This is a genomic window from Shewanella gelidimarina (assembly GCF_023283945.1).
In the GTDB taxonomy this organism is placed as follows: Bacteria; Pseudomonadota; Gammaproteobacteria; order Enterobacterales; family Shewanellaceae; genus Shewanella; species Shewanella gelidimarina.
Genome location: NZ_JAKIKW010000025.1, coordinates 1 through 57,671, shown reverse-complemented (window position 1 = coordinate 57,671; position 57,671 = coordinate 1). Strand labels below are relative to the sequence as shown.

The following is a 57,671-nucleotide window of genomic DNA, read 5'->3' as shown; positions in this document are numbered from 1 at the left end:
ATGGGTTATTGAGTGTTAAGTTTTGGTATTGGAGTGTTGTAGTTAGAAAAAGGCCGGGATATTCCCGGCCTTTTTATTCACTTAACTTACTTTGAGCAAGATGCACTCGGTAGGCGCTTAATCCATTCGTTGATTAATGCAACACCTTCAGCGTGTGAGAGGCTGCGACCAATCTCTGGCATTCTGTCACCTGGGTTATTCGTGTCCATACGGAAGTGTAGAATAGATTCTTCTGGGCTTCCCGGAACAACGTCATAGCCAAGAGAGCCACCACCATACGCAACTGGTGACTTACATGTACCATGTGAATAACCAGCATCTTCAGCGTAATCTCTCCAATACTCGAGTTTTAGTCCTGTATTAGATGCATTACCTTCAGGGCGATGACAATGAGCACAGTTGATGTCCAAATAACCTTTGGCTGTTTTCATCAGTGCGGCATCGCTAAGGCTGCTCACGTTTGTTTCATCACCATCATTGTAGGCTGGCACTGTGTCTATCGTGGCGACCTCTGGAACACCTTGTAAAATGCCTGCTGCTTGCCACTTTAACAGCTGATTCATGCTGCCATCACTGTAGGCATAATCTTTGTTAAGTTGGCGTGCCTTTGGCCCGATAGGGACAAACTTTGCAGGGCTATCAGCATCAGGCTTAAATTGGTGACACTGTTTACACTGGTTCATACTCGGCACGACATAATCAAAGTTCATTGTGTCGCCGTTATGGATCACCTTTTTAGCTTGAATTGCGCCCGCTTTAGCGAGTACAGCATCTGCTTTTTCAGCGTTCCACACATAAGGCAGCGCAGTCCAGCCACTTTCACGATGGATTAATAATCGCGTTTCAACTAAATCTTCATTCGTTATGCCGCGCTTACTGGTATCTGCTGGGAGTGCAAATGTTTTCACTAAGACGGTCCCGACAGGGAAGTCCATTGATTCCATAGCTGAAAAATCGGCTTTTTTGCCCTCTGGTACAAATACGTAACGATATTTACTTGAGTAATCAGTAAATAACGGTGTATTTAAGTCATAAGGTAAGCCACCAGAATTAGGTGCGTTAGCCGGATTTTTTGCATCGGCAAACAAGTTGTAGTCAGAGAGGCTAGGGCAGTTGGCTTTTAGCAATGCATCCCAAGAAGCGTTAGCGCCTTCGGCTTTACAAAGGCTTAGATCTCCATTACCAACTAGGCCGCCTTCACCTTCACCAATAGTACCGCCGCCACCAATAAGGTTACCACCATCACAGCCCTCGGTATCATCATCAACGCCACAACCGAAGATCTGATCACCAAAGGTCACAGTATGAACGGGTAAACTTACCTGAGCACAGTTCAATAACTGGTCTTGCGTTTTTTCATATAAGATTTCAGGACTTGCAATATCGGTATTTTCATTGGCATACAAGCGACCAAAGGAAACATCGCCATTGTTGCTAGCGCAAACATTGTCGCTGCCATCGGCAGCAAAGGGGGTCTCTTGCAGTCCAAGGTAAGCCGCTGTGCCATTGTTCGATAGCGTTTCACCCAAACCGTCATAGAGTACGCCTGGGAAAGCGCCATGGGTAAATAGGTATCCCTTAATAATGTCATCAATCAAGTAGCCGTTGGGTTTCTGGCCATATCCAGTGATCACGTTATCATGCAGATAAATGTTACGCGGAGTTGGGCGCCACCCATCTTCAATCGGTTGTCCTGGTTGACCATAGTTAGCTACAAATGCGCTAATGTCAGGTTCAGCAATAAAGAAACTGGTGATTGCCACGCCCATGGTGTCGTGATTGGTTATTTCATTGTTAAAAATCTCAACGTCATCAGTCGACAGAATAATCATACCTGTGCCGGGGGGCACAATATGAACTCCTGCAGGATTTGCCGAAGCATTGGCAAAGTTTTTAGTATTGTTATCGTAGACTTTGTTGTTGAAAATTCTGACACTTGAGCCATAGCGATGGTTGTTAATTGGGAGGTCGAAAACAAGAATACCGCCAGTATTACCCATGGCTTCGTTGTCATAAACATCAGCATATTTTGAGTTTTCTATCTCAATACCTGCCACGTTTTCCTTTGCAATGTTACGCCTAACAACGATGTATTGTGATTGACCGACATAAATACCTGCGTCGGCACTGCCACGTACGTAGGTGTCTTCAATAAGAATGTTTTCACATTCTACAGGGTAGAGACCGTATGCACCGTTATCCTCATCAAGCTCGCCTTCCCAAACCGTTGCGAGGCGACGCAAGATAATACCGTTTGTATTTTTTAGTTTGATACCGTTATTTTTAGCTTCATTCACTGACAGATCTTGAATGATAATATTGACCGCATTCTGGACGAATATACCATCGCCAGAGTTCGCCTTTGAGAAATCAAGAATGGTTTCATCCTGACCGTAACCCATGATGGTTATATTTTTAGCATAGCTACCATCGCCGTCGACATCACCATCAAATAATAACGTTGATTCAATTTCAAATGTGCCTTTAGGCAGGACGATGACATCGTTACTTTGAGCATCAATCAATGCTTCTTGTATACGCAAGGTTAGGTTTTCACCGTCTTCAATCATTATCGCGCCTTCAGGGAACGTAGTCTCTTCTGGTGCAGGGGTGACAACGGGCGGCGTCTCTATTTTTGTTGTAGTGTCGTCATCGTCAGAAGAACAAGCCCCCAAGCTTATTGCAACTGCGGTAGCGATTAATGTTGGCATTAGCCAAGAAGGTTTCTTGTTGAGCATAGCGTCTCCAAATTTATTTTTATTATGCGCGCTCTAGATTGCACTGACGTACCAGATAAGCAATGTGAAATCAGGACAACAAGTTTGCAACATCTTGTTATCAAATAAATTGATGCAGACTGTTAAACACGATGGTTGTTGTTAGTTATTGAAAAGGAAAGTGAAGAGGTTGAAATTCAAACGAGTGTATTATTTTTGTTCAGCTTGATTTTTATTTGAAATACTTTACCGTGCAGTATCTGGTTAATTTTCATATAAACAATACGTTAGCCAGTAATGTTTGACAGGGTCGTATATTGATCACAGCGCAATAAAGGTGAGGTTGTTGATCTTTTGAAAGGGACTGGAGTTAAACCTTTGCCGTGGATAACGATGTCATTGGATATATCTTGGTTTAGAGGTGGCTCCTATCTAAATTATCAATCTAACCACTCATTTGTACTCGTCATCTAGACTATTACCCTGATAAGAGGGCAAAGCTGTTGCCCTACATGATCGGTCTCCCTATTAAGCTGTGATATCGATATTTTTAGACTAGATATCGATACCAAAACCAATAATAAACTGATAATCATTTGGTTCAGGTGTTAGCCCGTTTGAATCGGGTTGAGGGTTGTTGGTTCTGTCCCAAACGAATGACAGGTCAAGATCAAACATATCGGTTAGCTCAATCTCTAACGTCGCAATCGCATGGTGGGTATAACCACCAGAGGTTTCATTCCCGTACTGCAAGCGATATAGCGCGTTAAAATCTATGTCTCCTGTAATTTCAGTATCGTATAAGCTTTCAATAACCAATGCTGCGCTGCCATCACCTTTATTTTTATTCATTTCGACAGTATCAAATCGAGTATAGGTATAAGCGGGGCCACCACTGACACTCCACTCTGTTTTCGCATTATCAATGATGTTGTAACCAAGACCAGAACCCAGCGTCACTCGATAATCTATGTTCAAAAATGGGTCAATATAGATTTCACCGAATACCGGTCTAAGATAAAATTGTTTGGAGATGAACCTGTCAAAGTTACTGTTAATTCGGTGGTTATTTATGCGGTTTTCACCATCTGTTTCTGAGTAGTTGCCGATGTAGTCGAGATTGAATCGTGATTCTGTCGTGCGTCGCTTCGTCTTGGCGAGTGCACTGTAGTCTATCTGGTCAGTGTTACCTTTTCGAAAGTTTGCCCCTAAGGTAATTTTACTCGACCAATAGTTAGCTTCGGTTTGCTCTCCCGCGATAATCGTCATTATTTGGTGACTATCAAACTCCTCACCATTGATATAGGACTTGCCATCTTTGACGAGTAGTCGACCCGTTTTAGTGCTGAGATCAGTAAAGCCGATACTCATAATATGACGACTTTGCAGCACTTTCACATCTTCCCAATCGATAAATACGCTGTCGAGCTCATCACTATCGAATTCGAGTTTGTCGTCGTAAAGGTTAACGATTTCGCCTTTGAGTAACTCCAATGAGGTGAGTTGTAGCCAATCATATTTACTGTCTTCAGGCGGAAATATTTGTTCAGGTGTGATTCGAGCCGGCGTTAAGTGAGTGACTGTCTCTGCGGCTAAAATCGAGGGACTAAAACAGCCGACAGTAACGCTGCCTGCAATTAATATGCAGTAGCTACATCTTGTTATCATTACCTTCTCCCTGAAGCTTACTTGTCCTGAAATTCAATCGATTACTAATTTTTGGTCTAATAGCTTAATAATCTACAAAGTTGGCAAGCAAGCTTCAAGAACTATGTTTGTTTTTAGCACTTTTTTAAAGTGCTTGTTGGATCCAAGGCAGCATAAATTCAGCAATTTGTGGCTGTGCTTTTGCATTTGGATGGATCCCATCTCTTTGCATCAACGTACTGTCTATGACAATGGATTCCATAAAGAATGGCATCAGGGTGATTTCGTGCTCTGCTGCGAGTTCTTTATAGACATTGCTAATTTGTGATGCATAGCGGGGACCGTAGTTAGGCGGCACCATTATCTCGCTTAACAGCACTTTTATCTGTTTTGTCTTTGCAAGTTCTATGATTTTTGTAAGATTATCTTTCAATTGTTTAGGAGGAAAACCACGCAGTCCGTCATTGCCACCTAGCTCAATTAAAATAACGTCAGGGCTTGCAGATTCAAGCAGGGCGGGCAGTCTACGCAATCCGCCAGCTGAAGTTTCACCACTTACAGAGCCGTTAATGATGGTATGTTGAGGCATATTTGTTCGTAATAGATGCACCCATCCTTCATTTTCTGGCATACCATAGCTTGCACTTAGGCTGTCACCTAGGATTAATATAGGGGCAGCACTCAGTGGAAAACTGCTGAATATAAATAATATGACAAAACCACATAGTCGGTTTTTAAGGTTAAAGAAGGGTTTTATGTCTGAAAATAGCGCCATAACAGTAAGCCACCTAATTAAATCGGTTAATACTCAAGAGGGAGAGTTGACTATCCTCAACGGCATTAATATGGATGTCAAGCAGGGGGAGAGTGTTGCGATACTTGGGCCGTCGGGTTCCGGTAAGTCAACCTTGCTTGGTTTACTTGCCGCGCTGGATTCTCCTAGCCAAGGATCCATTCTACTTGATGGCGTGGCACTTGAAACGTTAAATGAAGAATCTAAAGCGGCACTTCGTAAGCAGAAAGTGAGTTTTATCTTCCAGTCCTTTATGTTGGTCGATACCTTAAACGCGCTGGAAAACGTAATGTTACCGGCAGAGTTGGCCGGGATTGCTAATGCCAAAGAAAAGTCTCAGGCGATGTTAGAACGTGTTGGATTGAGCCACAGACTTAATCATTTCCCTAATCAGCTATCTGGCGGTGAGCAGCAGCGTGTGGCAATCGCCCGTGCATTTATCTGTGAGCCAAAAGTATTGTTTGCCGATGAGCCAACGGGGAACTTGGATTCAGCCAACAGCGATAAAATCGCTGACATGTTGTTTGAACTCAACCGTGAGAGTGACACCACACTGGTGCTGGTGACTCACGATATGATTTTGGCTAGCCGATGTCAGCGACAGTTCATTATGGATTCAGGCAACTTAAGCGAAAAGATAAGCGAAAAAACAACGGATAAGCAAGCAGAAGATACTGAACTAGAAACGGCAAAGATTGCTGTGAATGAAGAGGCAAGTTCATGGAGCTAAAACTTGCATGGAGGCTGTTTAAGCGAGAATTGTCTCAAGGACAACTGCTGCTGATTATTCTCGCTATCACCCTAGCGGTGCTATCGGTAACCGGGTTAGCTTCTGTCAGTGAACGATTGCAGCTCGCGATTAACGGGCAAGCTTCAAAATTTATTGCTGCTGACAGGATTATTAACTCACCCAAAGAGATAGATCCCGCGGTTTTAGCTATCGCTGACAAGATAGGCCTTGCTCGTGTGACCAGCATGCAGTTTAACTCCATGGTATATGCTGGGGATGAATTCCAACTGGTGACGGTAAGAGCTGTTGAAAAAGGCTATCCACTCAAGGGCAATATTGAACTCAGCACTGGGATAGCTCAAGGGCTGCCGAGCGCAGACGATATTTGGTTTGAAACTCGATTAGGCGGTTTACTTGGGTACCCGCAACAGATTGAAATTGGTAATGCTAATTTTAACTTATCCAATGAGATTATCCGCCTACCCGATGCAGGATTTAACCCTTTTGCATCTTCTCCTGTGGTGTTGATGCGGATTGAAGATGTGGCTAAAACACAAGTTATCCAGCCGGGTAGTCGCGTGACATACCTTTACCAATTTGCAGGAGATGCTGCAAAGCTAGAAGCATTTGAGGTGCAAGCTAAACCGCTACTCAATACCAGTCAGCGCTGGGTTGATGTTCAGTCCGGTGACTCGCCAATTGCCAGTGCCGTTAAACGTGCTGAGCGCTTTTTATTACTCGCAAGCTTACTCGGTATCGCGCTTGCTTGTGCGGCCATTGGTATTGCGGCGCAACGATATTGTCAGCGCCACTATGACGTGGTGGCCATGTTGAAGACATTTGGCGCTTCAGCAAAGCAAATAAGAATTTTATTTGGCACCCATCTACTGCTAGTGACTGTTGTGGGTGTTGTTCTTGGCTTAATCGGTGGCGTTGGGCTTGATCGCACGATCACAGCATTTTTACCAGTAGAGATAGCCGCATACAATCCGCCGATGAGCAGACCATTACTGCTCGGGATCGGTACCGGTTTTATCAGTGCCTTTATGTTTTCGGCATATCCTCTAATGCGATTATTGTCTATTCCGCCATTGAGAGTGTTGCAGCGCCAGCTTGAAGGTTTGCAATTAGGGATGTGGCTGCACCTCTTATTAAGCTTAAGTGCAATGGCATTGTTGGGTTACTTGTACTCACAGAGTCTGCCATTAACGTTAACGGTAGTTGCCGCAGTATTATTGTTAGGCACTTTACTGAGTGTTTTAGGCTTCTTTATGATCCGCTTGGGTCATAGTGTTGGTATGAAAACCACTAACCCATTGCAGTTAGCATTGGCGGGGCTTCGCAGACGAGCACGGCAAAATGCAGTGCAGTTAGTCGGGTTCAGTAGCGCATTGGTTTTATTGTTAACCATTTTTGCATTGAGACAAGATCTACTAAACGAGTGGCAAAAGCAGTTACCCGAAAATGCGCCCAATTACTTTTTGGTCAATATTGCGCCAGAAGAAACAGCCACTATTGCAGATTTCTTAAAACCCCATGTAAAAGTACCGCCGGTTATTTACCCTGTGATCAGAGGACGTTTAACCGCGATTAATGACGAGGTACTGATCTCTTCTGAGCAGAAGAAAGCGGGTGGTGAGGGACGGGTTGGGATCTCGCGGGAGTTGAATCTCACCTTCCGTGACAGCATGCCAGACAATAATGAAATTCTTTCTGGTCGCTTTAATCAGGATATTTTTGATGTCTCTGTTGAATCCGGTGTTGCTGAACGTTTGGAATTAGCCTTGGGTGACAGGTTAACTTACACCATTGATAATCAATCTTTGACGGTGAAAGTGGCGAGTATTCGAGCTGTGCATTGGGAAACATTGCAGCCAAACTTCTTTATGATCTTCACAAAAGAAGCATTGGCGCCGTTTGCCTATACCTCCATGTCGAGCTTTCACTTAGAAGAGTCACAGCGCGGCGTTATTTTATCCTTGATAAAGCAGTTTCCAACAGTGTCGATTATCGATGTTGGCGCAATGGTGAAGCAGTTACGCGAAATCATTGATCAAGTTTCTTTATCACTGACCTTAGTGCTGGTATTGGTGTTACTTGCAAGCGCGCTGGTGATGATAGCCCAGACTGAAGCTGGAATGGCAACCAGACAACGTGAACTTGCGGTACTAAGGACATTTGGAGCATCTGGTTGGTTACTTAGAGCTGCCACAGGACTTGAATTTGCGCTACTAGGGACGATTGCGGGAGTGTTGGCGGTTATCGTTGCTGAGTTTACCTTGTACTTATTGAAAACTCAGGTGTTTGAACTCAACGTTTATATGCATTGGCCTTGGTGGGGGATAGCGCCATTGTGTGGTGGTTTGGTGGTTGCTTTACTTGGACTTTGGAGCTGTCGTCAGCTGTTAAACAAATCGTGCAGTGAACTGCTTAAAGGGCATTAAAGCTCAGAGATTGATGGCGGGGAGATTGTTGATTATCTTCCCGCTTTTTCTGTTGAACGAAGCCAACAGCCCCTAAAGTTCAAGTTATTTAAACAGTGCGTTTAATGCACTATCAATTGTAGGGTATTTAAATTCAAAGCCCGCAGTTAACGCCCTTTTAGGCACCACATATTGTCCTTCTATTAACAAAGTCGACATTTCACCTAGCGCCAGTTTCAGTCCAAATGCAGGCACTGGAATACAGGCTGGGCGGTTTAATGCGGCGCCTAATGCCTTGGTGAAATCTTGATTACTGATAGGCGTGGGTGCGCATCCATTGAATATCCCACTGGTTTGTGGGTTGTTAAGTAAGAATTCAATTAAGCCAATTAAGTCATCTTGATGTATCCAACTCATCCCCTGTTTGCCATTGGCGATAGGCCCGCCTAGACCAAGTTTAAAAGCAGGTAACATTTTTGCTAACGCGCCACCTTGGGAACCAAGTACTAAGCCAATGCGAATAATGCATACTCGAGTGCTTTCAGTTGCAGCATTTTGCGCTTCTTGTTCCCACTTGTGACAGACTTTATGAGTAAACTCTGCACGATTTTCTGAGCTTAGTTGCAGTGTTTCATCAATATGTCGTGAGCCTTGGCTACCATAGTATCCGACGGCTGAAGCGCTAACGAATGTGCTTGGTGGGTTATTACTTGCGAGGATCAATTGGGCCAGTTTGGCTGTTATTGACCAACGGCTATGGCATATTGCTTTTTTTTGCGTGTCAGACCACCTTTTTCCCGCTATGGGTTCGCCTGCGAGATTAATCACCGTATCAAAACTGTCTAAGTTCGCTAATCCATCTAGAGAACTAAGGTAGTGATGATGCGTCCCTAAACGCTCAGCGGCATGCTCAGGGTGCCTTGTCAGCAACGTCAGTTGATGATGACTTAACCGTTTTACAAGCTGTGTACCAACAAATCCACTGGCACCAGTAATCAATATATTCATAGGCTTTTGTTTTTTAAGGGCTCTTAATAGAGTCTACGTTAGTTAAGGCAAATAGGATCTATCGTTTTGTCGTCTTAGCCAAAAAATAGTTCTATTACTGCGTATTAATGCCATTTGTTCCGTTAATGAATAACCATAACCTCTTAAACTCTAGCGCCTTAAACTAAAGCGGTGATTTTTATAAAAGCATGCGATAATTCAGAAAATAATTGATCTTGTTACTGTTGCTCGTATTATTAACTCGCCTAAAAGCGTTGAGTTGTTGGTGATACTTGGCACATTTTTATAGTTACTGTTTAGTCGCGTTATGGTTTTTACATTTGAAATACAAAAGCCGCGATATTATTAATCAACAAGGATTTTTTAATGACCCGATTTGAGAATCAAGGCGTCGCATTTAAAGGGTTTGCCATCTCTGCATTTATTGTGGTGATCCTCGCGGGGATCAAGACGGCAAGTCCGATTGTTGTTCCGTTTGTATTATCGGTATTTATTGCCGTGATCTGTAACCCGATGATTAGCTGGCTTACCCGTCATCGTGTCCCAAGAGGGGTTGCGGTATTAATGCTAATGGCATTTATTGTCCTGATGGGTTTGTGGTTGGCGTCTATAGTCGGGACCTCTATCAATGAGTTTTCCACACAATTACCTTTTTATCGTGATCAGTTAATTGAGCAATTTTCTTGGATTGTCGACAAATTGGCCACGCTCAATATTCAGATCTCTAAAGAACAAATACTGGCTTACTTTGATCCTGGTGTAGCATTGTCAATGACCACCAATATGCTGACCGGTGTTGGCAGTGTCATGGCTAACCTGTTCTTAATCATCTTAACCGTTGTGTTTATGTTGTTTGAATCTAATGGGTTTTCAAAAAAGATGCATTTTGCACTTGATGATCCCGATATGCGTTTACAGCAAGTTGACCGTTTTTTAAATTCAGTCAATCAATACATGGTGATTAAAACCTTGGTGAGTTTAGCAACGGGACTCATTGTTGGCGTGGGCTTATACATCATTGGTGTCGATTACGCATTGTTGTGGGGCGTGATTGCTTTTCTGTTCAACTATATTCCAAATATTGGTTCTATCATTGCCGCCATTCCTTCGGTATTGCTGGCCTTTATACAAATAGGCCCTGGTGCTGCAGGCGCTGTTGCTTTGCTGTATTTAGGGACTAACGCGGTTATGGGCAACTTCGTTGAACCCCGATACATGGGACGCGGTCTTGGCCTGTCGACTTTGGTTGTTTTTTTATCATTAATATTTTGGGGCTGGTTGTTAGGTTCTGCCGGCATGTTGTTATCCGTCCCGCTGACCATGATTGTAAAAATTGCCTTAGAGTCTAGCCAAGGCGGACGTTGGTTAGCAGTATTAATCGGTGATGATATTGCTGAAAATCACGATGTTCCCGAAAACGATTTAAAGATTGAAACTAGTAAGAAGTGAGTTAGATGCAGTTATTTATTGAAGCAATAAAAGACGTTACCTTTGGTAATGATGTGAGTCGGCTATTTCATGGCCGTGGTGGGCGTTATCAAGGAGCTGAACACCTTTGCTTAGATTGGTATGCGCCAGTGGTACTGCTGACCAGTTTTAAGCCACTCAATGAGGATGAACTCTCAGTCCTCACAGAGGCTATTGAGCAACGTTGGTGTGAGCTAAAGAGTGTTGAACCAATAAATCTGGTTTTTCAGTACCGTAGTGGCGGTGAAACGCACACCGATATCCTTAAAGGTGAGGTGCCTGAAAAGCACATTGTTGTTGAAAATGGCGCTCAGTTTCAAGTCCATCTGCTACGTGGCCAAAATCATGGCTTATTTTTGGATATGTGCAATGGCCGCCAATGGGTTCGTGAACATAGCGCAGGCAAAAAAGTCCTGAATTTGTTTGCTTATACCTGTGGTTTTTCTATTGCGGCGCTGCAAGGCAAAGCAACTGAGGTGGTTAACATTGATATGAGCAAAGGCTCACTATCGATAGGTAAGCAAAATCACATGCTAAATAATTTTGGTGCTGGGGCGCGCTTTCTTGGACATGATATTTTTAAGTCCTGGGGAAAGTTAACCAAGCTTGGACCTTACGATATTATTATTGCGGATCCACCCAGTAATCAAAAGGGCAGTTTTGTCGCGACAAAAGATTATGCACGCCTGTTAAAACGTTTACCTGATCTATTGGCACCTGATGGCGATATTCTATTATGTTTAAATGCGCCTGAGCTGAGTATTGATTTTTTGAAAGAACAAGTCGCTAGCTACAGCCCGAGTTTGCAGTTTTGTGAACAGATGGCTAATCCTGCTGTCTTTGAAGATATTAATCCTGATAAAGCACTAAAAGTATTGCGGTATAGACAACAAGAATAACCATTTATTTCTAGTTGTCAGGATAGAATAAAATAAAGTAAACAGGCCAAACATGTGTTTGGCCTTTTTTTATGGCTGAGCCTAATAATTGAGTCGATCACTCAGTGCTGATTGCCCATGAGACTCAATGATCTTGGCGATATTATGTCGTCCTCTATGCTTGAGTACCGAGATCTCATTGATAACCATTTCTATGTTAATGCGCCTAGAAGTGAACTGGTACAATGCCTCTGAAACGAACATCTTCAAGTGGGATGGGTATATATATCGACAAATCATCATCCTGATCAAATAATTCGACTAGCTTTCCTGCTTCATAGTCAATTAATGCATTCATTATAATCAACCTCTAACTTTAATTCGTGCGCTTAACTGGATAGCATCTGTGATGCCGTGTATTAATTGATAGCAGTAATGATTAAGTATATTTTTTATTCACGTTAAAAATGTTTTTTAGCGCTGTAAGGAATAAGAAAGTGAAAGACTTTCACCCAAAATAACGAAAAATGGCAGTTTATGACTATTTTAGGGCGGATACAGCAGATCTTACCGTTTAAACTGAAAGTTTTCTGTAAGTGGTGGTTGAATGCTGTTACAATCAGCATCAGAAACACGGCATAGTTGGCATGTTTTAAGAAAGGCAAAATGTCACACTATTGATGACATGCTTTTGTACCCTACACCTAAATCAAAGATCCGGAGTTGTTATGGAAGTTCAAGAATATGAAGGCGCATATTATCAACTACAAGACGAGATGTTAGAGTCTTTACCTGTTGAAATGGATGAAGAAGCATTTTTGGATTAGGGAAAATCACTGAATAAGCCTATCTTTTTTAGGTTTTATCAAGATGAAATAGCAACCAGTGGGTTGCTATTTTTGTTTGTAGAACTAGCACTTTAGATAGGACGGACTACGTCATGCTAGGAAATCAACAGAAAACACCATTTGGCTTTTGATGTTGATTTTATGCCGTCGCTTTGCTCTTTTCTAATTTTACCGTAAGCGAAGCGTTCCGTAGTGACGCAGTTACGTGCCGTAAGGCTGTAGGCCGTTCGTCTAAGATTTTACCGTCTTTGCTAGCACCTAGAACCTCTAATGAGCCTAGCAGCTAACCGTTAACGTTTCTCTTTTCTGGCACCACTTCGGTAATAATCCATTTTCCTTTGCGCTTATTCAAACGTAAGGTTCTGTCATCAACCCAAAATTGCCCACCACGTAGCCCTGTGATTTTGACGATGACAGTGACATCTTCTGTGGTTTTACGAAAGAAATCGATATCGACTTCATCGACTTCCATTCTGACGTCAGTCAATGATAGATTGAGTACATGCCGTTGCACTGAGGCGGCAATATAATAGTGGGTAAGGATCTCTTTCATTGGATCATCAACAAACAGTTTTGCTTTTTCGACGTCACGTTCGACGTAGATAGCATTTAAGAATCCAAGAGAAGACAGCTCAGGTGTGCGCATAGAGGGGACGGATGCATCGGCTAGGATAGAATCGCTATCCGTATAGTCACAAGCAGAAACAGCGAACAGCGCAATGATAACAAGAAAGTATTTCAACATAGATAGCTATTATTAGTATTTCTAGCAGTATCACGATTCTCCAGCCTTAACGCAAGATTTTAGTGCGATACTCCTTGCATTAAGGATGTGTTCATTCAGTGGCTATTCAACGCGCTGAAGACCCGCTGAGAACTCGACGCTAATCGTATGTCCTCGGCTCCGGCATTCTAGGTAGCAGCTCCATGGGTTACTCTCGGCAATGGCTTTTGCATTATTCTAGTTTCGTCAATCTATGGTCCCTCCGGTTTGCAAACATTCAGTCATTCTTCCCTGTACATGTGACATCCTTTATCTGACCTCAATAGACCATATCGGTGCTATATCAAATGTTCCTATACGTAACATGAATACATCGAACCCTGCCTAGGGAAAACATTCGAGATCCCATTTCTGCTTTGCATTGTTTTACAAGGGAGTAACGATTATCTCAACTATGCGCCTTGAATTGAAAGCTTGAGTATTTCTAAATGGACCATATTTCCATGTAATTGGTATTAGATCGCAGTCAAAGCTTGACCTAGATAAAGATCTCAGGCATATCTGTATAGATAACTTATAAAGGTTATCCACAGAATCTGTGGACAAGTGTGTTGAAGACTATTTTTTGTTTACTTAAGTCGTTAATATATCAGTTAAAAATAGACTGGTCATTTTTTGACGCATTTCTGCTGTGTTCACAATTCAATCTTCAAATTCTTACTTTACACAGCCGAACAACAGCTAATACGATCGCATCGATCCTAACTCGGTTGATTTTAAACCAAAAAAAAGCCTGCATCAGCAGGCTTTTTTAGTATTGTAATATTAGCTTTCGTTTTGCGCAGCTTGAATTGCTGTTAAAGCAATAGTGTAAACAATATCATCGACGAGTGCGCCGCGTGATAGATCGTTTACTGGTTTGCGCATACCTTGCAGCATAGGACCAATTGATATCAGGTCTGCACTTCGTTGAACCGCTTTATACGTTGTATTACCTGTGTTGAGGTCTGGGAATACAAATACGGTTGCTTGACCTGCTACAGGGCTGTTTGGTGCTTTAGAACGAGCTACATTCGGCATCACTGCAGCGTCATACTGTAAAGGTCCATCAATCACTAAGTCTGGACGTTTCTCTTTGGCAATACGCGTTGCTTCACGCACCTTATCAACATCTGAACCGGTTCCTGAACTTCCCGTTGAGTAGCTGATCATCGCAACGCGAGGCTCAATACCGAATGCAATTGCTGATTCAGCAGATTGAATTGCAATATCAGCCAATTGCTCAGCACTAGGATCAGGGTTGATCGCGCAGTCACCATAAACGAAGACTTGATCTGGCATCAACATAAAGAAGATAGAAGAGACTAAGTTTGAACCCGGTGCTGTTTTGATTAACTGCAGCGGCGGACGTATGGTATTAGCGGTCGTGTTAACGGCACCAGATACAATGCCATCAACTTCGCCTTGCGCCAACATCATAGTACCGAGCACCATGTTGTCTTCTAATTGCTCTTTAGCAACGACTTCAGTCAAACCTTTATTGCGTCGAAGCTCAACCATAGGCTCGACATAACGGCTACGTGCTGACTCAGGTTCAATGATCTCGACACCTTCACCTAAGGTTACGCCTTGCTGAGTGGCAATACGCTCAATCTCTTCGCGATTACCCAGTAGAACACAACGTGCAATACCACGTTCAGCACAAATGCTGGCAGCTTCAATTGTTCTAGGTTCATCACCTTCAGGTAAAACAACGGTTTTACCTGCAGCACGTGCAAGCTCTGTTAACTTGTAACGGAACGCAGGTGGCGATAAACGGTGCTCACGTGGTGAGTGCTTCGTTACGCTTTCTACCCAGCTTTGGTCGATATGCCCAGCAACAAACTCTTGAACCTGTTCAATACGGACGGCATCATCAACGGGCACTTCGTGATCGAAACGCTGTATGTTAAGCGATGTTTGCCAAGTATTGGTGTCAATCAGGAATACAGGCAAGCCTGTTTCGAACGCTTGCTCACAAAGCTCCATAATTTGCGGCTCTGGCTCATATCCGCCCGTTAGCAAGAGTGCGCCAACTTTTACGCCGTTCATTGAAGCAAGACATGCTGAAACGATAACATCACTACGATCACCTGAAGTGACGAGCAACGAATCGGTTTTAATATGGGTAACCATATTGGGAATACTGCGAGCACAAAAGGTCACTTTGCGCATACGGCGGGTGTGCATTTCACCCGCATTGATGATTTTGGCGCTTAAGTGCTTTGCAAGATCTGATGCGCGAGGTGCCACTAGATCAAGGTTGTAAGGCACACTGCCTAAAATTCGAATTTTGCTCTTACCTGGAAGTTGAAACATGCTTGCTGCATCAGCGCGCTGAATATCATCGTTGGTAAAGACTTCAGATAAGTCTGGACGAGCACGACCTTCGTCATCAACGGGGGCGCCAATTTTGTTGATAATGGCACCAATGAGACGTTTATTTTTATTCCCACCCCATGAATTATGTGAGATCTCTAGGCGGTTCATTAGCGCAGTCGCACTTTCATTACCAGGAGTGGCGACAAAAATCACATCAGCATCTAATGCTTTAGCAATCGCATGGTTCACGTCGCTTGAGAAAGGGTGGTTACGAGTTTGCACTAAGCCTTCGACAATGATGGTCTCAGTATCGTCTGTGCATTCAGTTGCACGAGCGATAATCTGCTCCATTAATACGTCTGTTTTATCAGCACGAATGAGGTTTTCAGCATGAGCCATATCGAATGGTTCGAGTGGATTAACCGTGGGTGACTTGCTTAAGATGGTGGTTGAACGTTCGGGCCCACGATCCATTGGACGTTGTTGGGCTATCGGCTTAAAAAAGCGAACCTTAACACCGTGACGCTCAAGCGCACGAACCATACCTAAACTAATAGATGTTAACCCTACACCAGTCCCTATAGGGATGAGCATAATGTTGCGAGACATAAATACCTCTTGAAACTCGAGAACGCCACAAAAGTATGGCATTAGAAATGTTGTTTTGAGCTGCGAAGCTATCTAGCTTGCAGCTCAAGATGAAAATAGATAGGTCGGTACTATTTAATTAGCGCAACAGAATCTTGTGCGATAACCCACTCTTCATTTGTTGGGATCACCATCGCGACAGGACCTTCATCTTTGGTTATTTTACCTTGCTTACCAAAACGGGCAGCGGTGTTACGCTCGTTGTCGACTTTAAAATTGAAAATAGCCAATAAGCTAAGTACTTTCTCACGAATGAGATCAGAGTTTTCACCAATGCCGCCAGTAAATACCAGTGCGTCAAGACGCCCTAAAGGCACGGTGTAAGAAGCGATATACTTAGCTAAGCGATAGCAGAAAATCTCAAGCGCAAGTGTGGCGCCTTTATGGCCTGACTCATATCCTTCTTCAATACCGCGGCAATCGTTAGTCAGCTCAGATATACCCAATAGGCCACTTTGCTTGTTCATCAAGTTGTTCACTTCATCAGGCGTATAGCCCAATTTATTGATCAGATGATATACGATAGAAGGGTCAATATCACCACAACGGGTGCCCATGACCAGACCTTCTAGAGGTGTTAGGCCCATAGAAGTATCTACACTCTTACCACCTTTAATCGCAGTAACAGATGCACCATTACCGAGGTGGGCACAGATAATATTAGTATCAGAGATCTCTTTGCCGAGGGCTTTAGCCGCTTCACGGCTGATGAATAAATGGCTTGTGCCATGAGCACCATAGCGGCGTATACCGTGTTCACGATACAGTTTGTATGGAAGAGCATAAATGTAAGCATGTTCAGGCATAGTTTGATGAAAAGCGGTATCAAACACTGCAACCTGTGGAAGCTCAGGAAAAGAAGCTAGAGAGGCACGAATACCAATGAGGTGAGCAGGGTTATGAAGAGGAGCGAATACTGCACTTTCTTCGATACCTTTTATTACTGTTTCGTCAATGATGACCGATTGTGTGTACTTCTCACCACCGTGAACGATACGATGACCAATCACTTGGATTTTTTCGGCAATTTGTGGATGTTCACCCAAAATGTCTTTGACAATATACTCGACAGCTTCTCTGTGTGCGGTAAATGCACCTAGGTTAGCTTGGTGCTTCACACCGTCTACTTTCCATTTGATTCGAGAATCTTCTAGCCCAAAACACTCGGCTAGACCAGAAATTTGGTCATCACCAGTTAGCGCATCAATAACCGCAAACTTAAGAGATGAACTACCACAGTTAAGCACTAAAACCAGTTTATTTGACATGTTTAAACCTTTCGCAATAAGTAATGAAATCGTTTGATTCACTGTTTAATAATAACTTCTATGGCAACTATAGGCCGAAGTCGTAAAATGTGCCCTGTTAAAAGAGCTAAAATCTGTTGCTTACCCGGCATAGAGTCTTGGGGCAAGCTGAGTGTTTGTGCTAGAGTTAGGCTTGTTATTGATTCTTATAGGAGCCATTTTTGAGCATTTATGTTCTCAAAACCCTAGGTGAAGGCCGTCGTTATATGAAGACTTGGCCTATGGTTAGACAACTGAGTTTTTACTTTCCTGAGTATCGCGTTATGCGCGCCACTCAAATTGCTTTGCCATTAATGCCATTTTTGGCCATATTGGCGGGTGCAAGTCAGTTATACCTGCACGGTTGGGATTACCTACCTCAGGCCATCACCATTGCTTTGTTCTTTATTAGCTTACCTATTCAAGGTCTGCTTTGGTTAGGTTGGCGTTCTCGCCATCCCTTGCCGTTATCTTTATTTGACTGGGGTAATCAGTTATCAACAAAACTGCTGCAAATGGGGGTTAATTGTCGACCCTTAGGCGCTAAAGCTTGCTACTTCGATATGGCGCTTATTCTAAAAGCGGCATTCGAGTGTTTGGATGCAAGTTATTGGGAAGAGCTTTAGCTTTTGTTTGCTTTTATTGCTGAACGTAAGAACATTTAGTAAATTGCATTAATACCCATATCGATGAAGACTTGCTTTATCTGTTCCATTGTTTCAGAACTTGGAGGAGATATCTGGTTGAGTTCATACTCTTCACCCATCGCTTCCCATTTATGTTTACCTAACTCGTGGTAGGGCAGTAATTCTACTTTTTCGATATTGCTCATTGGCTTAATAAACTCAGCCAGTGCTTGTGCTGATGGAATGTCGTCTGTAAATCCACCGACAACTACATATCTAATCCAGGTTTTTTTACCACGTTTGTGCAAATACTCGGCAAACTGCAACGTACGTTGATTACTCACTTTTGTGAGGTCGATGTGCTTTTTGTCGTTCATCTGTTTTATATCAAGTAACACCAGATCGGTATTATCGAGTAACTCATCAATGACTGGCGTATATTTACGCACGAATCCATTGGTGTCTAAGCAGGTATGAATACCTTCTTTTTTACAGGCTTGAAAAAGCTCAGCAACGAACTCAGCTTGTAATACAGCTTCACCGCCACTCGCCGTGACTCCACCACCACTGGCTTCAAGAAAAGGTCGATAGCTAATTATTTGGCTCATTAGCTCATCGACTTTAATTTCTTTACCGCCGTGTAGATCCCAAGTGTCGCGGTTATGACAGTATTGGCAACGCATTAAACAACCTTGCATAAAGGTGATAAATCTTATGCCAGGTCCGTCTACGGTCCCAAAGGACTCTAGGGAATGAATTCGACCTATTACTGCCATTTCTGCTCCTTAATAAGACTGGTGTAATCTTGTACTACACCAGTCAAATCAACACTAAGTGACTAACTGGCTTACAGACCTTTAGTAAAGGTACGTGTGATAACGTCTTGCTGTTGCTCAGGGGTTAGCGAGTTAAAGCGCACTGCGTAACCAGAAACACGGATGGTTAGTTGAGGATACTTATCTGGATTAACCACGGCATCTTCAAGCATTTCACGGTTCATCACGTTAACGTTGAGGTGTTGACCACCTTCACGGCTATCGTTATGTGCAAAGTAACCATCCATTAGTGCCGCAAGGTTGGCTTTACGACCATCTTCATCTTTACCTAACGCATTAGGTACGATAGAGAAAGTGTAAGAGATCCCGTCTTGTGCATGAGCAAATGGTAGTTTAGCAACTGATGTTAAAGAAGCGATAGCGCCATTTTCATCACGACCGTGCATTGGGTTTGCGCCTGGAGCAAAAGGTGCGCCTGCTGGACGTCCATCAGGTGTGTTACCTGTCTTCTTACCGTAAACCACGTTAGAGGTAATGGTTAAGATAGACTGAGTTGGAATTGCATCACGGTACATCTTCATGCTGCGGATCTTAGCCATAAAGCGTTCAACAAGCTCAGTTGCTAAATCATCAACGCGTGCATCGTTGTTACCAAACTTAGGATAGTCACCGCTGATATCGAAATCGACAGCGATACCATTTTCGTCACGAATTGGCTTTACAGTACCGAATTTAATCGCTGATAGTGAGTCAGCAGCAATCGAAAGACCCGCAATACCACACGCCATAGTACGACGTACATCTCTGTCATGAAGCGCCATAAGCGCAGCTTCATAAGAGTACTTGTCGTGCATAAAGTGGATGGCATTCAATGCAGATACATATTGAGTTGCAAGCCAATCCATCATGGTGTCTAAACGACCCATAACGTCATCAAAATCTAATACTTCGTCAGTGATTGGCGCGTACTTAGGACCAATTTGAGTCTTAAGTTTTTCGTCAACACCACCGTTGATAGCATAAAGCATTGTTTTAGCAAGGTTGGCACGCGCACCGAAGAACTGCATGTGCTTACCAACAACCATAGGGCTTACACAACATGCGATAGCATAATCGTCAGATGCGAAATCTGGACGCATTAGATCATCGTTTTCATATTGGATAGCGCTAGTATCAATTGATACTTTAGCCGCGTACTTCTTGAAGTTTAGCGGTAATGCCTCTGACCATAGAACCGTGATGTTTGGCTCTGGGCTAGGGCCCATGTTGTACAATGTGTGTAAGAAACGGAAGCTAGATCGAGTCACTAGAGTACGGCCATCAAGACCCATACCCGCGATTGACTCTGTAGCCCAAATTGGGTCACCTGAGAATAACTCGTCGTATTCTGGTGTACGTAGGAAACGTACCATACGCAGCTTCATCACGAAATGGTCAACCATTTCCTGTGCTTCTTGCTCAGTTAGTACACCTGCGTCGATATCACGTTCGATAAAGATATCGAGGAAGCTTGAAGTACGACCAAGTGACATTGCTGCGCCGTTTTGGCTCTTAACAGCGGCAAGGTAACCAAAGTAAGTCCACTGGATTGCTTCTTTAGCGTTAGTCGCAGGCTTTGAGATGTCGAAGCCATAGCTAGCGGCCATCTTTTTCATTTGACCAAGCGCTTTATGCTGCTCTGCAATCTCTTCACGAAGTTGCATAGTGTAAGACAAGTTTTCGCCAGTTTCGAAGTCAGCTTGAAGCGAACCGAATTGAGCAAACTTATCTTGCATAAGGTAGTCAATACCATATAGCGCGATACGACGGTAATCACCAATGATACGACCACGGCCGTAGGCATCAGGTAAACCGGTTAAAATGCCAGACTTACGACAGCCCATAATTTCAGGGGTATAGATGTCGAAAACACCTTGGTTGTGTGTTTTACGTAACTCTGAGTAAACATACTTGATGTTTGAGTCCAGCTCACGGCCATAAGCGGCACAAGAACTTTCAACCATACGAATACCACCGTTGGGTAACATTGCACGCTTGAGCGGTGCTTCTGTCTGTAGACCAACAATAGTTTCTAAATCTTTAGTGATGTAACCCGCTTCGTGAGAGGTAATTGTTGATACTTTATCTGTATCAAAATCAACAGGAGCGTGAGTGCTGTTTTCTTGCTTAACACCAACCATCACTTTATCCCAAAGTTCGGTTGTGGCTGCAGTCGCTTCTGCTAAGAAAGACTCATTGCCCTCGTAAGGAGTGTAGTTAGCTTGAATAAAATCACGCACATTGACTTCAGTTTTCCAATCGCCTGACGTGAAACCTTCCCACGCGTTTGCAAACTGTTCAGTTTTTTCGGTCATCGTACTGTTACCTTTTGTTTGGGATAAAGGTTATTGGGTATCGGCTTTGCCTTAATACACCAATAGCTATTTTAAAACGCCTCTTTAACTCTATCGCTAAGAAGCGCGTGGAAGTGAGCACACTTCTCTGAAATCTGTTTGGCTTTCTTCTATAAGTAACATCGTAATGCTTTGGATGTTAACTCTATAAATTGGTAAGACCAATTAACCATGTATATATTAGCATGGCAGTCAGTATGCTGCACCTTTATCAAAGTGGAAATCGTTCATAAATCCTAAAACTGTTAACAAGGCAGCATTTTCTGAACAATTTAATGTTTGCATCCTTTTACGATGTCAGGTATTCGAGAGTTGGTCTGATTTTCGCAAGTAGATTTTTAATATCAATATTTGCTTTGATGCTACTGGTTGATAAAACTAATGATGAGTATCAAAGATATTGATAAGAATTATAGATGAGAAAATGAGGAAGAGAGCGGAGGACTCTCTTCCTTATTATCATTTAAAGCAGTGCCGGTATACCTGTGATCATACCAACCGCTAGCATCGCAGCCAGACAGATAATAAAAGCTAACCCAGGGATAACGATACGGTCAGTTACCGACAGTGATTTGGCGCGTTCTTTATCACCAATTAGACCATTGTTGTCTAAGAACATGGTCAATGCCCACGCTAATACTGGGTTTGCCACAAAGGCGGCAAAGATACATATACCCGCGGCTTGGCTGTTTTTGGTGTTTTTCACCATCTGCATACCCGCTTCAAGCAATGGTAAAAACACGCCGACTAAAAGTGCAATCGACATAACAGGACGCCAGACCGTGATATCCATCGGATAACCAATGACAGCGACAGCGATACACATAATGCCGAGCAAAATAGCACCCGCTGGAATAGGACGCTTAGCAATCGCAGCAGGGATCATGTAGGTCCCCCAAGATGAGGTGATATTACCACCACCGACTGCAGTTCCGACAATTTGACGTAGAGAACAGGTTGTCATTGTGTCATCAACGTCCATCAATACTTTCTCAGCACCTTTTGGATAGTTGAGTTCTTGGAAAATTCTGTGTCCCAAAAAGTCTGGTGACCACATCGCCACAGCGAGAATGGCAAACGGTAATGACGCGATGAAATGTTGGAGGTTAGGTAAGCCTAACTGCCAGCCATATTCAGTTGATCCCCACCAATACATAGGGTTTAAATTTGGAATGCCTGGTTCAGTTACAAACTGAAGGTCTAGCCCCGCACCAAGTGCAAAAGCCAGTATTATAGCGGCAATTGAACACAGTGGAATGGCTAGCCAGCGCTTACCTATTTTAGCGAGGTAAGAGTAGAGAATGACGTTGGCTAATAAAATAAAGAAGGCTACATAGCTTAAGCTGTAATCTAAAGCATGTTTAGCCTCAAGCCCGCCAGCCCAATCAAATAATGAGGTTATTTGACTTTTAGCGCCCATAAAACCTAAGAAAACGAGCAAGCCACCTGCCACACCACTGCTGGTCAAGTTAACTAACTTCGACCCGCCTTTAAAGTAACTAAGAATGAGGCCGAATACACCGAGCAAAATGGCTAATGCTAGTGGATGAGCTCCTGCTAGCGCGATAGCACCAATCAATGGGATCATTGGTCCATGATTACCGGCGAGATTGGCTCGGGGGTTAATAAATCCTGAACTAATAATACAAAAGAGTAGGGCCGGAATAAGCATTTCAACTCGCACGACTTGGATAGCAAATTCTGCTCCCAAGTTGACGTGTTCCCAACGGTCTGACAGACCAGAGGCCCATGCAGCCATAACCGCTGAGTACATTACAGTGATACCTATGGTACCGGCGATGGCAGGAACTAAGTCTTCCCATTCGAACCTAAAGTCTCTACCTGGGAGGTTAAGCCCCCAACGTTTTGGCTTCATGATTTTCAGTTCATTATCCAAATACTCTTCGCGGGTATTGAACTCTGATGCTGGACGGTGAAGTGCTTGATAGCTCTGTTCAGAGCCTTCTAGGGCTTCATTTTTTACTGATTCAGGCATAATTTCTCATTCTCCGAGAAGAATTTAGGTGATTCATCGGGATTCGTAACAGCTATGGGTGTTCCCTGTGAATTAACAACTTTTATCGCAATAAGTGTAGTCGACTTAAAGCCTTTGTTAACGCTTCTGTAACGGCTAAGTGCTTTGACGTTGTTGTTGCTCAATGCGGTTACAGTGGTATTCCTTTACATATTGCAAATTGGTCTGACCAATTTACCTCAAGAATATTAACATAGCCACCTAGGTACAACATCAAGTATCAAAGTTATTGAATGTGCTGTTTGGATAATTTGAGAGCAACTTAACAACTTATACAGTGATCACTAAACAATCGAATAATAGGCATGTAATTTGCCTTAGTGTCTAGATCAATAAATTCGACAAAAACGCTCAAATTATAACCGTCAGTAAAGTTGCCTTACTATTGAGCAATCATAGTCACAATAATTGGACGTTTGTCACACCAGATCTAAGTCTTGGTGTGATCTATGCCCGTTTTGGTGTTAATTGAGGAATGATCGAGATTTATCGGTAACCACAAAATGGCTTATACACGTGCTTGAAATTAACTCAAATCAACTGAATTGATAGCACTGCTTAACAACTTACTCATCATCCTTGTTAATCTTTAATCAGCGATTGATGATCCTTTTTTCTTTGTTGTTGTTTTTCATTCATCCCTAAATAATACCAAGTGACAATTTAATCTTCCTTTTATACAAAGCCTTACGCTATTTGTTGTTGTTTTTTACAATTTTAACAACTCGATTTTATTGCCTTTTCATATCAATAATAATGATAGCGATCATCATTATTATCCAATTTTATTGGGCGTGTTATTAGGTTAATTTTGTTCTCAGACCGAGCGAAGCTATGGATTAACAGGAGAATTTAATGAATGTAGCGCATATTAAGTTTAGTGACGTAAAGGCGAGGGGGAAGCATGACTGCACATAGTCAACCAAACCTCATTCCTTTAACGCACCAAACGGAGGCGACAACGAGCCCCGTGAATGCTGCAAAGCCAAGCTTATACCAGCAGGCAGAAGGGTACGGTACAGATAAAGTGATTAAAGCCAAATGGGAATCCTTCGGTTTGGCAATATTTGCTGGTGCATTTATCGCATTGGCTTTTGTGTTTTACATTACGGTCACAACAGGCAGCAGCGGGCCCTGGGGGCTCATCCGTCTAGCGGGAGGACTGGCTTTTAGTCTTGGCTTAATGTTGGTTGTGATCTGTGGTGGAGAGCTGTTTACAAGCACTGTATTGAGCAGTGTAGCTTGGGCACAGAAAAAAGTATCGAGTACGGAGCTGCTTAAATGTTGGGTACGAGTCTACGCAGGAAATTTTGTGGGTGCGATGTTGATGTTGTGCATGATCGTCATCGCAGGCATGCAAAATTTGAACGACGGGCAATGGGGTCTCAACGCCCTTAATATCGCGCAACACAAGCTACACCATGGTTGGTGGCAAGCATTTGTATTGGGTATGTTGTGTAACATGTTGGTTTGTCTCGGTGTGTGGATGACATTCGCCAGTAAAGATGCATTAACTAAAGCTATTCTTTTGATGCTACCTGTTGCCATGTTTGTGAGTAGTGGCTTTGAACACAGCATTGCAAATCTGTTTATGGTGCCTCTCGGTATCGTTATTGCCCAATTTTCTGATCCAAGTTGGTTCGAAGCACTCAATGTGACGCAAAGTCAATTTGCAGATCTTACGATAAATCATTTTATTATCAATAATTTAATACCCGTTACTTTGGGTAATGTTGTCGGCGGCGGCCTATTTGTTGGTTTGGGATATTGGTTAATAGAAAAGGCCGATCCAACAGCAAATCAAAGGACTGCATCTTCAAATAAAGAGGCCTGCTTAGCGGAAGTGATTGCGTTAGCGACTTTTGATACTCAAATCGACACCCCATTAGCAAAACAAGCAGAACCTGAGTCTTCACTTATTCAGAGTAACAGCTGTTCTCATCTATTCCCCGGAGTAAAAACAATGCCAAAAACAATTCAAAGACTAAATGTAAGCGATCTTATGAACCCGACACCATTCACTCTTACCGCAGATCTTTCTGTGTATGAAGGGCTTAAACAACTATCAGACAGCGCGAGTCGTGGCGCTCCTGTGGTCAACGAAAAAAAGCAGTTACTTGGGTTTATCTCACAACAGGATCTGTTACGTAGTTTATGGTCTGAAGAGTTTGTTCGTGGTATTAGCTTTAAAGTGGGTGACTTGATGCAAACCCAAGTATTAACAGTCTCGCCTTTAGATGCTGTTGCTGACTTGATTGAGTTAATGGTGGTTGATAGAAGCAAGCTATTCCCAGTCAATGATAGTGCTATGTTGATAGGTAATACGTTTAAAAGCTATGAAGAGCGGCTGCGCGGAGCGAATGCCAGCAAGCCGAGCGTCTTCCCTGTTGTAGATGAGGGCGTGTTATGTGGCGTTATCACGCGAGAAGATATCGCACAAAAAGTATGTGATCTGTACAAGTTTTAAGTCTGTTTTAGATGAAGAGGTGCAATACTCCATTGCACCTCTTCACACTCTATTTAGCTGTTAGCGGCCATTTTTCGATATGAGTTTGTGACGACCTAGGCGTCTAGCTTCAGTGATCACGCAGTCTCTTAAAGGGTTTGCCCCTGAATCATTGCGCCAAACAAATGAAAGATTACGCTGCATATTTAATTCTGGTGTTAATAAAACCACTAACTCGCCACTAGCAATCTCTTTTTCTACATCTAAGTAGGGCAGGCTACTTAAATAAGTCCCATTCTTGACGAGTGCTTTGAGCACTGAGACATATTCATACTCTTTCCATACATGCAGCTTTTCAATGATCCCATGAATCGCACCCTCAAAAATACGACGCGTACCGGCACCTTGTTCGCGCAGTACCCATTTGGCTTGTTCTAGCTGCGCTAAGCTTGCTGATTTTGACTTGGCATAAGGATGATGTGGTGATGAAACGACCACAAGGTGATCATCTAGCCATTGCTCTTGGTGAAGACGACTGTCGTCGTTTCGTCCTTCGATGATGCCAAAGTCGTATTCGTAATTAAGTAAGCCTTCGATCACGTTTTCGGTGTTCTCCACCATCAAGTCAATTCGCAGTTCTGGGAAATCGGTATCAATTTTACTTATAAGTTCTGGAAGCAGATGCTCTGCGGCGGTTTGACTTGAACAAATTCTAAATCTTCCACTGATAAGGTGTTGTTCGTGAAGGCCTAATTGAATCTGTTGCGCATCTTGTAACAAGCGTTTGGCTTTTGGCTTAAGCCAGTTGCCCCAGTGGCTTAGGGTGAGTCTGTTCCCTTGGCGAATGAAGAGTGGTCGACCTAGCAAATTTTCTAATTGTCCTAGCGACATACTGACAGCTGACTGTGTCATAGACAATTTTCTTGCTGCCGCGCTGACACTTTCTAAACTGGCAACGGCATCAAAAACCATGATTTGCTTAAGAGAGTACTTCATTATGTATATTGCTTTCCCTAACTGAAAATTTGCCAAATGGAAACTATCAATTTTATTGATGATCTATAAAGCCTGATTTTAGGGGGGGAGCTTGAGCTACACAAGTTAAGTTGGCTAACGGTTTGAAAAAATTAGAGGCGGCTCACTCTTCTAAATATAGTGTGCACCCAAATAGTACCATTTGATTAAATGTCTCTGTGTTTACTGCTTTTCAAGGTGAGCACTGAGATGGAGAAATAGCCAGTGTCCTGCCTGTTACTATGAAAGCTTCAACGGCAAATCAGTAAGTTACCTTATGTAGCCAATAGTGGCGTTTTTTGCAGCGTGTAAAGTAACGGTTTAAACATTTATCAAGATATGAGTTAAGTAACGGGTTACTCTGGCTGGTGCCGATTGTAAATATTGATTAGAATCGGCCATCGCACACTTTAGTGTCGTCATCCCGCTTCTTATATTTAACTCAGGCTGTGTGCTTTCATGAGATCGTTATCAACCACTGCATTGCTATTAACCCTTGGTTATTTTGTTTTATGGTGCCTAGGGCCTTTGTTACTCACAGAGTATGGCTACTGGTACGGCTTACCTATTTGGTTCTGGTTTTCCTGCATTTTGGCGCCACTGATGCTCATCATTTTTTTGGTGAGAACGCTAGGGAAAACCAATGACTAGTTTATTTCCCGTTTTGCTTTACTTAGTACTGAGCCTGTTAGTGACACGCTTTTGGAGTGCTCGTCAGTCACGTAGAACTGATGAGGACAGTGGACTCTATACTGATAAGGCAAAGCGATTTTTTATCGGCGGTGCATTTCTCAGTGGACCATTACTCGCATTAACGTTAGTGGCCACTTATACCAGTGCGAGTTCATTTATCGGCGGTTCTGGCGCTGCTTATAAATATGGACTTGGTTGGGTGTGGTTAGCCCTTATCCAAGTGCCTGTCGCACTATTAACCTTAGGCGTGCTGGGCAGTCGATTTTTGGCGATGAGGCGACATCAACACGTGACCCTTATTGAGTGGCTGGATGCTCGTTTTCAAAACCCTTATCTAAGTACTTTTGCAATGGTCAGCTTAGTGGTTGGTTTTATTGCCATGATTTCGGTACAGTTTATCGGTGGGGCTCGGTTACTCTCTGGCGTTACGGGCATAAGCTATGAGCTTGGCTTAGCAATTTTCGTTTGTACGGTATTGGCTTATACCTTGACCGGGGGCTTTAGGGCAGTGGTATTAACCGATGCCTTGCAAGGTATTGTCATGTTGTTAGGGCTGTTTATCCTGTTGCTGGTGATATTGTCGCAGCCACAACTACCGGAAAAAATGCAGCTACTCGCTCAACAAACTCCAGCGTTGTTTAGTCCTCACAGTATCGATGACTTTTTATCTTGGCCAATGATGTTGTCGTTTTGGTTGTTGATCTGTTTTGGCACCATGGGCTTGCCGCATACCGTTGTACGATTGTTGGCGGTAAAAGATAAAGCCTCATTAAAAACGGGGATCATTTGGGGTACCATCATTTGCTTCTTTATGACGTTAATTCCACATTTATGTGGCGTGCTTGGCCGGGCTTTATTTCCAGATTTGAGCGTGCCAGACAATATTATGCCAACACTCATGTCAGGTTTGTTGCCGCCATTAATCGCGGGCACATTACTGGCAGCGCCTATTGCGGCAGTGATGTCGTCGGTTGACTCGATGTTACTGCAATCAGCGACCAGTATCGTTCGAGATGGAATGGTTAAAGTGATGCCAAATCTATCAGCGACAAAGCAAGTCTGGTTGACTCGCTTGGTGATGCTGTTAATTACCCTCAGTGCATGTTACTGGGCATTGAGCCCACCCGATATGATTGTTTGGATTAACTTGGCGGCCTTTGGCGCCTTGCAAGCGGTATTCTTGTGGCCGATTATCGCAGGGCTTTATTGGCCTTCGATTACCGGAAGTAGTGCGCTGGCTGCCATGGTGAGTGGCATGCTGAGTTATCTGTTATTACAAACCCAAACACCTTTGCTTTATCAGATCCACCCAATTGTACCTGCGTTATTATGTTCACTGATTTTCATGTTAACGGTACAACAACTCACATGCTATTTTGCGCGAAGGCATTCGGTTGCATGATAATACAAGTCAATTGCCGCTTACGGTGTGGATGATGCATAGATAAAGGCTCTACATTGGTTTATATTTGCAGCCAAATAACAATAATATGGCCGTAAAATGAATCAAGCTCCTCCCTCGAACGAACAGACACCCGCGCTCGCATCAGCCCATGCTAACAATAGTGTTGATGTGCAGAGCAATACTTGGCAGATGCCAGACACGCTAGTCATCATTTTCTTTGTCGCACTGGCCGCGGCATTAATGACCTACTTTATCCCCGTTGGTTCGTTTGAAACACAAGAGGTTAGTTACGTCATTGATGGCGTTGAGAAGAGTCGCAGCGTTATCGACCCCAGCTCATTTTCCTATGAAAAAGATGCCAATGGTGACCCTATACTCAACCCTGTGAGCTTATTTGAAGGGGGAGGAGGCGCAGGTTTTTTTAATTTTGCATTTGAAGGTCTAGTCTCAGGTTCCAAATGGGGTAGCGCGATTGGCGTCATCATGTTCATGTTAGTTATCGGTGGTGCTTTCGGCATTGTGATGGCAACCGGCACGATTGATAACGGCATATTGAAGTTGATCGACAAAACCCGCGGCAATGAAACCCTGTTCATTCCAGTGATATTCATCTTGTTCTCTTTAGGCGGCGCCGTTTTTGGAATGGGGGAGGAGGCGATAGCGTTCGCAATCATTATTTGCCCATTAATGATAAGGCTTGGCTATGACGGAATTACCACCGTGATGGTGACGTATGTGGCGACCCAAATAGGCTTTGCCAGTTCCTGGATGAACCCTTTTAGCGTTGCGATTGCACAAGGTATCGCGGACGTACCTGTGCTGTCGGGCTCAAGCATGCGAGTGGTGATGTGGCTCGGGTTTACATTAATGGGCTTGGTTTTCACTATGCGTTATGCCGCTAAAGTCAAAGCGAAACCAGCGTTTTCTTACAGTTACACCAGTGACCAATACTTTCGTGATAATGCGAGCGAGTCTAAGCTTGATAGCCGCTTTAACGTAGGCGATATATTGGTGCTATTCACGATTGTGGCGACGATTGCGTGGATAATCTGGGGCGTGATTGCCAATGCGTGGTTTATTCCTGAGATCGCCAGTCAGTTTTTTACGATGGGGATCATCGTTGGGATCATTGGCGTGGTGTTTAAACTCAACAATATGAGCGTTAATAAGGTTGCGGCTAGCTTTAAACAAGGCGCAGCGACTATGTTGGAGCCCGCGGTATTAGTTGGTTGCGCGTCAGGGATATTACTGTTGTTAGGCGGCAGTAATGCCGCTAATCCAAGTGTGTTGAACACCATTTTGAGTGTGTCAGGTGAGTTTATTGGTCACTTGCCCAGTGTTATGTCAGCGTGGTTTATGTTGGTGTTTCAATCGGTGTTTAACTTCTTTGTGACCTCTGGTTCAGGTCAAGCTGCTCTAACAATGCCATTGATGGCCCCTTTAGCTGATATTGTTGGGGTTACGCGGCAAGTGGCCGTACTCGCCTTTCAGTTAGGTGATGGCTTTACCAATGTATTGGTGCCGACGTCAGCATCCTTGATGGCCACTTTAGGTGTGTGCCGAGTCGATTGGGGGCAGTGGCTTAAATTTATTTGGCGCTTCATGGTCGCACTGTTTTGTGTATCTAGCGTGATTGTTATAGCGGCTCATTACTTAGGGTTTAGTTAAATCCAGATAAAGCGTCAGTGCAGGTAACGCAGCAATGTTTATAAACGCATTGAATGCAGTGTGAACGTTTTAACTGATATAAAAAATGGCATCCGAGGATGCCATTTTTATGTCTAAATAAGCGTTAAATAATAACGCTTAATTTCTACATTATTTAGAACGTGATTTCACCTTCAACAAACCATTCACGTCCACGTGCGTTGTAAACGCTACGTGGGTAATGTGGCCATGAAGTGTTTGTTGGGTCAAAGTTAGGACCAGCATCAAACATATTAACTAGACCGGTAGATACTTTGATGTTGTCAGTAAAGTTATAACCAGCAGTTAAGTTCCACTTAGTTAGAGAAGCAACTTCATAATCGCTCTCTTCCCCGTCACCTGATTCAGCAAAAGACTTATAAGCTGTACCATGCATACGTGCAGTGTGATAAGCGCCTAAAGTCGTTTCAAAGTCTTCTAGGAAGTAACCCAGTACTAGGTTCGCACGGTACTGAGGTAAACCACCATTGTAGATATCATCATCAATGTCAGCAGTAGGATCTAATTGCCCTTCTGAAACAAGAATATATGTACCATTGAAATTTAGCTTGAACTCACCAATCGCTTCAAGATCCCAGCCGTAACCTGCGGTAACATCAAGACCGCGTACTTTCTGGTATGCAAGGTTTTGTGCAACTGAGTTGATGTGTGTGATAGTGCCATCCGCATCACGAGTGATCATATCTTCATATAAATCATACTCACGTGCAGCTTTTGAAGCACTGATGTCACTCACCATGTCATCAAGTTTCCACTCCCATAAGTCAATAGAAGCGTTTAGCGAATCGCCGCCCCATACTGCACCAATGTTAGCTGTGTAACCCGTTTCTGCTTCTAGGTCTTTGTTTGCACCAGTTGTACTATCGATATGTAGTTCGTTACAAACCTCATTGATAGTAGGGTTTGAGCTTGTCTCACCAGGTGTTCCACCCATAGCAGCACACTGCTTGAAGTCGATAACTTGGGTAAAGCCTTGAGTTGGGTCACCGTATACACGGTGCATATCAGGAGCTCGGAATACGCTGCTGATAGAACCACGAACAAGTAATTCATCAAGTGGACGATATTCAACAGTAACTTGTGGAGATAAGTTGCCGCCAACATCGCTGTAATCATCGTAACGTAGAGCAACGTCAATGGTTAGCTGCTCTAACACAGGAATGCTCATTTCTGCATAAGTAGCCCAGAAATCACGCTCACCTTTACCTGATGAACCACCCGTAGTTAAGATATTTCCTTTCTTAGATTCTGAATCAGAATCTGTTTGGTAATCTTGTTCTGTATATTCTGCACCGAATGCGAACATAACATCACCTGCAGGCAATTCAAACGCCAGACCCGTAATGTTTGCTTGGATATTTTTCTGTGTTGATTGAGCATTTTCAAATGGCGTATAAGACGCTGCATCTACATCTGCATCAGACATGTTATTTAGCAGTGAATTACCTTGTTTACCATTTTCACCCTCTGCTGTAATGTAATCAAACATGCCTGCAATGGTTGCATAGCCACTGCGGAATACATCAACGTTTGTGCGGCCATAGTTTACTGAAGCCTCCCAGCTATACTCGTCAGCAATTAGACCTTCAAGACCAGCGCTAAAGAAGTAGTTACGAGTATTCGTTTCGCCAGTACGGTTGCCAAACTCATGTAAACGACGAACGTAGTAGTAATCGCCATCGGTAGCATTAGCAAAATCACCACCTAGAGCAGTAGATTTACCGTCTGTGAATGTTTTGCTTAACCCACCAGCACCAGACACTGTTACATCATTACCTGCGACTTTAATGTCGTAGTCATTGATAGCCATTGGCTCAATGTTTGTGGATGATTTAGCTTGAGAGACATCTAGACGACCTAAGAAAGTGATATCTTCGGCTAACTCATAGTTGAAGTTAGTTGTGCTGATGAATCGATAGCTTTCAGGCTCAAGATCACGTTGCTTTGAGCGGTCATAACCACAAATGCTACGCGCTGAATCCCAGAAGAAACCGCCAGCAGTACACTCTTCAGCTGATAGCTGACGCGCGCCTTCAGCACCCTTACTTGAACCTGCAATGCGTGCTCCATACGAGCTATATTGCGAGAATGCACTGTGAGGTACTTTATCAGTATTTAGACCAAAATTTTCACGGTCAGTTGCTCTTAGTACTTCGTTGTTGGTGTATTCAATAAAGGTTGACACATTACCTTTATCTGAAGATGAACCGATAGAGAATGCGATTCTATCGTTCATTCCGCCACCATTAGTGGTATCACCATGACGATACTTAAGCGCGGCACCGTCAAAATCTTTTTTCAGGATGATGTTGATTACACCACCAACAGCGTCAGCGCCGTAAATTGCTGAACCACCAGATTGTAGTACTTCAATTCTTGCAACTGCTTCCATTGGAAGGTTTGCGGTATCAACGAAGTTATCCGTTCCGCCAGCAGGTTTTGGGTACTGGTTAAGGCGTTTGCCATCGATAAGCGTTAGTGTGCGGTTAGCACCAGCATTACGAAGACTGATAGAAGATGCTGCAGGAGTAAAACCGTGAACTGATTGGGTTGTCATTGCACCCGTTGTAGATGTCAGGCTTTGTAATGCGTCTTGAATACTTGTAAAGCCTTGCTTTGCCATGTCATCAGCACTTAGCACTGTAACGGGTGTCGCTGTTTCCATATCAGTACGCTTGATACGAGAACCGGTAACTTGAATACGTTCAACATTTTCTGCACTTTCAGCTTCGGCCGCAAGAACAACTGGCGAGCTAAGCGCTGCTGCTGCACCACTTACTAACGCAAAGCGAACTGCTTTGGCCAATCTTGAATTAACTTGCATATCATTACTCCCTGGAAACTTATAATAATTATTTGTTTTGTTTTGTTTTAATTAGAAATATCTTTTTAAGGTGTTTCAAATGTAAATGAAAATATATTTCTCAGCGGAATAGAACCATAATTAATTAACCGTGGCAACAATCTAGTTACAGGTGTTTGCTTTTGTCCTTAGTGTTATTAGTATTATTTTATTATCAACTCAGCATCATTTTATTTACATTTGAGGGTGTGGGGCAATAACCGTCAAGTTGTTTGGCTGATTATTAATCGGTAATAGGTTTTAATGTTGTTTAATTGTTAGTTCGGCGTTGTTTTTTGTATTGGAGGTTGGTGAGGGCAATTAACGACTGGGTAACATGAGAGGTTTGGAATATTTTTTAAATAAGGAATAAATAACGAAAAGCGTGACTTAAGTCACGCTTGGTTTGCAGTGTTAAAGCCTGCTTTGTTGCGTTGCTGTGATGCTTGTAGAGGATGTCTCAGCTTTATTTTGCGCAGTAATGGTCACATCTTCAATGTAACTATAGCTTTTTCTCTTGCTGTACTAAGCAGCGTTCCCCTTGAATATATTTGACTTGTAGTGACTTAAATACCTTATTGCTACGTAAGTCACAATGATGGTTGCCACTATTAATTCAAACTTAGCTGTTAATAGTAAGTTAATAGAAAGGCTATTCTCACCATAAGTCGTCATTATCCAAGTCACAGTTTTGAATAAAGCCGTTGCACCAATAACCAGTGGGAATGTGAATGCAGCGTAACCTGGGCTAAAAGGCAGCTTTAATAGGTTAAAGAAGGCAAGGTAAATAATACTGGTCATTAATAATGCTAGAGTCAGTAATACGCCAACAATAACGATTGATGGATGCTCTGATATAGTGAGGTAACCTGCTAAAGACAGACTTGCTGGTGCAGCCATAATGGCAATTGTTGGTTTTGCTGCATCAGGGATCGGTTCACAGAAAATAAGTCTGTAAAGCATAATGGGCAACATGACGAGGTAACTTAGCATCCCAAAGTTAAGAATCGCGTTGGCAATCCAATGGTTTTGAACCTGAAATAGTTCACCTTGTGGAAAAGATACTGCTGCCACAATCATTCCAATGGGGGGGACAAACCAACTTGGCACCATGTGACTAAGTTTAAAATCGACCGCTCTGTTGTAGATAAACATAAACAGAAAAATGATATGAATAGCTATAGCTGCAATCCATAATATTAAAGCGAGTTTCTGGCTATAGTGTCCAATAGCGGCAGATACGACCATTAGGCCCATGGCAAAGGTGGGGATTACGCTACCAATGACTGGGTGAGATAACTCAGCGATGAGCACTTTTGGGTGCAGAGCAAACTTGGCAACCAACATCAGTAAAAGAATAGCAGCAATCAATGCACCAATAATTTGTGCATTGCCACCAATACTTGGTGACATACTTTCCCAAGACCAGCCGAGACTGGCAATTGCTAAAGCCAGTCCCGCCATGGGGCTAGGTAAGCGAGCTACTCTTTGTTTTAGTCTGTTATCTGTCATTATGTTTCTCCAAAATACAATCTCTATGCATGTATTTTAGAATTAACTGACGATAATAAAAATTGAAGTTAACTTAATCATAGGTTCAACTTATTTTAATGTTGGTTTGAGTAACGATATTAGGGCTTTAGCTTACAGCGCAACAACGTATGTCCTAGGCCGATACTGTCTATATCTTCGTCTACAAAAAGACCGGCTTGGCTGATAAGCTTTAACAAGGTTTTACTGTGGTACATACGACTATTACCGTTGGCAATAGCGGTAAAGTAGAGGGATGTTGCATTGACACAAAAGGCACCAGCTTCGAACGGTTGGCGATCCCAGAATGTCTCCAAAATACACAGTTCACTATTTTGGTGCATAACCGATACCGTTCGTTTTAAAATACTGAGGATCTCAGTTTCGGAAAAGCAATCTAAAAATTGACTCATCCAATAGAGATCGCCATTTTCACAAAATGGATTGCTTTCATCGAGCAGATCAGTGCTATAGGCTTCAACACGCGTTTCGACACCGGCAATGCGGACATTTTCCATTGCCACGTCTAATTGGCCTGGCAGATCCATTATGGTGACTTTTACAAGGCTGTTATAGTCAGTGCAAGCCAAGGCCCATTTACCAGTATTACCACCCACATCGACGATATGCTTTGGATTTTCTTTAAAAATTAACGGTAATAAAGAATCAAAGGCGTGGTCCGAATAGTAATGATCAAACTCAAACCAACTCTTTTTTATGTCATTGGGTAATTGACTTAAACCAGGATAAATAGTCTGCCAATCTCCCAGCGAAGTTAATCCTTTAGGTTTACCCTCTAGTAGTGAAGCTTCCAACTCAAAAAGGCCTTGATAGCAGACATCATGGGTAAAGTTTAAGTTAGTTTTTGCCATGTCATCATGCAGTAAAAAATGACCAATCTTGTCGAGTACATAGAGGCCATCGTTGAGGTATAGCAGTCCCATACTAAGCCCCATATCGATTAGTACTCCAACAGCATACTCGGACAACTTGGACTTTGTTGCTAAATCGGTTGTACTACAGCCTTTTACACCACTGTCAGAAATAATTTGTAATAGGTCAAATTTTAACAGGCAGCGCGCAACCTGAAAGCTAACGGGAGCAAAAGCTATTTTTTGCGCTTCAAACTTAGCGTCAAAAGCACTGATTAAACGAGGGGAACGGTAAAAAGGCATAAGGTAAACCTAACAAGGCTGCAACAGTATTAGTGGAGACGTATCTTACATGCTACAGTCTGAACATTGTTTGAACTGGATCTTGCTTCACGTTGATTTGGGAGATTAAATTGCCGTTAATCAAGAGTTGAGTCAATTAGAGCCATTTGTATCTTAGTGTAAGGGAAGAAACGATGCTGGTACCTTTGACCTATGTCGGTCGTCAAGCCAGTCGAAGTGATGGCCAGTCAAGGCGCATTGAGATTTTGGAGGCAACGTTAAGGTTAATCGTCACAGAGGGCGTTCGCGGTGTGCGTCACCGGGCTGTCGCGGCAGAAGCAGGGGTTCCTTTAGCATCAACCACCTATTACTTTAAAGACATTAAAGATTTGATTAGTGATGCACTCACTTTTTTTGCTGAAAAAACCTTGTGGATGAACAAGGCACTAGAAGAGCAAAGCTATGAGTTGCTCAATAACATGGCTCAAGTGAGTCAAAGCTTGTCTAAAGAGGCGTTACAGGCATTGATCGTTGAAAGTTTAGCTGAATTTTTATGTGGGCATATACGAGAGCAGCTAACGCATCCTGATGATCGTATTTTGGAGAATGCTTTTCATGAAGAAGCATTACGTAATCCACAACTTGCCACGTCGATTACCCTACTTGATGAAACGTTATTGCAAAGCATAAAGACATTTTTTAGTGCTTTGGGCTCTCAAACAGCTTACGAAGATGCACATCAAATTTTGGCTATTATTCGGTTACTTGAATATCAATTTTTACTCAGAAAAAGGGTAGATGAAGTGGTGCTGAAAAGTGTGGTGGAAACTATGGTTAGTCATATTGTTAGAGCAATAAAAAACCCAAGCTAGTGCTTGGGTTTTAGTCTGTAGGCTTATTGTTTACTGAAGGTTTTCAGCATCACTAAATTCGCCTTGGAACAGAGCTGAAGAAAGGTAACGCTCTGCAGCTGATGGTAGTATAACCACAATGTTCTTACCTTCAAATTCTGGTAATGCAGCAATGCGGTTCGCAGCAACTACAGCAGCACCTGATGAGATCCCAACTAAAATCCCTTCTTCTTGCATAAGACGATGCGCCATCTCAATCGAATCTTCATTAGAAACCGCTTCAACACGATCAATAAGGTCAAGATCTAAGTTACCTGGAATGAATCCAGCGCCGATACCTTGAATTTTGTGTGGTCCAGGTTGAATCGTTTGGCCCGCGAGTGTTTGCGCGATAACCGGTGAATCAATTGGCTCAACCGCTACAGAGGTAATTGCTTTGCCTTGGGTGTTCTTTATATAGCGGCTAATACCGGTAATTGTGCCACCCGTTCCCACGCCTGCGACAATGACATCAACTTCGCCGTCAGTATCATTCCAAATTTCAGGGCCGGTCGTTTTCTCGTGAATTTCCGGGTTTGCAGGGTTATTAAACTGCTGCAATAGTACGAATTTTTCAGGTGCCGACTGGCGAATTTCTTCTGCTTTGTCGATGGCGCCCTTCATTCCCTTAGCGCCCTCAGTCAGCACAACATTGGCACCTAATGCTTTAAGCAATTTACGACGCTCTAAACTCATGGTATTAGGCATGGTTAATGTCAGTTTATAACCTCTTGCAGCTGCAACGTAAGCAAGCGCAATACCGGTGTTACCCGATGTGGGTTCGATAAGCTCTTTTTCTTGGGTCAATATGCCTTTTTTCTCGGCATCCCAAATCATATTCGCGCCAATGCGGCACTTAATGCTAAAACTGGGGTTGCGTGCTTCAATCTTGGCAAGAACATTACCATTGCTAACACGGTTTAAACGGACTAGTGGGGTGTTACCAATTGTGTATGAATTATCTTCAAAAATTTTGCTCATGGGCTGCTTGCTCCTTAATATGCATGGGTAAAGCATAATCGTCTTTCGCCGCAATAGAAGTGATTGTTTGTTCTTCGTTATTCCTTTTTGTTATTAAAGCTAATGCTGTTATATGTATTCAATAGTATTTGTAACAAATTCAATTGTTAACCTAAAGTAACCGCAGTGTTACTATGAGCGCTTGCGCAGGTTATCTGCACCTTGTGACTGGAAAGTATAGATGAATAAATCAAACACAGATGAAGCGATAGATCCTAAGTCATTAGTCACTCCATACGCCTTTAAAATAGCCCCAGATGTACTTTACAAACCGTTAGCGAGCCCTTTAAAGCGTGTGTTAGCGATTACTGTCGATGGGTTGCTTGTTGCCGCTTTGGCCGAAAATGCGGGTTGGATCTTTGTATGTATCGTCGTGCTCACCGTCGTGATCCACAAAAGAAGCCGCACCATGGGTCGTGCCGTAAAGTGGGCTCTTTACGCTTTGATGTTAGTCGGAATGGTGCTTGCACTGCTAAACGATGAAGAGGAGAGTCGCAATCATTTACCACTAAGCAGTCAGATTGAAGTTACAGCGCTGCGATCGGAGGGCAGCTCTGAAACATTGCAGACCGTGTCGGAGTTAGCCAATTACTTACCAGAGATAATTTTTGCAAGTAATTGCCAAGATTACGAATGCGCTCAACAACGTTTAGTCGCTGTTAAAGATGCGTTAGCACATTCCAAACTTACGGCAATTGAGCAAACCCGAATATTACAAGAACTTATCAATGATCTGCCTTTATCTGAGCAAGAAAATGATGCATTGAATGCTCAGTTAATAAAAACGGGCATTAAAGAATTGCCGATAAAGAGTAATAATGTGTCTTCCACCGCTGAAACCTTCGCCGGAGACAGCGTAACAGATGCACCCGCGAAGGTTGATGAAGACGATTGGCTGGCAGAGGCTGATGTTAGTGATTCGGACAGCGCTGAAGATCCTCAATCAAGCCCATTAGCTTGGTTAATCGGTTCCCTTAATGATCTGGGGTTAGGCTTTGGTTGGGCTGCTTTTTACTTCACTGTGTTTACGGCTTGGTTTGATGGACAAACACTGGGCAAGAAACTATTGGGGATCAGCGTTATTCAGCTCGATGGTTCCAAAATTACCTTGTGGGCGGCCTTTGGGCGATATGGCGGTTATGCGGCTGGTTTTACTACGGGTTTATTAGGTTTCATCCAAATATTTTGGGATGCTAACAGACAAGCGATACAAGATAAGATTTCTGCCACCGTTGTTATTGATTTAAGAAAGATCCCACTTGAACATCCACAGGATAAAATAACGGTTAACCCCCTAAATGCGCCCACTCATGCAAAAGTTGTAGATAAGTAATATTATGTATACCGTTTCAGGCGAGTAAACGTTAAGCTGAATACGAAAATAGACAATATGTTGCGTATTACAGATGCAGTTTTCCCTTTCAATATGGAACTTAATGATTAAAGAGTCTTTTATAAAGGCCGATTAAGGGATGTAGAGAAGCTGTAAGGGATTAAAGGAGAGTGAAGTTGCGGATCTTAGTGGTTGAAGATAGCCAAGTTGTATCAAGGGTAATGCGTCATTTAATAACCCAAGAATTAGATTGTGTGGTCGATGTCGCTCCCGATATGGCGAGTGCTAAAAAGCTATTATTAGATAATGATTACTTTGTCGCGGTAACAGATCTCAATCTTCCAGACGCGCAAGACGGAGAGATAGTAAAGCTGGTGCTTGCACAGCAACTCCCTTGTATCGTATTAACGGGGAGCTGGAACCCTCAAGAACGTTCACGACTGTTGCAATTGGGTATCGTCGATTATGTGCTAAAAGAGAACCGCTTTAGCTATGAATATACGGCCAAATTGGTAAAACGTTTACAGCGTAACCAAAGCGTTAAAGTGCTGGTGGCAGACGATTCATTAGTGAGTCGTAAGTTTATTCGTAGTCTATTAGAGCAGCATCTGTTTCAGGTTATCGAAGCCGATGACGGTTTAGCCGCGCTCGATATTCTCAAAGATAACGCTGATATTAAACTGCTTATTACCGATTACAACATGCCTCGGTTAGATGGTTTCGGACTGATCATTAAAGTCAGAGAGCAGTTCAGTCGAGAAGATATGGCGATTATTGGTTTGTCGAGTGACAGTGATGAAAGTCTGTCGGCTCGATTTATTAAAAATGGTGCGAATGACTTCTTACAAAAGCCCTTTGTTCATGAAGAGTTCCATTGTCGGGTGCTCAACACACTCGATGCCTTAGACATGATGGCGAAACTTTGGGAACAAGCCAATTTAGATTATCTTACCAACGTATTTAATCGACGTTATTTCTTTAGTTTATATGAAGACAAGTTGCCTGCAATCGTTCGAAATCAAGGGATGCTGTCTTTAGGGTTAATGGATATCGACTTTTTCAAAAAAGTGAATGATACCTACGGCCATGATGTAGGTGATGAAGTACTTATCGAATTTGCGGCTCGATTAAAGCAGTCTTTTTCACAGCACTTTACCGTCGCTAGATTTGGCGGTGAAGAGTTTGTTATTGGTTTCAAAGGACTCAGTGTCGAGAAAGCATTTGCATTGTTAGACCGATTTAGAATGCAGCTGGAGAGCAAGCCGGTAACGACCAGCAAAGGAGACTTAACGATTACCGTCAGCACTGGTGTCGCAAGTTTTATCGTGGGTGAGAGCGTTGACGACATGCTACAACGCGCTGATGTCGCATTATATGAAGCCAAATCGAGTGGACGTAATTTGGTGTGTATAGCCTAACATTAACCAGGTGATTAAAATGATTAAGGGCTTAAACGGTTTTGTTTAAGCCCTTTTTATTGGCTGTTATATTATTTTTTTAAAGTGATTTAAAACCCTAGAGGATCCAGGCGTAACTCATTTTCATGAAATAGGTTTCTTCAGTTTTCATTAATGAGTCAATCGAATCGTTAGATTTTAAGCCATCAGAGTAGCCTAAATAAAATACGCTCTGTGGGTTAAGCTTGTAGCCATAAAGGATCTCGTTACCTAAGTCTTGCTGCACCTTATTCGGTGAGCTGTACAGGTAAAGGCTTGGATCTCTTTCAATATGGGTGTAAACACTAGAGAGTCGAATAAAGTTATGAATATCGATATACCAGCTCAATCTTAGGTCACTTAAATTGGCGGTGAACAAGCGTCCGTCATCCACATCCATGGTGCGGTAGACATGCGACACATCGAGTGCTATAGAATCAGTTACATTCCAACTAACGCCTGGATTAAGCAGGAACTTAGTCCCCAATTGGTCATTAGAAAAATCGATACTATCACCGTAATCAATATCCACTTCTAGAAACAATGTGCGAGTGGGTTTCATATTGGCGTAGAACCAGCCCATCGTTTCGTCAAACATCTGGCTGTTATTATTGACTGCTAGACTGGCGCTATCATGGCGCCTACCCACACGTTGACGATTCGTTAACCCAAACGCAGTGTAACTTTGCCATAACCCCTCAAATTCAAGCTTCCCTTCGGCTTCTTGTTCTAGTTTCTCACCCGCTTGATTATGGCTAATGTCCCAATCTCCACTGAGTCTAATTTTGTTGAAGCTGCTGTCTTGTGGATACCAGGTGTAGCCACCCCCAATGACTAATTTGCTAAAATCTACTTTTTCAATAAAGCCTAAGTCAGCTCTAAAGTCCTCAGACACTGACTGATACTGCGCTACAGTGTTCCAATTGCGGGTTTCATGTTCATACTTTGCTAAATACATATCACCATTAATGGCATCGGTACTATTTGTGCGTAAAACACGCTCATTAATACCGCAGTCATTTAAATCACAATCGGTTTCCGGTAAACAGTCGCTGTTACTGCATAAGGTTTGTGAAAACCCCTGTGGATATTGAGTATCAGAAACAACATATTGCCCGGTAAATGTATCCTGCTCTGTGGGCTGGTACTTAACGTCAGCGCTGGTGACATAGTTATGATAGTCATCACTGGTTTTAGCGGTGACTAAGGCGCCCATTGACAGCTCCTTACCGACGTCATAACGGTAACGACCAGCAAAGTTCTGACTTTTTTCATCAATAGTGGCGATATCAGAGCTTAAGTTGCCTGGTACCAGAAAATTAGTGGTGCTGTCGTTAGTCGCCAGTGTTGCAAAAGTATGGTCGCCGACTTTACTCGTGAGTTTGAGTCCATAATCGGGCGAGACAATATTGCGGGTATGCAGCAGGTTTAATTGCGTATCAAAGTAATCTTTATTATCGAGAAAAAAGGCGCGTTTCTCTGGATAAAATAGCGCAAAAGTGCTGTTAATATCGAGCTGACCAGCATCCGCTTCTACTTGGGAAAAATCAGGATTTATGGTTGCACTTAATAAGGTACTTGGGGTTATCCCCCAGCGTATATCCAGACTGGGTTCAACGTTGTTTTCACTATTCCAATCACTGTTTAATGCATGTGGACGCTGGCTATTTCGATTAAAAACGACGGACGGAGTGATCTGTAAATCGTTGCCTTGCTCTAGATTAGACATGCCGCTCATCACCCCTAATTGGCATAACTGACAACTGTTGTTTCTGTCTATAGCGTGGCTTGATATCCTATGCTGCTCATTTCGTGGGTAAAATCTAACCAGTTCGACGCCCCACTTTTTCTGGTCGGCATTATCAAAGTTGAGTACTCTAAAGGGCAGTTGTATTTCGACTTGATACCCAGTTGCGGTACGTTTCGACGCGGCGTACCAAATACCATCCCATGCATCACTTTCTGATCCAGTAAGCTCATTTTCAATCGAGTCCATTTGTACGCCGTACGCGTTGACAAAGAACTGATAAGCCAATCGAGCATCATTAAAAGTATCGAGCTTTATACCCACTAAATCATCACCCCAAACACTGTCACGATCACTCAAATTAGCTCTGATCTGAGAGGGGTTGGAGTCATAGGCAGTAAATGCTAGAAATAGGCTGGTATCCGTTGAGTAGAGCTTAACCTCAGTTTTTACGGGGGCGGTAATATTTTCCCCTGGACTGGTTTCGATTGTTATTTGAGTCGACACAGCATTTTTCCACTGTGGCTCATTAAATTCACCATCAACCTCAATGTTACCAGCGAGTGATGGAATTTGAATATTGAATTGACTTTCTTGTCCGGCGTTTGCCTTCAAGGAGCAGGTCGAGACAGCGATAATCAGTGACGTCGCGAAAATAGTGGCTTTATTCATTTGTTTTTATTATTGAAAGCTAGGCATTTAGGTGTGTGAATTGTAAAGGAAGTGTGTGTTAAAAAGGTAGGCTATTTGTTACAAATGTTGTCTGAGGGGAGGCAGTTGCTAACGCTAGAGTAAACAACCGTTAAGCCATGAATAAACCTGGTTTAACGGCGTTAATCGGATATTTACAGCGAGTTACTCTGGTGCGATAGCGCTGTTTTTGTATGCTTCACGATATTTATCGACCCACATTGAAGTAGCACCACAAATCGCGACTGGCATTACAACGAAGTTGAGGATTGGGATCATCGAAAACAGAGTGACAGCAGCACCAAAGCTGAAGCTGGTGCCTTTTGTTTGATTAAGGGCAAATTTCATCTCAGGGAAAGGCACTTTATGGTTATCAAAAGGATAGTCACAGTATTGAATAGCCATCATCCATGCACTAAAGAGAAACCATAAAACGGGCGCGACCGTTTGACCCACAAAAGGCAGTAAAAACAGCAGCAAAAAAACAATGGCGCGAGGCAGATAATATTTAAGCTTTATCCATTCTCGACCAAAAATACGCGGTAAATCTTTGATTAAATCGATTCCACCACCAGTATTGAGCGGCTTGCCTGTTAAGAGCTGTTCTACCTTTTCTGCCAGCAAACCATTAAACGGCGCCGCTAGCCAATTCATCACTGAGCTAAACACAAAAGACAGCACCACTAATAATGTCAGCACTGCTAGTGGCCATAAAAGAAAATTCAACCAGGTTAAGTATTCAGGGAGTTGGCCCGTTAGCCAAGCGAATACTTGCTCCAATTGCCCGAAAGCAAAATAGATCAAGCCTGCAAAGATCACTAAGTTGATCGCAAGCGGGATAAACACAAAACGCCTTAGTCCGGGTCGTTTAATTAAACTGAAGCCTTCTAAGAAGTAGTTAACACCGCTTTTTTTTGTTACTGGATTGGTTTTATTCATAGAATTCTTTTTAGCTAAAATTGCGCATTAGCACGATTGTGAGTCAGTCGGATTTTATCCGCAAGTGAAAAGCCGTTAATCACTGATAAAAAACGTTACAAAATGCTGTTAGCTTTGGTAAAGTTAGCATCGGAATAACCCCATCAAACTTAGTCGCTAAATAAATTAGCGTGGAAGTGACCAAAACGGCATCATGAGACTTAAACAGATAAAACTTGCCGGATTCAAGTCATTCGTCGATCCAACCAAAATTCCCTTACCCAACCCTTTGAGCGCCATTATTGGTCCAAATGGTTGTGGAAAATCAAATATTATTGACGCTGTGCGCTGGGTGCTGGGTGAAAGCTCAGCTAAACATCTTCGTGGCGACTCTATGGTTGACGTTATTTTTAACGGTTCAACAGCGAGAAGACCGGTATCTGTCGCCAGTGTAGAGCTATTATTTGATAATCAAGATAATCGACTTGCCGGGGAATATGCCAGTTATCAAGAGATAGCGATAAAAAGGCAAGTGAGCCGGGATGGCGACTCGAACTACTTTCTAAATAATCAAAAGTGTCGTCGTAAAGATATTACTGACCTCTTTATGGGGACCGGACTTGGTCCTCGAAGTTACGCCATTATCGAGCAAGGAACGATTTCTCGTCTAATAGAGTCTAAGCCGCAAGAGCTTAGAGTATTCATTGAAGAAGCTGCGGGGATCTCTCGCTATAAAGAGCGTCGACGTGAAACTGAAAACCGTATCCGACATACTCGAGAAAACCTATCACGGCTGGGCGATATTCGCTCTGAACTGGGTAAGCAATTAGAGAGGCTTGCTGAGCAAGCTCAAACGGCGAAGCAATATAGAGAGTTAAAGCAATCTGAACGTCAATGCGAATCGGAGCTGGTGGTATCTCGTTACCATGAGCTTAATCAGCAAATAGAGGGTTTTAACCTTCAGATTGGTAAGTTGGAAGTGCAGCAAGCCAGTCTATTAGCAGAGAAGCAGACGCTTGAATTAAGTTTGACTGAGTTAAGCTTGCAATTAAGTGAGTTAGACAGCCGTGAGCATGAGCAAGTTGAAGCCTTTTACTTGTCCAAAACACATATTGCCAAGCTTGAGCAATCGATGAAACATCGTGAGCAGCAAAATGATAGTTTAAATCAACGACTGCGAGAGATCACAAGGCAAATAGAGTTACATCAAACCGGACTCCATAGCGACACTCAAACCCAGACTAGACTTCAAGAACAACAGCAACAATCTCTGCCAGAAATGGAAAGTTTACAACGTCAAGTTGCCAACGAATCAGCTCAATTAGTACAAGCTACTCAACGCCATAGTGAGCTTTCAGAGCAGTTTCAGATAAACAGTAGCACAGAGGCTAAAGCGCATTTAGCCGTAGAGATGAATCGAAGTAAACTGAATCACAGTGCCAATGAGTTTGTTCAAAAGCAAAAGCTCGTCGCTAGGCTGACGGAGAAAGCGCAACAGCTTAGCGAAAAGCTTGCTGAGCTTAAGGCTAACGCGTTAACGAGTCAGTGCGATACGCTAATGACAGAGACCGAAGGTGAACAAGAGGTTTATGACGAGCTGAGTTTCAATATTGAAACTCGTCAAAGCGCAAGCGATGCGCTTAAAATTGAACTCGAATCCGTTAAAGTCAAATTAGCCGATGAAAAAGGGCGTTTGTCCGTAGTTTCGCAGTTATTACCTAACGAAAATGACATCACCTGCACTCAGTTATGGCAAGTTATTGAGGTGACTCCTGGTTGGGAGCGCTCGGTCGATTTATTACTGTCTAATGTGCTCAACTCTCCAGTACTCCTCGACGATGTTACTGAAATGACCACTGGGTTTAACGCTAACCCAATGACTAACCATGTGATTAATACGCCGGTGAATTTGCAACCATGGCTAAGTCAGGTTAAATGGCTAGAAACTAAAGATGAAGCCATACAGCAACGCGCGGTACTTGCTGAACATGAGATGTTTGCTACCGCCGACGGTTATCTTGTTGGAGCTGACTTTATCGTTGAAAAAACAGCGGAGTCAAGCTCGTTAGTGCAACTTAAGAATGAATACAGTGAACTTGTTGAAGCCGTAGATAATACCGAAAGCAAGTTAAGCACGTTGACACTGGCACTGTCTAAGCAAGCGCAAGAGCTAGCACCATTAGTCACAGTTCAGCAGCAAAAACATCAACAGATCCAAGCACAAAAAGTGATTCTAGCGGGATTGCAGTCACAACTTAAAGCGATGCAACATGCTATAAATGACACTGATGAGCGGCATAAGCAGTTACTGCAAGAGCTGACAGAAACCAGTCAAGAGCAGCAACAGCTATCGACTCAAAAAGTGCAGTTACAACAGGATGCTCTAGCATTACAACATACTTTTGAGCAAGCTCAACAAAGAAAGCAGACCGCTGAAACCGACAAACTCGCGGCATCTACGTTGCTCAATAAACTAAAAGTCTTGCTAAGCACCTCTGAACAGTCACTTAAAACGCGACTTAAAAGTGAACAAACTATCCAGACTCAAGTCGCTTTAATAGGGCAAAAGGTTAATCACCAGCAGCAACGACTTGAAGAGCTTGAACACAACGAAAAGCAAGTTCTAGCGCAACTGGGTGATAAAGAGAGTGGTAGCGCCAATCATAATGCACTTCCAATAAAAACGCAGTTAGCGCAAGCATTGGAAGTTCAACAAGTGAAACAGCAAGCATTAAGTGGTATTAGACAGCTACAGGCAGGACTTCAAGAGCGGTGCGATAGTGCTGGAGCTAATAAAAAACAACAACTTGTAAAGATTGAAGACTTGACTCAGAACATGAGCACGTTAAAGTTACGTCGTGAAGGTTTAAAAGGGCAAATTGACAGCCAGTTCAGCCTAATCAATGAGCAGGGGATCGATGTTGAGCAGGTATTGTTAAAACTCGATGCGAATCGTACCACTTTATGGCGTCAAAAAGAGTTAGAACGTTTGCGATCTCAAATAGTGCATTTAGGGGCCATAAACCTCGCCGCTATTGAAGAGTTTGAACAACAAAACGAGCGTAAAAGCTATTTAGATAGCCAAGATGAAGACTTAAATTCGGCATTGAGTAGCTTGGAAGAAGCGATTCGGAAAATTGATACCGAAACCAAAAGTAAATTTAAAGATACTTTTGAGAAAGTGAATAAAGATTTAGGCATTTTGTTTCCAAAAGTATTTGGGGGGGGGAGTGCCTATTTAGCGTTAACGGGGGATGATCTTCTAGAAACCGGCGTCACGATTATGGCTCGGCCACCCGGTAAAAAGAATAGTACAATCCATCTTCTTTCTGGTGGAGAAAAAGCGTTAACGGCTTTATCATTAGTTTTTGCTATTTTTAGATTGAATCCAGCACCTTTTTGTATGTTGGACGAAGTTGATGCACCTTTGGATGATGCCAATGTTGAACGATTCTGTCGTTTAGTAAAAGAGATGTCCCAAAGCGTACAATTTATATATATTAGTCATAACAAGATCACCATGGAATTGGCCGATCAACTTATCGGTGTGACTATGCATGAGCCCGGCGTTTCGCGCATTGTGGCGGTAGATATCGATGAAGCGGTGGCGTTAGCCGACGCTGGATGAATATAGGAATTACAGGGTAACCAATGGAAAATTTGCGACTGGTATTGCTTCTTTTAGGGGCGATAGTGATTATTGCCGTACTTGTGCATGGTTTTTGGTCTATAAAAAAGCAACAACCTAAAGGGTTCAAACAGAGCCCTATGACCGATATCAATCGAGAGCGCAGAGATTCTCAAGGTTTCGATAACGATGGTATCGGCGAAGTGAGGATCATCAAGGCGCAAAGTGATCAATCATCGGTCACTGAGCAGAGCATTGAGCCATTAATGGCAGAAGCGGGCGCAACGGCTAATGTCGACACTGTATTTGAATCTAATGTTGATACCACATTTAGTTTAACTGAAGCGCCAACTCAGAAAGCCGCTCGCGCAGCAAAAACGACTCGAGTAGAGCCTTCTTTGTCAGAAGCTGAACCTGATCCTGATGTGTTTAAGGAAGATACACCGATTCAACCGTCATTATTTGGTGCTGACGAACCAGTATTAAGCACTGAAGCTGCCCAAGAAAGCTTTGTTGCAGAAAGTGTTGAGGAGCCGCAACCATTAGGTGAACCACAAGATGTGTTGGTATTACATGTGGTGGCTAAAGAGGGTGAAGAGCTTAACGGAGCAGAGTTGTTACCTTGTTTACTGACATTGAACTTCAAATTCGGTGAGATGAATATATTCCATCGCCATGAAGACAATGCAGGGACCGGGAAAGTGTTATTTTCAATGGCTAATATGGTTAAGCCCGGGGTATTTGACCCCGATAGCATGGAGCAGTTCTCGACCCAAGGCGTGGTGTTGTTTATGACATTACCTTGCCACGGCGATGCATTGAGAAATTTCTCTATTATGCTTAACTCAGCTCATCAAATTGCAGATGATCTCAACGGCATTGTACTTGATGGTGGCCGCGATGCGTGGCTCGATAGTACGAAACAGAATTATATTCAACGAATTAAAGCGCAGGTTTAACGCAGAGCCAACTTATTAGTTAAACCGGTTTTTAAAAGGTCGCTTCGGCGGCCTTTGTTATTATGTGGACAAAATAAATGCACGCTATTGAACTAGAAATCGCAGCACTGACTAGCCAACTTAATCAGCACAATTACCATTACTATGTGGATGATAATCCTACGATTCCAGATGCTGAATACGATAGATTACTTAGACGCCTTAACGAACTTGAGATGCAACACCCTGAATTGGCGAGTGCAGCCTCTCCCACACAACGTGTTGGCGGTGAGGCGTTGGCGAAGTTTGACCAAATTACTCACTTAAAGCCGATGTTGAGTTTAGATAATGTGTTTGATGAAACTGAATTTAGCGCATTCCATTCAAGAATTGTCGATAAAGTGGGGACAGATCTTAGTTATTGTTGCGAGCCTAAACTCGACGGTTTAGCGGTGAGTATTGTTTATCGTGATGGCGTATTTGAACGTGCCGCGACCCGTGGCGATGGCCAAACGGGAGAAAATATCACTGAGAATGTACGCACTATAAAGTCGATACCATTAACGCTTCGCGGTGATAAGTTTCCTCCACTGGTTGAAGTTCGTGGTGAAGTGATTATGCCGCACCAGGCATTCGATGCACTTAACAAACGCGCATTAGCGAAAGGTGACAAGCTGTTTGTTAACCCTCGTAATGCGGCTGCAGGTAGTTTGCGTCAGTTAGACAGTAAAATAACAGCCAGCCGAGCCTTAGGTTTTTATGCTTATGCGTTAGGGGTGGTTGAGCCTGAAACGTGGGAGCTTGCCGACAGTCATTATGGCCAGCTTGAACAATTGCGCTCTTGGGGCGTGCCAGTCAGTCAAGAAGTTAACGTCTGCGAGTCGATCGCCGAGGTGATGGAATATTACAATGATATTCAACTGCGTCGCAGTGGCTTAGCGTTTGAAATTGACGGTGTGGTGATTAAAGTTAATCAAATAGCGCATCAGTTAAGCCTTGGCTTTGTGGCTAAAGCCCCTCGTTGGGCTACCGCGTTTAAGTTTCCGGCACAAGAAGAGATGACCCTGTTAGAGGGCGTTGATTTCCAAGTCGGTCGTACAGGGGCTGTGACGCCAGTTGCACGTCTTAAACCGGTATTTGTGGGTGGCGTGACCGTCTCAAATGCCACGTTGCATAATGCGGATGAAATAGCTCGTCTTGGGGTTAAAGTCGGCGACACGATCATTATCCGTCGCGCCGGTGACGTTATTCCACAAATTGTTGCCGTGGTGGCTGAAAAACGCCCTGAAAACGCTGAAGATATCGAATTTCCTACACAATGCCCAGTGTGTCAAAGCCTAGTGGAGCGTATTGAAGGTGAGGCGACTGCACGTTGCACTGGTGGACTATTCTGTGAAGCACAGCGTAAAGAAGCCATTAAACATTTTGCCTCTCGAAAAGCGCTCGATATTGACGGTATGGGTGATAAAGTTGTTGAGCAGCTAATTGATAAGGAACTTGTCGAAAGTCCTGCCGATCTATTTAGGCTGACAGCATCAGCGATGACGATGCTTGAGCGCATGGGGATGAAGTCTGCGACTAAGCTTGTGGCCTCTATCAATGTGGCAAAAGAGACGACATTTTCCCGTTTCTTATATGCGTTAGGGATCCGCGAGGTGGGTGAAGCGACGGCAGCGAACCTGGCCGCCTACTTTAAAACATTGGATGCGCTTAAGGCCTCTAATGCAGAAGAATTCATTAAAGTCGATGATGTTGGCACCATTGTTGCGGCACATCTTGAGCACTTTTTTGCGCAGCCGCATAACCTAGAGGTTATTGATAAACTCATTGAAGCGGGCGTATCTTGGCCAGTGATTGAAGACGTTGCTGATGAGAATTTATCGCTGAAAGGGCAAACATGGGTATTAACAGGCACCTTAACGCAGCTTAACCGCAATGATGCGAAGGCACAGCTTCAAGCGTTAGGTGCAAAAGTCGCAGGCAGTGTATCGAAGAATACCGACTGTTTGGTTGCCGGCGCTGCAGCAGGGTCTAAGTTAACCAAAGCGCAAGAGCTTGGCGTAAAAGTGATTGATGAAGATGCATTGATTATCATCTTGTCTTAAAAGTTATCATGGTCAATAACAGCTCCTTTTTAAGGAGCTTTTTTGTGTCATAAAACTCAATCATTGAAATTGATAAGTCTGGCACCATATCTACCCTGTTGATGGTGACTTTTGTAATGGCAATGGCTTTAGTCACAACACCCGATTTAACTCAAAGGAGATGATTTGAATTTCAGCAATATTACTTGGCTTGACGATAAAGGCCATATGAAGCCCCCGCTGATGCTTTACCTGATATTGGTTTTTCTTGCACGGGGTTGGTGCATATTAGTGGCATCTTTAACACAAGCGAGCGATAGGGCTGGCTTGGTTGCGCTGGTTTATCCACAAAAGTCCGATTTCTTAATGGCATTAATGGCGGGGGCGGGCGCCTTAGTGGTCTACGCGGTCATTATTGCAGAAAGAAAACGTACTCCTCAGTGGGTACAGCCTCTATTTCCTTACATGAAGTGGGTGTTACTGGCTTTATTGTGTATAGATGCCAGCTTACTGGTGCAACGGGTATTACATTCGTACTACGTTTATAGCTGGAGTGTGGGATTGGATGCGCTTTTTCTGTTTTGGAGCACGTTATATTTGTTTAATTCAAAGCGATTGACACATTATTTTTCCGATTGGAAAGCACCGAATGAGTAGCCAGTGACTTTAATTAGTTTACGTCGCTTCTAATCTGACTATGGATAGCGGCCTTATAGAATAACACTTACCTTGCTTTACCTTCCCTTGCTGCGAAAACATTTAGCATACTATGGCTGGTGGCAACGCCGTATTAGTAGTGACAATCTTGTTTGATAACAGTCTTTTTGGAAGGACTCTAGTGCTGAGTTATTTCAATCTGTCGGTATTAAGTGCAAACTTCTGGGATCATAGGCAAAAAAAAGACGCTGTATAAATACAGCGTCAAAAGAATCTGCAATATCGACAGCATTCGATATTATGATCCAGGGATATTGACGAAAAACCTTCTTTAGTTAAGCCATAAGCAGCACTCGATTACGACTAGCCTTAATAAAAGGACAATTGACAGTTTGCCTTTGAAACTAATAGTCGGGGCTATCAATGCCAAAGAGCAGAATTAGAATACAATAACCTCACATTGTATACAATATCCTTTGGCGGTATTGTTGAATTAGTAAGGGATGATTACGCTATAAGTTATAACTAATGGCTAAAGTGTTCATTCGTCATGGTTCAATGCCCGGAAAAACATCACTCTGTTAGAGGTAAATCGGCCGACGTTAGAATGACAGATGTTAGGATGATTAGTCTAAATATCATTGCGAGACTCGCTTCTGTTTTTAGCTACGTCAGTATTTGCAATGCACTGAGACGATGTTTCATCTCATATCAACGTCGACAATTGTATCAATGTTCATTAATCATAACCGTCATAAAATTGACTTACTAACTGTTATTCACAGCAGAAAGCTATTATTATCGAAATATGAGTAAGATTGATATTCCAATGCTTTAGCGTCACTTTAACTCAAGCTAAAGTCATTGGTCACAATCTCCTATTTCAAAAGTGAGGCGCTTGGTAGATTGAGTGTATTTCACTGGAGTAATCAGTAATGTCCAAGGGCGTTAAATTACCTTTGTCACAGTTGATCGTTGGTTTAACGATTAAACTGCCTTTGTCATGGACTAATCATCCTTTTGTATTTAACCAATTTGAGATTGAAAGCGGATCGCAGATAGAGTTGATTAAAAGCTTGAATATCTCCTATGTGTATTTAATCGCAGGCAAAGAATTAATCACGACGACAGCTGCACAACCGATAGCAACAGTGGTAGAGAAGTCCGCAGAAGACTATGCAAAAGAGCAGCTTTCATCTCTACGAAAATCATTAAGAATTAGCCAGCAACGATTCCAAAAGTGCGGTGTAGAATGTCGCACTGCGTTTTCAAAAATAAGTGCTGAACCGGAGGGGGCCTACCGAGCCGCAGCAACGTTAGTTGAATCACTGATGGATCACATTAAGGAAACTCCAATACCGTGCCTTGCATTAGTCAATAGTGGTGAAGACAGCGCGATAACCGAGCATGGCGTATCCGTTGCTGTACTATCGATGATGTTGGGGCATTTACTAGACTGCACAAATTCTGAGTTGCGTGATATGGCGATGGGTGCATTATTTCATGACTTAGGGAAACTTAAAGTGCCTGATGTCATCCGGCGGAAAAAGTCGAATCTATCCGATCATGAGGTTAACTTTTTAAAGATGCACCCTAAGTTTGGCTATGACATGATGACCAAACAAAATCTATTTCCTGAAGCGGTGCTCGATATTGTATTACATCACCATGAATGGGCTGATGGCAGTGGTTACCCTAACGGACTGAAAGGGCCTGCAATCGCATTAACCACTCAAATCGTTGCACTGGCAAATGATTTCGAGCAATTACTAAAGGGGGGAGAAGGGCGTTCTCCGCAAGTCGCTTTAGGCTATCTTTTTAAAAAAAGAGTGGGTAAGCATGCACCATCATTGATTTCGGCACTGGTCAAAGTGCTTGGGATCTACCCTCCCGGTACATTAGTGTTGCTATCAAATGCTCAAGTTGCAAAAGTGCTGGTCACCACACCTTTAGTGAAGCAACCTCACGTGCTTGCATGTGATGAAAACGGTGAGAACACAACACTACGATATTTGATTAAAGAAAATATATCGATTGAGAGGGTCGTAAAGATTGATGAGTTAAGTAAAACAGCATTAACAAAATTAGACCCCAGTGCTGATATTAGTTTTTACTTCAGCCCTCTGTGAATCAGTTTAAGCAAAGATAAGGATAAAGATGATAAAGTCAGTTTGTATTGTAGGCTGTGGCTGGTTTGGCCTACCGTTAGCACAGGCAATGGTTGCGCAAGGAATTAGGGTTAATGGTAGTAAACGCAACGCTGAAAATGCCGCTTTGCTTACTGAGCATGGTATTAATGGGTTTACATTAGACTTATCGCTCGACGAACAACTAGAGCAAAATCAAGGCGCCATAAAAGTCGCGCTCAATACTGATTGCCTGGTGGTCAATATCCCGCCTAGTTTAAGAAAAGACCCCGACGGTTATTTAGTTAAGCTGGCAAGATTAAAAACCTTGATCAACGATATCACTTATCAAAAAATTATCTTTATCAGTACGACCGGGGTCTATCCTTCACTTGAAAAGCTGATGATTGAAAAAGATGCTGTTGCTCATTCTGAAGTTAGCGGCAAGCTGCTACAAGCCGAAGCCATGTTTTCAGCGCTAAGTCATAGCTGTATTGCTCGTTTTGCGGGTTTAGTTGGGCCTGAGCGTCACCCTGGGCGTTTTCTTGCCGGTAAAACTGAACTATCTCAGCCCGAAGCACCCGTTAACATCGTTCATTTGCATGATTGCATACTGGCGGTCTCTAAATTAGTTTTTGAGCCAAGCTCAAACGGGACGTATAATGTTTGCGCGCCGAAGCATCCGGCTCGTCAGTCTTTTTATCAACAAGCGGCTTTAGAATTGGGCTTAGTTGCGCCGCAATTCATAAAAGAGAGCGGTAGCGGAAAAATCATTAGTAGCGATAGGTTAATGAAAGAGCTAAATTTTGAATATCAGTTCAGTGATCCCATGGATATGCTGGTTGCCTGTTAAATATTAAGGAGTGTTATGAAGCAGTTTAAAGTCTTTTTGGGAAGTGCAATATTGGCGTTTTTTATGCTGTTACTGCCACTACAAAGCGCACATGCCAAGCAATATGTAGAAGGTGTCGATTACGTTAAAATCGGCGGGATCCCTGAAGCACAAAAGCCAGTAATAAGAGAGTTCTTTTCCTATAATTGCGGTCATTGCTACAAACAAGACCCGCTTTTTGAAAAGACGGCACACTTGCTTGAAAATGATATTCAATTTGAAAGAACCCCTGTTGGTGCAGGGCGTACGAGTTGGATATTAAGTCAAGAAGCCTATTATTTAGCGCAGAAATTCAGTGTCACTAAACAAGTTCATGGCAGTATCTTTAGCCGTATTCATGAAAAAGGGGACGCATTCACACGCCCTGACCAATTAAAATCATTCTTTGTTAGCCAAGGTCTAGATGCTAAAAAGATCGACGCAGCGATGAATTCTGCTGATGCTAAACTGGCCTTGATGAATTATGACACTCAAGCTCAATTAGCTGAAATTCGTGGGGTACCGTCATTAGTCGTTAATGGGCAGTACCTGATTAAAGTGCAACCTCAGTCACCTGAAGCGCTTGCAGAGTTGATTAAATATCTGAGTCAGCTTGAAGACTAAGCGTTGAATTGAGACTAGAAGCCCACTTAGAGTGGGCTTTTTTATGGCTATTATAGCGTCGAGCAACAAACGCCAGAGGGTACGTCTTGGGAGCAGCTAAGCAGCAGTTTGGGGATTGAGCATGATGCCTAATCAAGAGATCCCCGCGGTGACCCAAAACTAGCAAGCTATTGGACAAAAGCTCGTTGGTGCTTAAAGTACTTCAGCATCTAAAAACCAAACTAATCAAACTTCGTTTGATATAAGGTCGTGGCGCTTCGCCCACACCCGAGCCAAGGGGGAAAGCGCTTGTCCCCCTTAACAAACCCTCAGCGCCCCAGACGAAGTTGTCTCCCTCATACTTATTCAAAATAGCCTAACGCTTCCGATGGGACATCCTGTCCCGCGAAAGCTATGCCCACGTCCGTGTGGGCATTACGGCTATTTCTTCAACGTACTTCGGCAACTTCGATGGGGAATAGAGTATTCTGCTGGTTCACTTCAACCTGATATCCTTAAGACTTATGACCAAAAACTAACAAGCTATTGAACAAAAATAAGCTAGCTTAGCAGAACAACTTGGGAATAATTGGGAGTCATCCCGGCAAGGCTTCTGGGCCGGGTTCTAGTGCCATTACCTAAAACATCTACTTATGATGGAAAGCAGCTCATCCACTATGTTCCTTTGCAAGCCGCCGTGAATACCTCCATGTAGGCTCTGCTGAAAAATCCCTTTTTCAGAAGCTTGCACGTTCCACAGCAGATGATCTGCCAGCGAGTTCAGAGTAGCGTCTAGCTCATTTCTGGACAAAAGCTTGTTAGGTGAATCACTTGGAAGTTCGGTTTATCCATTAGGATAATTTATGGGTAACGCGGCAGAAAAGCAAAAGTTGTATTGTAGTGGAAACATTTTCCTTGTGGCTGCGTTTGTTATGCATTCACAGCTTTCCAACTTTGAATATTTTTGCCTTGAACCCCATATGTTGCATGTTTCCCATCAACCAGTTTTTCTGATCTTCACTTAGCTTATCGTTTCTAGATTTGACTTCTACAAAGAAAAAATCATCATTATCATCATATACTAACAAGTCTGGCCAGCCACAAAAGTTTTTCCAGTAGTTCATTACCATGTAATTGAGAACTTTCTTAATATTTTCCAATCCTAATACATTCATTACCTCTTTAGCTTTAGAGATATCTTTTTCTCTATGTGCCCAAAGGTATTGTCTAAAGTTTGAACTGCATTCTAACCAATAGTCGAACAGCCAATCTAAATCATCTAGCTCGGATAGATGCCAATCTATAAGCTCTTTCTGTCTTTCAAAGTACAAGTTACTTCCAAAGTCATCAGGCAAGATTGTCGTAATCATTCCTTCCTGACATGTGTTTGTATCAAAGTCATTTCGACTACCAAACTGAACAATTCTCCCTTTACTATCGTCAGCGTCTTCAATGACCAAAAACATAAAAATACCAAACAAGACATGAAATGGAACACTTTCTACTTCTAAAACTTTGAACCCTTGCTTATTGAAGTAATCAGCTGCATATTCTTCAACAGTAACAATACCGTCTCCATTGCGGATACCAACCTTCTTTTCGCCTGTATTAACATGCTCAGCATTAACAAGGATAACCTCCGTATTAGTCGTTTCGATTACTTCTTGCTGACTCTTTTCGCTGTACTCATACTTTGGATTAGTTTCATGTTGTTTTTTTATTTCAGAAATAACCTGCTTTTCAACTTCACGTCTTTTTTCTGGGAAATTAAATTCAGATGAGTTGTAATCCAAAGGGTCTAAGTTTGGGTTGGCATCATAAAACCTTCTTGTTGTTTCAAAGAATATCTCACGCCAATAATATCTAACAATTTTCGTTGTAGCCCCATGCATAGGAGCTGTTGGTGCCGCAACAGCCTTTAGCCCCCTACAAACTGGACATATGTTTTCTTGGAATCCAAGTGTTACAGGAACTTGCTCTTTGGAACCCTCCCAAGAACCCATTTTGAGTTGGTGAGGTAAGAATCGTTCACCATGCTTTTTATCACAAGAGCACATAACTACTTCATTGCAATCTTTACAATGATATTTACGAATCAAATCATATTGATTTAAACAAGTTACATTTTCATGACCACAATTTTTCATGACTTATGCATAACCTTATATTTGGCTGCATGTTCGTTTTCACGCAGACACCACTGTTTGTTCTCTGCACACTATAAACGTTAAAGGTATTTTTTTTCAACCAGTTAACTAATCGTATTTGAACATAAACGACTCAATTGGATTGTGGGAAGTGAGCGCTTGGTTTAACGAGACTTCATATGCAGATCGTATTTTGTATTAGAGCAAATTGCCAGTCATTAGCTCTGCTCGGTTAAAATTGGTTACCTGATGCATGTTGGATTTATAGTCCTAACAAACTTTGGGGCTATAGCGCCTTAGAGCTATCACTCTAAGCCGTACCTGTCGGATAGGCGGCACTTGTCACCAAGTACCGCCCTCCTAAGAACCGGACGTGCAACTTTCACTGCATACGGCTCAAGCCTCCACTAAGGCGTATTCTGTTACCCAGCA

The 57,671-nt window shown here is 42.9% G+C and carries 36 protein-coding genes; 18 read left to right on the top strand and 18 right to left on the bottom strand.

What is annotated here, in order from left to right:
* Positions 1 to 86: 86 nt before the first annotated feature.
* The 3 genes from L2729_RS18105 to L2729_RS18095 all read right to left on the bottom strand — a co-directional run bounded on the left by L2729_RS18105 (position 87) and on the right by L2729_RS18095 (position 5,139).
* Entirely contained in the window at positions 87 to 2,738 is a 2,652-nt protein-coding gene (locus tag L2729_RS18105; protein ID WP_248989514.1) for a parallel beta-helix domain-containing protein, read from the bottom strand.
* A 534-nt stretch (positions 2,739 to 3,272) separates the two neighbouring features.
* Positions 3,273 to 4,385 (bottom strand): DUF481 domain-containing protein, encoded by a 1,113-nt coding sequence (locus L2729_RS18100; protein WP_248989513.1) that lies wholly within the window; start codon positions 4,383 to 4,385, stop codon positions 3,273 to 3,275.
* A gap of 124 nt (positions 4,386 to 4,509) precedes the next feature.
* Positions 4,510 to 5,139 (bottom strand): arylesterase, encoded by a 630-nt coding sequence (locus tag L2729_RS18095; protein ID WP_102039235.1) that lies wholly within the window; start codon positions 5,137 to 5,139, stop codon positions 4,510 to 4,512.
* Between L2729_RS18095 and L2729_RS18090 the strand changes: the two genes are divergently transcribed.
* A complete protein-coding gene (locus L2729_RS18090; RefSeq protein WP_248989512.1) occupies positions 5,120 to 5,887 on the top strand; it encodes an ABC transporter ATP-binding protein in 768 nt (255 codons plus the stop codon). The genes L2729_RS18095 and L2729_RS18090 overlap by 20 nt on opposite strands.
* Positions 5,878 to 8,331, top strand: a complete 2,454-nt coding sequence (locus L2729_RS18085) for an ABC transporter permease (RefSeq protein ID WP_248989511.1) — start codon at positions 5,878 to 5,880, stop codon at positions 8,329 to 8,331. The genes L2729_RS18090 and L2729_RS18085 overlap by 10 nt, the downstream gene beginning before the upstream one ends.
* Positions 8,332 to 8,415: 84 nt before the next feature.
* Here the strand turns inward: L2729_RS18085 and L2729_RS18080 are convergent, their stop codons facing one another.
* Positions 8,416 to 9,318 carry a TIGR01777 family oxidoreductase gene (locus L2729_RS18080; protein WP_248989510.1) on the bottom strand — a complete coding sequence of 301 codons (903 nt, stop codon included), beginning with the start codon at positions 9,316 to 9,318 and terminating at the stop codon, positions 8,416 to 8,418.
* A gap of 366 nt (positions 9,319 to 9,684) precedes the next feature.
* Between L2729_RS18080 and L2729_RS18075 the strand changes: the two genes are divergently transcribed.
* Positions 9,685 to 10,767 carry an AI-2E family transporter gene (locus L2729_RS18075; protein ID WP_248989509.1) on the top strand — a complete coding sequence of 361 codons (1,083 nt, stop codon included), beginning with the start codon at positions 9,685 to 9,687 and terminating at the stop codon, positions 10,765 to 10,767.
* Positions 10,768 to 10,772: 5 nt separating this feature from the next.
* Positions 10,773 to 11,684, top strand: a complete 912-nt coding sequence (locus L2729_RS18070) for a class I SAM-dependent methyltransferase (protein WP_101092124.1) — start codon at positions 10,773 to 10,775, stop codon at positions 11,682 to 11,684.
* 1,110 nt (positions 11,685 to 12,794) lie between these two features.
* On the opposite strand, the gene L2729_RS18065 is transcribed toward L2729_RS18070, so the two are convergent.
* The 3 genes from L2729_RS18065 to ackA form a co-directional block, all read right to left on the bottom strand.
* A complete protein-coding gene (locus L2729_RS18065; protein ID WP_248989508.1) occupies positions 12,795 to 13,256 on the bottom strand; it encodes a hypothetical protein in 462 nt (153 codons plus the stop codon).
* Between the two features lie 804 nt (positions 13,257 to 14,060).
* A complete protein-coding gene (gene pta / locus L2729_RS18060) occupies positions 14,061 to 16,205 on the bottom strand; it encodes a phosphate acetyltransferase (RefSeq protein ID WP_248989507.1) in 2,145 nt (714 codons plus the stop codon).
* A gap of 110 nt (positions 16,206 to 16,315) precedes the next feature.
* On the bottom strand, positions 16,316 to 17,512 hold the full coding sequence (gene ackA / locus L2729_RS18055; protein WP_248989506.1) for an acetate kinase: 1,197 nt from the start codon (positions 17,510 to 17,512) through the stop codon (positions 16,316 to 16,318).
* Between the two features lie 200 nt (positions 17,513 to 17,712).
* On the opposite strand from ackA, the gene yfbV reads away from it, so the two are divergent.
* On the top strand, positions 17,713 to 18,156 hold the full coding sequence (yfbV, locus tag L2729_RS18050; protein ID WP_101092128.1) for a terminus macrodomain insulation protein YfbV: 444 nt from the start codon (positions 17,713 to 17,715) through the stop codon (positions 18,154 to 18,156).
* Positions 18,157 to 18,191: 35 nt separating this feature from the next.
* On the opposite strand, the gene pflA is transcribed toward yfbV, so the two are convergent.
* From pflA to L2729_RS18035, 3 genes are all read right to left on the bottom strand, one after another.
* Positions 18,192 to 18,932, bottom strand: coding sequence for a pyruvate formate lyase 1-activating protein (gene pflA / locus L2729_RS18045; RefSeq protein ID WP_248989505.1), 741 nt, complete (start codon positions 18,930 to 18,932; stop codon positions 18,192 to 18,194).
* Between the two features lie 71 nt (positions 18,933 to 19,003).
* Positions 19,004 to 21,286 carry a formate C-acetyltransferase gene (gene pflB, locus L2729_RS18040; RefSeq protein WP_248989504.1) on the bottom strand — a complete coding sequence of 761 codons (2,283 nt, stop codon included), beginning with the start codon at positions 21,284 to 21,286 and terminating at the stop codon, positions 19,004 to 19,006.
* Positions 21,287 to 21,788: 502 nt separating this feature from the next.
* Positions 21,789 to 23,321, bottom strand: a complete 1,533-nt coding sequence (locus tag L2729_RS18035) for a DUF3360 family protein (protein ID WP_248989503.1) — start codon at positions 23,319 to 23,321, stop codon at positions 21,789 to 21,791.
* 943 nt (positions 23,322 to 24,264) lie between these two features.
* Here L2729_RS18035 and focA point away from each other — a divergent pair.
* Positions 24,265 to 25,827, top strand: coding sequence for a formate transporter FocA (focA, locus tag L2729_RS18030; protein ID WP_248989502.1), 1,563 nt, complete (start codon positions 24,265 to 24,267; stop codon positions 25,825 to 25,827).
* Between the two features lie 60 nt (positions 25,828 to 25,887).
* Here focA and L2729_RS18025 read toward each other — a convergent pair whose 3' ends face one another.
* Positions 25,888 to 26,802, bottom strand: coding sequence for a LysR substrate-binding domain-containing protein (locus L2729_RS18025; protein ID WP_248989501.1), 915 nt, complete (start codon positions 26,800 to 26,802; stop codon positions 25,888 to 25,890).
* 661 nt (positions 26,803 to 27,463) lie between these two features.
* Between L2729_RS18025 and panF the strand changes: the two genes are divergently transcribed.
* Both panF and yfcC read left to right on the top strand, forming a co-directional pair.
* Complete coding sequence (gene panF, locus L2729_RS18015) at positions 27,464 to 28,915, top strand: sodium/pantothenate symporter (protein ID WP_248989500.1); 1,452 nt, start codon at positions 27,464 to 27,466, stop codon at positions 28,913 to 28,915.
* Between the two features lie 192 nt (positions 28,916 to 29,107).
* Positions 29,108 to 30,586, top strand: coding sequence for a putative basic amino acid antiporter YfcC (yfcC, locus tag L2729_RS18010; RefSeq protein WP_248989533.1), 1,479 nt, complete (start codon positions 29,108 to 29,110; stop codon positions 30,584 to 30,586).
* A gap of 154 nt (positions 30,587 to 30,740) precedes the next feature.
* Here the strand turns inward: yfcC and L2729_RS18005 are convergent, their stop codons facing one another.
* From L2729_RS18005 to L2729_RS17995, 3 genes are all read right to left on the bottom strand, one after another.
* On the bottom strand, positions 30,741 to 33,449 hold the full coding sequence (locus tag L2729_RS18005) for a TonB-dependent receptor plug domain-containing protein (protein WP_248989499.1): 2,709 nt from the start codon (positions 33,447 to 33,449) through the stop codon (positions 30,741 to 30,743).
* A gap of 543 nt (positions 33,450 to 33,992) precedes the next feature.
* Complete coding sequence (locus tag L2729_RS18000) at positions 33,993 to 34,979, bottom strand: TDT family transporter (protein ID WP_248989498.1); 987 nt, start codon at positions 34,977 to 34,979, stop codon at positions 33,993 to 33,995.
* Between the two features lie 119 nt (positions 34,980 to 35,098).
* On the bottom strand, positions 35,099 to 36,172 hold the full coding sequence (locus L2729_RS17995; protein ID WP_248989497.1) for a methyltransferase: 1,074 nt from the start codon (positions 36,170 to 36,172) through the stop codon (positions 35,099 to 35,101).
* Positions 36,173 to 36,345: 173 nt separating this feature from the next.
* On the opposite strand from L2729_RS17995, the gene L2729_RS17990 reads away from it, so the two are divergent.
* Positions 36,346 to 37,023: a TetR/AcrR family transcriptional regulator gene (locus tag L2729_RS17990; protein WP_248989496.1), complete on the top strand. Its 678-nt coding sequence runs from the start codon at positions 36,346 to 36,348 to the stop codon at positions 37,021 to 37,023.
* A 30-nt stretch (positions 37,024 to 37,053) separates the two neighbouring features.
* Here L2729_RS17990 and cysK read toward each other — a convergent pair whose 3' ends face one another.
* Complete coding sequence (gene cysK / locus L2729_RS17985) at positions 37,054 to 38,022, bottom strand: cysteine synthase A (protein ID WP_248989495.1); 969 nt, start codon at positions 38,020 to 38,022, stop codon at positions 37,054 to 37,056.
* A gap of 220 nt (positions 38,023 to 38,242) precedes the next feature.
* Here cysK and L2729_RS17980 point away from each other — a divergent pair, with 220 nt between their 5' ends.
* Together L2729_RS17980 and L2729_RS17975 are read left to right on the top strand one after the other, a co-directional pair.
* Positions 38,243 to 39,394, top strand: coding sequence for an RDD family protein (locus L2729_RS17980; RefSeq protein WP_248989494.1), 1,152 nt, complete (start codon positions 38,243 to 38,245; stop codon positions 39,392 to 39,394).
* A gap of 176 nt (positions 39,395 to 39,570) precedes the next feature.
* Positions 39,571 to 40,812, top strand: coding sequence for a GGDEF domain-containing response regulator (locus L2729_RS17975; RefSeq protein WP_248989532.1), 1,242 nt, complete (start codon positions 39,571 to 39,573; stop codon positions 40,810 to 40,812).
* A gap of 97 nt (positions 40,813 to 40,909) precedes the next feature.
* On the opposite strand, the gene L2729_RS17970 is transcribed toward L2729_RS17975, so the two are convergent.
* Together L2729_RS17970 and cysZ are read right to left on the bottom strand one after the other, a co-directional pair.
* Positions 40,910 to 43,249 carry a carbohydrate binding family 9 domain-containing protein gene (locus L2729_RS17970; protein WP_248989493.1) on the bottom strand — a complete coding sequence of 780 codons (2,340 nt, stop codon included), beginning with the start codon at positions 43,247 to 43,249 and terminating at the stop codon, positions 40,910 to 40,912.
* Between the two features lie 183 nt (positions 43,250 to 43,432).
* A complete protein-coding gene (cysZ, locus tag L2729_RS17965; RefSeq protein ID WP_101092146.1) occupies positions 43,433 to 44,206 on the bottom strand; it encodes a sulfate transporter CysZ in 774 nt (257 codons plus the stop codon).
* A gap of 193 nt (positions 44,207 to 44,399) precedes the next feature.
* Here cysZ and L2729_RS17960 point away from each other — a divergent pair, with 193 nt between their 5' ends.
* The 7 genes from L2729_RS17960 (at position 44,400) to L2729_RS17930 (ending at position 55,113) form a co-directional block, all read left to right on the top strand.
* The gene (locus tag L2729_RS17960) at positions 44,400 to 47,813 is read left to right on the top strand and encodes a chromosome segregation protein SMC (protein WP_248989492.1); all 3,414 of its coding nucleotides are present in this window, start codon (positions 44,400 to 44,402) and stop codon (positions 47,811 to 47,813) included.
* A 23-nt stretch (positions 47,814 to 47,836) separates the two neighbouring features.
* The gene (gene zipA, locus L2729_RS17955; RefSeq protein WP_248989491.1) at positions 47,837 to 48,772 is read left to right on the top strand and encodes a cell division protein ZipA; all 936 of its coding nucleotides are present in this window, start codon (positions 47,837 to 47,839) and stop codon (positions 48,770 to 48,772) included.
* Positions 48,773 to 48,849: 77 nt separating this feature from the next.
* The gene (ligA, locus tag L2729_RS17950; RefSeq protein ID WP_248989490.1) at positions 48,850 to 50,856 is read left to right on the top strand and encodes an NAD-dependent DNA ligase LigA; all 2,007 of its coding nucleotides are present in this window, start codon (positions 48,850 to 48,852) and stop codon (positions 50,854 to 50,856) included.
* Between the two features lie 165 nt (positions 50,857 to 51,021).
* A complete protein-coding gene (locus L2729_RS17945) occupies positions 51,022 to 51,492 on the top strand; it encodes a DUF2919 domain-containing protein (RefSeq protein WP_248989489.1) in 471 nt (156 codons plus the stop codon).
* Between the two features lie 935 nt (positions 51,493 to 52,427).
* On the top strand, positions 52,428 to 53,621 hold the full coding sequence (locus tag L2729_RS17940; RefSeq protein WP_248989488.1) for a cyclic di-GMP phosphodiesterase: 1,194 nt from the start codon (positions 52,428 to 52,430) through the stop codon (positions 53,619 to 53,621).
* 28 nt (positions 53,622 to 53,649) lie between these two features.
* Complete coding sequence (locus L2729_RS17935) at positions 53,650 to 54,471, top strand: SDR family oxidoreductase (RefSeq protein WP_248989487.1); 822 nt, start codon at positions 53,650 to 53,652, stop codon at positions 54,469 to 54,471.
* Between the two features lie 15 nt (positions 54,472 to 54,486).
* Positions 54,487 to 55,113, top strand: a complete 627-nt coding sequence (locus L2729_RS17930) for a thiol:disulfide interchange protein DsbA/DsbL (protein ID WP_428848262.1) — start codon at positions 54,487 to 54,489, stop codon at positions 55,111 to 55,113.
* A 917-nt stretch (positions 55,114 to 56,030) separates the two neighbouring features.
* Here the strand turns inward: L2729_RS17930 and L2729_RS17925 are convergent.
* Positions 56,031 to 57,239, bottom strand: a complete 1,209-nt coding sequence (locus L2729_RS17925) for a VRR-NUC domain-containing protein (RefSeq protein WP_248989486.1) — start codon at positions 57,237 to 57,239, stop codon at positions 56,031 to 56,033.
* Between the last annotated feature and the right edge of the window lie 432 nt (positions 57,240 to 57,671).

What these genes read in the sequence shown, in the direction of transcription:
- L2729_RS18105 (WP_248989514.1), bottom strand. Translation starts at nt 2,738, where the DNA reads ATGCTCAACAAGAAACCTTCTTGGCTAATGCCAACATTAATCGCTACC.
- L2729_RS18100 (WP_248989513.1), bottom strand. Translation starts at nt 4,385, where the DNA reads ATGATAACAAGATGTAGCTACTGCATATTAATTGCAGGCAGCGTTACT.
- L2729_RS18090 (WP_248989512.1), top strand. Translation starts at nt 5,120, where the DNA reads ATGTCTGAAAATAGCGCCATAACAGTAAGCCACCTAATTAAATCGGTT.
- L2729_RS18095 (WP_102039235.1), bottom strand. Translation starts at nt 5,139, where the DNA reads ATGGCGCTATTTTCAGACATAAAACCCTTCTTTAACCTTAAAAACCGA.
- L2729_RS18085 (WP_248989511.1), top strand. Translation starts at nt 5,878, where the DNA reads ATGGAGCTAAAACTTGCATGGAGGCTGTTTAAGCGAGAATTGTCTCAA.
- L2729_RS18080 (WP_248989510.1), bottom strand. Translation starts at nt 9,318, where the DNA reads ATGAATATATTGATTACTGGTGCCAGTGGATTTGTTGGTACACAGCTT.
- L2729_RS18075 (WP_248989509.1), top strand. Translation starts at nt 9,685, where the DNA reads ATGACCCGATTTGAGAATCAAGGCGTCGCATTTAAAGGGTTTGCCATC.
- L2729_RS18070 (WP_101092124.1), top strand. Translation starts at nt 10,773, where the DNA reads ATGCAGTTATTTATTGAAGCAATAAAAGACGTTACCTTTGGTAATGAT.
- L2729_RS18065 (WP_248989508.1), bottom strand. Translation starts at nt 13,256, where the DNA reads ATGTTGAAATACTTTCTTGTTATCATTGCGCTGTTCGCTGTTTCTGCT.
- pta (WP_248989507.1), bottom strand. Translation starts at nt 16,205, where the DNA reads ATGTCTCGCAACATTATGCTCATCCCTATAGGGACTGGTGTAGGGTTA.
- ackA (WP_248989506.1), bottom strand. Translation starts at nt 17,512, where the DNA reads ATGTCAAATAAACTGGTTTTAGTGCTTAACTGTGGTAGTTCATCTCTT.
- pflA (WP_248989505.1), bottom strand. Translation starts at nt 18,932, where the DNA reads ATGGCAGTAATAGGTCGAATTCATTCCCTAGAGTCCTTTGGGACCGTA.
- pflB (WP_248989504.1), bottom strand. Translation starts at nt 21,286, where the DNA reads ATGACCGAAAAAACTGAACAGTTTGCAAACGCGTGGGAAGGTTTCACG.
- L2729_RS18035 (WP_248989503.1), bottom strand. Translation starts at nt 23,321, where the DNA reads ATGCCTGAATCAGTAAAAAATGAAGCCCTAGAAGGCTCTGAACAGAGC.
- focA (WP_248989502.1), top strand. Translation starts at nt 24,265, where the DNA reads ATGACTGCACATAGTCAACCAAACCTCATTCCTTTAACGCACCAAACG.
- L2729_RS18025 (WP_248989501.1), bottom strand. Translation starts at nt 26,802, where the DNA reads ATGAAGTACTCTCTTAAGCAAATCATGGTTTTTGATGCCGTTGCCAGT.
- panF (WP_248989500.1), top strand. Translation starts at nt 27,464, where the DNA reads ATGACTAGTTTATTTCCCGTTTTGCTTTACTTAGTACTGAGCCTGTTA.
- yfcC (WP_248989533.1), top strand. Translation starts at nt 29,108, where the DNA reads ATGCCAGACACGCTAGTCATCATTTTCTTTGTCGCACTGGCCGCGGCA.
- L2729_RS18005 (WP_248989499.1), bottom strand. Translation starts at nt 33,449, where the DNA reads ATGCAAGTTAATTCAAGATTGGCCAAAGCAGTTCGCTTTGCGTTAGTA.
- L2729_RS18000 (WP_248989498.1), bottom strand. Translation starts at nt 34,979, where the DNA reads ATGACAGATAACAGACTAAAACAAAGAGTAGCTCGCTTACCTAGCCCC.
- L2729_RS17995 (WP_248989497.1), bottom strand. Translation starts at nt 36,172, where the DNA reads ATGCCTTTTTACCGTTCCCCTCGTTTAATCAGTGCTTTTGACGCTAAG.
- L2729_RS17990 (WP_248989496.1), top strand. Translation starts at nt 36,346, where the DNA reads ATGCTGGTACCTTTGACCTATGTCGGTCGTCAAGCCAGTCGAAGTGAT.
- cysK (WP_248989495.1), bottom strand. Translation starts at nt 38,022, where the DNA reads ATGAGCAAAATTTTTGAAGATAATTCATACACAATTGGTAACACCCCA.
- L2729_RS17980 (WP_248989494.1), top strand. Translation starts at nt 38,243, where the DNA reads ATGAATAAATCAAACACAGATGAAGCGATAGATCCTAAGTCATTAGTC.
- L2729_RS17970 (WP_248989493.1), bottom strand. Translation starts at nt 43,249, where the DNA reads ATGAATAAAGCCACTATTTTCGCGACGTCACTGATTATCGCTGTCTCG.
- cysZ (WP_101092146.1), bottom strand. Translation starts at nt 44,206, where the DNA reads ATGAATAAAACCAATCCAGTAACAAAAAAAAGCGGTGTTAACTACTTC.
- L2729_RS17960 (WP_248989492.1), top strand. Translation starts at nt 44,400, where the DNA reads ATGAGACTTAAACAGATAAAACTTGCCGGATTCAAGTCATTCGTCGAT.
- zipA (WP_248989491.1), top strand. Translation starts at nt 47,837, where the DNA reads ATGGAAAATTTGCGACTGGTATTGCTTCTTTTAGGGGCGATAGTGATT.
- ligA (WP_248989490.1), top strand. Translation starts at nt 48,850, where the DNA reads ATGCACGCTATTGAACTAGAAATCGCAGCACTGACTAGCCAACTTAAT.
- L2729_RS17940 (WP_248989488.1), top strand. Translation starts at nt 52,428, where the DNA reads ATGTCCAAGGGCGTTAAATTACCTTTGTCACAGTTGATCGTTGGTTTA.
- L2729_RS17935 (WP_248989487.1), top strand. Translation starts at nt 53,650, where the DNA reads ATGATAAAGTCAGTTTGTATTGTAGGCTGTGGCTGGTTTGGCCTACCG.
- L2729_RS17930 (WP_428848262.1), top strand. Translation starts at nt 54,487, where the DNA reads ATGAAGCAGTTTAAAGTCTTTTTGGGAAGTGCAATATTGGCGTTTTTT.
- L2729_RS17925 (WP_248989486.1), bottom strand. Translation starts at nt 57,239, where the DNA reads ATGAAAAATTGTGGTCATGAAAATGTAACTTGTTTAAATCAATATGAT.